The 56,876-nt window shown below is 65.9% G+C and carries 53 protein-coding genes, 4 tRNA genes and 3 pseudogenes (1 of these 60 cut by a window edge); 39 read left to right on the top strand and 21 right to left on the bottom strand.

All coding sequences use genetic code 11. The annotated features are described in order from the left end of the window. Positions 1-30: 30 nt before the first annotated feature. The 4 genes from murJ to ACQY5K_RS12905 form a co-directional block, all read right to left on the bottom strand. Positions 31-1,752: a murein biosynthesis integral membrane protein MurJ gene (gene murJ, locus ACQY5K_RS12920; protein WP_428115883.1), complete on the bottom strand. Its 1,722-nt coding sequence runs from the start codon at positions 1,750-1,752 to the stop codon at positions 31-33. A gap of 37 nt (positions 1,753-1,789) precedes the next feature. Further along, a complete protein-coding gene (locus tag ACQY5K_RS12915; protein ID WP_419921553.1) occupies positions 1,790-2,272 on the bottom strand; it encodes a CarD family transcriptional regulator in 483 nt (160 codons plus the stop codon). A gap of 136 nt (positions 2,273-2,408) precedes the next feature. Further along, positions 2,409-2,753: a DUF5318 family protein gene (locus ACQY5K_RS12910; protein WP_428115880.1), complete on the bottom strand. Its 345-nt coding sequence runs from the start codon at positions 2,751-2,753 to the stop codon at positions 2,409-2,411. Between the two features lie 66 nt (positions 2,754-2,819). Beyond that, on the bottom strand, positions 2,820-4,178 hold the full coding sequence (locus tag ACQY5K_RS12905) for a CCA tRNA nucleotidyltransferase (protein WP_428115879.1): 1,359 nt from the start codon (positions 4,176-4,178) through the stop codon (positions 2,820-2,822). Between the two features lie 133 nt (positions 4,179-4,311). Between ACQY5K_RS12905 and ACQY5K_RS12900 the strand changes: the two genes are divergently transcribed. The 7 genes from ACQY5K_RS12900 (at position 4,312) to ACQY5K_RS12870 (ending at position 9,652) form a co-directional block, all read left to right on the top strand. Further along, positions 4,312-6,000 carry a transglycosylase domain-containing protein gene (locus ACQY5K_RS12900; RefSeq protein WP_428115877.1) on the top strand — a complete coding sequence of 563 codons (1,689 nt, stop codon included), beginning with the start codon at positions 4,312-4,314 and terminating at the stop codon, positions 5,998-6,000. 217 nt (positions 6,001-6,217) lie between these two features. Continuing rightward, entirely contained in the window at positions 6,218-6,553 is a 336-nt protein-coding gene (rpsF, locus tag ACQY5K_RS12895) for a 30S ribosomal protein S6 (RefSeq protein ID WP_419921549.1), read from the top strand. An 11-nt stretch (positions 6,554-6,564) separates the two neighbouring features. Further along, on the top strand, positions 6,565-7,029 hold the full coding sequence (gene ssb, locus ACQY5K_RS12890) for a single-stranded DNA-binding protein (RefSeq protein WP_428115874.1): 465 nt from the start codon (positions 6,565-6,567) through the stop codon (positions 7,027-7,029). Then, positions 7,029-7,439, top strand: coding sequence for a 30S ribosomal protein S18 (gene rpsR / locus ACQY5K_RS12885; RefSeq protein ID WP_428115871.1), 411 nt, complete (start codon positions 7,029-7,031; stop codon positions 7,437-7,439). The genes ssb and rpsR overlap by 1 nt, the downstream gene beginning before the upstream one ends. Continuing rightward, complete coding sequence (rplI, locus tag ACQY5K_RS12880) at positions 7,439-7,891, top strand: 50S ribosomal protein L9 (protein WP_428115868.1); 453 nt, start codon at positions 7,439-7,441, stop codon at positions 7,889-7,891. Before rpsR ends, rplI begins: the two co-directional genes overlap by 1 nt. 173 nt (positions 7,892-8,064) lie before the next feature. Then, a complete protein-coding gene (gene dnaB / locus ACQY5K_RS12875) occupies positions 8,065-9,429 on the top strand; it encodes a replicative DNA helicase (protein ID WP_428115866.1) in 1,365 nt (454 codons plus the stop codon). A 13-nt stretch (positions 9,430-9,442) separates the two neighbouring features. Next, positions 9,443-9,652: a hypothetical protein gene (locus ACQY5K_RS12870; RefSeq protein WP_419921544.1), complete on the top strand. Its 210-nt coding sequence runs from the start codon at positions 9,443-9,445 to the stop codon at positions 9,650-9,652. Position 9,653: 1 nt separating this feature from the next. On the opposite strand, the gene ACQY5K_RS12865 is transcribed toward ACQY5K_RS12870, so the two are convergent. Further along, positions 9,654-9,727, bottom strand: a tRNA-Gly gene (locus ACQY5K_RS12865). Positions 9,728-9,903: 176 nt separating this feature from the next. Here ACQY5K_RS12865 and dcd point away from each other — a divergent pair. Beyond that, positions 9,904-10,482: a dCTP deaminase gene (gene dcd / locus ACQY5K_RS12860; protein WP_428115864.1), complete on the top strand. Its 579-nt coding sequence runs from the start codon at positions 9,904-9,906 to the stop codon at positions 10,480-10,482. A 35-nt stretch (positions 10,483-10,517) separates the two neighbouring features. On the opposite strand, the gene ACQY5K_RS12855 is transcribed toward dcd, so the two are convergent. Both ACQY5K_RS12855 and ACQY5K_RS12850 read right to left on the bottom strand, forming a co-directional pair. Further along, the gene (locus ACQY5K_RS12855) at positions 10,518-12,695 is read right to left on the bottom strand and encodes a heterodisulfide reductase-related iron-sulfur binding cluster (RefSeq protein WP_428115861.1); all 2,178 of its coding nucleotides are present in this window, start codon (positions 12,693-12,695) and stop codon (positions 10,518-10,520) included. A gap of 109 nt (positions 12,696-12,804) precedes the next feature. After that, the gene (locus ACQY5K_RS12850; protein ID WP_428115859.1) at positions 12,805-13,236 is read right to left on the bottom strand and encodes a cyclic nucleotide-binding domain-containing protein; all 432 of its coding nucleotides are present in this window, start codon (positions 13,234-13,236) and stop codon (positions 12,805-12,807) included. Positions 13,237-13,499: 263 nt separating this feature from the next. Between ACQY5K_RS12850 and ACQY5K_RS12845 the strand changes: the two genes are divergently transcribed. Further along, a complete protein-coding gene (locus ACQY5K_RS12845) occupies positions 13,500-13,841 on the top strand; it encodes a P-II family nitrogen regulator (RefSeq protein ID WP_419921541.1) in 342 nt (113 codons plus the stop codon). A gap of 78 nt (positions 13,842-13,919) precedes the next feature. Here ACQY5K_RS12845 and gpmA read toward each other — a convergent pair. Continuing rightward, positions 13,920-14,564, bottom strand: a pseudogene (gene gpmA / locus ACQY5K_RS12840) (2,3-diphosphoglycerate-dependent phosphoglycerate mutase); the annotation flags it as partial. Positions 14,565-14,898: 334 nt separating this feature from the next. Here gpmA and dnaK point away from each other — a divergent pair. The 12 genes from dnaK (at position 14,899) to purQ (ending at position 28,588) form a co-directional block, all read left to right on the top strand. Next, the gene (gene dnaK, locus ACQY5K_RS12835) at positions 14,899-16,710 is read left to right on the top strand and encodes a molecular chaperone DnaK (RefSeq protein WP_428122679.1); all 1,812 of its coding nucleotides are present in this window, start codon (positions 14,899-14,901) and stop codon (positions 16,708-16,710) included. After that, a complete protein-coding gene (locus tag ACQY5K_RS12830) occupies positions 16,707-17,408 on the top strand; it encodes a nucleotide exchange factor GrpE (RefSeq protein ID WP_428115856.1) in 702 nt (233 codons plus the stop codon). Before dnaK ends, ACQY5K_RS12830 begins: the two co-directional genes overlap by 4 nt. Positions 17,409-17,411: 3 nt before the next feature. Further along, positions 17,412-18,491 carry a DnaJ C-terminal domain-containing protein gene (locus tag ACQY5K_RS12825; RefSeq protein WP_428115853.1) on the top strand — a complete coding sequence of 360 codons (1,080 nt, stop codon included), beginning with the start codon at positions 17,412-17,414 and terminating at the stop codon, positions 18,489-18,491. After that, positions 18,488-18,907 (top strand): heat shock protein transcriptional repressor HspR, encoded by a 420-nt coding sequence (locus ACQY5K_RS12820; protein WP_428115850.1) that lies wholly within the window; start codon positions 18,488-18,490, stop codon positions 18,905-18,907. Before ACQY5K_RS12825 ends, ACQY5K_RS12820 begins: the two co-directional genes overlap by 4 nt. 110 nt (positions 18,908-19,017) lie before the next feature. Continuing rightward, the gene (locus ACQY5K_RS12815) at positions 19,018-21,699 is read left to right on the top strand and encodes an ATP-dependent Clp protease ATP-binding subunit (RefSeq protein ID WP_428115847.1); all 2,682 of its coding nucleotides are present in this window, start codon (positions 19,018-19,020) and stop codon (positions 21,697-21,699) included. A gap of 56 nt (positions 21,700-21,755) precedes the next feature. Continuing rightward, positions 21,756-23,036, top strand: a complete 1,281-nt coding sequence (locus tag ACQY5K_RS12810) for an adenylosuccinate synthase (RefSeq protein WP_428115844.1) — start codon at positions 21,756-21,758, stop codon at positions 23,034-23,036. Positions 23,037-23,087: 51 nt separating this feature from the next. After that, positions 23,088-24,356, top strand: coding sequence for a phosphoribosylamine--glycine ligase (gene purD, locus ACQY5K_RS12805; protein ID WP_428115841.1), 1,269 nt, complete (start codon positions 23,088-23,090; stop codon positions 24,354-24,356). A 239-nt stretch (positions 24,357-24,595) separates the two neighbouring features. Continuing rightward, positions 24,596-25,024, top strand: coding sequence for a 5-(carboxyamino)imidazole ribonucleotide mutase (purE, locus tag ACQY5K_RS12800; RefSeq protein ID WP_419923476.1), 429 nt, complete (start codon positions 24,596-24,598; stop codon positions 25,022-25,024). A gap of 21 nt (positions 25,025-25,045) precedes the next feature. Continuing rightward, complete coding sequence (gene purB, locus ACQY5K_RS12795) at positions 25,046-26,509, top strand: adenylosuccinate lyase (RefSeq protein ID WP_428115838.1); 1,464 nt, start codon at positions 25,046-25,048, stop codon at positions 26,507-26,509. Positions 26,510-26,582: 73 nt separating this feature from the next. Then, positions 26,583-27,485 (top strand): phosphoribosylaminoimidazolesuccinocarboxamide synthase, encoded by a 903-nt coding sequence (locus ACQY5K_RS12790; RefSeq protein WP_428115835.1) that lies wholly within the window; start codon positions 26,583-26,585, stop codon positions 27,483-27,485. Next, a complete protein-coding gene (gene purS / locus ACQY5K_RS12785) occupies positions 27,485-27,772 on the top strand; it encodes a phosphoribosylformylglycinamidine synthase subunit PurS (protein ID WP_428115832.1) in 288 nt (95 codons plus the stop codon). The genes ACQY5K_RS12790 and purS overlap by 1 nt, the downstream gene beginning before the upstream one ends. 42 nt (positions 27,773-27,814) lie before the next feature. Next, on the top strand, positions 27,815-28,588 hold the full coding sequence (gene purQ / locus ACQY5K_RS12780) for a phosphoribosylformylglycinamidine synthase subunit PurQ (protein ID WP_428115829.1): 774 nt from the start codon (positions 27,815-27,817) through the stop codon (positions 28,586-28,588). 4 nt (positions 28,589-28,592) lie between these two features. Here purQ and ACQY5K_RS12775 read toward each other — a convergent pair whose 3' ends face one another. Further along, on the bottom strand, positions 28,593-28,994 hold the full coding sequence (locus ACQY5K_RS12775; protein WP_428115826.1) for a hypothetical protein: 402 nt from the start codon (positions 28,992-28,994) through the stop codon (positions 28,593-28,595). Between the two features lie 49 nt (positions 28,995-29,043). Here ACQY5K_RS12775 and purL point away from each other — a divergent pair, with 49 nt between their 5' ends. From purL to ACQY5K_RS12755, 4 genes are read left to right on the top strand one after another with little or no spacing between them, the layout of a single operon-like run. Beyond that, positions 29,044-31,329, top strand: a complete 2,286-nt coding sequence (gene purL / locus ACQY5K_RS12770) for a phosphoribosylformylglycinamidine synthase subunit PurL (protein ID WP_428122676.1) — start codon at positions 29,044-29,046, stop codon at positions 31,327-31,329. After that, positions 31,326-32,885 carry an amidophosphoribosyltransferase gene (gene purF, locus ACQY5K_RS12765; RefSeq protein ID WP_428115823.1) on the top strand — a complete coding sequence of 520 codons (1,560 nt, stop codon included), beginning with the start codon at positions 31,326-31,328 and terminating at the stop codon, positions 32,883-32,885. The genes purL and purF overlap by 4 nt, the downstream gene beginning before the upstream one ends. Continuing rightward, a complete protein-coding gene (purM, locus tag ACQY5K_RS12760) occupies positions 32,885-33,964 on the top strand; it encodes a phosphoribosylformylglycinamidine cyclo-ligase (protein ID WP_428115821.1) in 1,080 nt (359 codons plus the stop codon). Before purF ends, purM begins: the two co-directional genes overlap by 1 nt. Positions 33,965-33,997: 33 nt before the next feature. Continuing rightward, positions 33,998-35,419, top strand: a complete 1,422-nt coding sequence (locus ACQY5K_RS12755; RefSeq protein ID WP_428115818.1) for an NAD-dependent malic enzyme — start codon at positions 33,998-34,000, stop codon at positions 35,417-35,419. Between the two features lie 76 nt (positions 35,420-35,495). Here the strand turns inward: ACQY5K_RS12755 and ACQY5K_RS12750 are convergent. After that, a tRNA-Phe gene (locus ACQY5K_RS12750) sits at positions 35,496-35,568 on the bottom strand. Position 35,569: 1 nt separating this feature from the next. Then, a tRNA-Asp gene (locus ACQY5K_RS12745) sits at positions 35,570-35,644 on the bottom strand. Between the two features lie 223 nt (positions 35,645-35,867). Here ACQY5K_RS12745 and ACQY5K_RS12740 point away from each other — a divergent pair. After that, positions 35,868-36,908, top strand: a complete 1,041-nt coding sequence (locus ACQY5K_RS12740) for a DNA methyltransferase (RefSeq protein ID WP_428115815.1) — start codon at positions 35,868-35,870, stop codon at positions 36,906-36,908. A 165-nt stretch (positions 36,909-37,073) separates the two neighbouring features. Here ACQY5K_RS12740 and ACQY5K_RS12735 read toward each other — a convergent pair whose 3' ends face one another. The 5 genes from ACQY5K_RS12735 to ACQY5K_RS12715 all read right to left on the bottom strand — a co-directional run bounded on the left by ACQY5K_RS12735 (position 37,074) and on the right by ACQY5K_RS12715 (position 41,375). Next, entirely contained in the window at positions 37,074-38,102 is a 1,029-nt protein-coding gene (locus ACQY5K_RS12735; RefSeq protein ID WP_428115813.1) for an ISL3 family transposase, read from the bottom strand. Between the two features lie 345 nt (positions 38,103-38,447). Further along, a complete protein-coding gene (locus tag ACQY5K_RS12730; RefSeq protein ID WP_428115810.1) occupies positions 38,448-39,593 on the bottom strand; it encodes a winged helix-turn-helix domain-containing protein in 1,146 nt (381 codons plus the stop codon). Positions 39,594-39,709: 116 nt separating this feature from the next. Further along, positions 39,710-39,874: a 50S ribosomal protein L33 gene (gene rpmG / locus ACQY5K_RS12725; RefSeq protein ID WP_419921523.1), complete on the bottom strand. Its 165-nt coding sequence runs from the start codon at positions 39,872-39,874 to the stop codon at positions 39,710-39,712. Then, a complete protein-coding gene (gene rpmB, locus ACQY5K_RS12720; RefSeq protein WP_428115807.1) occupies positions 39,874-40,110 on the bottom strand; it encodes a 50S ribosomal protein L28 in 237 nt (78 codons plus the stop codon). Before rpmB ends, rpmG begins: the two co-directional genes overlap by 1 nt. A gap of 179 nt (positions 40,111-40,289) precedes the next feature. Beyond that, positions 40,290-41,375: an LLM class flavin-dependent oxidoreductase gene (locus ACQY5K_RS12715; RefSeq protein WP_428115805.1), complete on the bottom strand. Its 1,086-nt coding sequence runs from the start codon at positions 41,373-41,375 to the stop codon at positions 40,290-40,292. Between the two features lie 90 nt (positions 41,376-41,465). Between ACQY5K_RS12715 and ACQY5K_RS12710 the strand changes: the two genes are divergently transcribed. From ACQY5K_RS12710 to ACQY5K_RS12700, 3 genes are read left to right on the top strand one after another with little or no spacing between them, the layout of a single operon-like run. Continuing rightward, positions 41,466-41,942 carry an NUDIX hydrolase gene (locus tag ACQY5K_RS12710; RefSeq protein WP_428115802.1) on the top strand — a complete coding sequence of 159 codons (477 nt, stop codon included), beginning with the start codon at positions 41,466-41,468 and terminating at the stop codon, positions 41,940-41,942. Between the two features lie 51 nt (positions 41,943-41,993). After that, complete coding sequence (locus ACQY5K_RS12705; protein ID WP_428115799.1) at positions 41,994-42,710, top strand: response regulator transcription factor; 717 nt, start codon at positions 41,994-41,996, stop codon at positions 42,708-42,710. Then, positions 42,707-44,065 (top strand): HAMP domain-containing sensor histidine kinase, encoded by a 1,359-nt coding sequence (locus ACQY5K_RS12700; RefSeq protein WP_428115796.1) that lies wholly within the window; start codon positions 42,707-42,709, stop codon positions 44,063-44,065. The genes ACQY5K_RS12705 and ACQY5K_RS12700 overlap by 4 nt, the downstream gene beginning before the upstream one ends. Positions 44,066-44,091: 26 nt before the next feature. Here the strand turns inward: ACQY5K_RS12700 and ACQY5K_RS12695 are convergent. The 4 genes from ACQY5K_RS12695 to ACQY5K_RS12680 form a co-directional block, all read right to left on the bottom strand. Next, a tRNA-Glu gene (locus ACQY5K_RS12695) sits at positions 44,092-44,164 on the bottom strand. A gap of 83 nt (positions 44,165-44,247) precedes the next feature. Continuing rightward, positions 44,248-44,736 carry a DUF2017 family protein gene (locus ACQY5K_RS12690; RefSeq protein ID WP_428115794.1) on the bottom strand — a complete coding sequence of 163 codons (489 nt, stop codon included), beginning with the start codon at positions 44,734-44,736 and terminating at the stop codon, positions 44,248-44,250. A gap of 35 nt (positions 44,737-44,771) precedes the next feature. Next, a complete protein-coding gene (clpS, locus tag ACQY5K_RS12685; protein WP_419921516.1) occupies positions 44,772-45,080 on the bottom strand; it encodes an ATP-dependent Clp protease adapter ClpS in 309 nt (102 codons plus the stop codon). Positions 45,081-45,084: 4 nt separating this feature from the next. Further along, on the bottom strand, positions 45,085-46,119 hold the full coding sequence (locus ACQY5K_RS12680; RefSeq protein ID WP_428115791.1) for a COX15/CtaA family protein: 1,035 nt from the start codon (positions 46,117-46,119) through the stop codon (positions 45,085-45,087). A gap of 212 nt (positions 46,120-46,331) precedes the next feature. Between ACQY5K_RS12680 and ACQY5K_RS12675 the strand changes: the two genes are divergently transcribed. From ACQY5K_RS12675 to ACQY5K_RS12630, 10 genes and pseudogenes are all read left to right on the top strand, one after another. Beyond that, positions 46,332-47,279, top strand: a complete 948-nt coding sequence (locus ACQY5K_RS12675; protein ID WP_428115788.1) for a heme o synthase — start codon at positions 46,332-46,334, stop codon at positions 47,277-47,279. Positions 47,280-47,436: 157 nt separating this feature from the next. Continuing rightward, positions 47,437-49,173 (top strand): cbb3-type cytochrome c oxidase subunit I, encoded by a 1,737-nt coding sequence (locus ACQY5K_RS12670; protein ID WP_428115786.1) that lies wholly within the window; start codon positions 47,437-47,439, stop codon positions 49,171-49,173. Positions 49,174-49,253: 80 nt separating this feature from the next. After that, positions 49,254-49,787, top strand: coding sequence for a cytochrome c oxidase subunit 3 (locus ACQY5K_RS12665; protein WP_428115784.1), 534 nt, complete (start codon positions 49,254-49,256; stop codon positions 49,785-49,787). 7 nt (positions 49,788-49,794) lie between these two features. Continuing rightward, complete coding sequence (locus tag ACQY5K_RS12660) at positions 49,795-50,577, top strand: hypothetical protein (RefSeq protein ID WP_428115782.1); 783 nt, start codon at positions 49,795-49,797, stop codon at positions 50,575-50,577. Further along, complete coding sequence (gene coxB, locus ACQY5K_RS12655) at positions 50,577-51,710, top strand: cytochrome c oxidase subunit II (protein WP_428115780.1); 1,134 nt, start codon at positions 50,577-50,579, stop codon at positions 51,708-51,710. Before ACQY5K_RS12660 ends, coxB begins: the two co-directional genes overlap by 1 nt. A 44-nt stretch (positions 51,711-51,754) precedes the next feature. Then, the gene (gene ctaD, locus ACQY5K_RS12650) at positions 51,755-53,833 is read left to right on the top strand and encodes a cytochrome c oxidase subunit I (RefSeq protein WP_428115779.1); all 2,079 of its coding nucleotides are present in this window, start codon (positions 51,755-51,757) and stop codon (positions 53,831-53,833) included. Beyond that, positions 53,826-54,494: a cytochrome c oxidase subunit 3 gene (locus ACQY5K_RS12645; protein ID WP_428115777.1), complete on the top strand. Its 669-nt coding sequence runs from the start codon at positions 53,826-53,828 to the stop codon at positions 54,492-54,494. Before ctaD ends, ACQY5K_RS12645 begins: the two co-directional genes overlap by 8 nt. Before the next feature lie 25 nt (positions 54,495-54,519). Further along, positions 54,520-54,909, top strand: a complete 390-nt coding sequence (locus ACQY5K_RS12640) for a cytochrome C oxidase subunit IV family protein (RefSeq protein ID WP_428115776.1) — start codon at positions 54,520-54,522, stop codon at positions 54,907-54,909. A 187-nt stretch (positions 54,910-55,096) separates the two neighbouring features. After that, a pseudogene (locus ACQY5K_RS12635) lies at positions 55,097-55,360 on the top strand (IS630 family transposase); the annotation flags it as partial. Between the two features lie 380 nt (positions 55,361-55,740). After that, positions 55,741-56,331: a DUF6338 family protein gene (locus ACQY5K_RS12630; RefSeq protein WP_428115774.1), complete on the top strand. Its 591-nt coding sequence runs from the start codon at positions 55,741-55,743 to the stop codon at positions 56,329-56,331. A gap of 232 nt (positions 56,332-56,563) precedes the next feature. Here the strand turns inward: ACQY5K_RS12630 and ACQY5K_RS12625 are convergent. Beyond that, positions 56,564-56,876, bottom strand: a pseudogene (locus ACQY5K_RS12625) (transposase) (its annotated part continues 191 nt past the right edge of the window); the annotation flags it as partial.

Below are 56,876 nucleotides of genomic sequence, written 5' to 3'. Positions count from 1 at the left end.
CGAAGCGTCCAGTCCACTCAATGGTGCCCGTCAGTCCGGGGTGCCACGGTCTTGCCGCTGCAGCGGCAGGAATCGAGACACTTGTGACGCTACTGCTCGAGCAGCATCGAGCCGAAGTCCTAGTGCGCAGCCCGCAAGCAATCCCGCCATGAGCGCCACCGTGGCGATCACGCGCAAGATCGCGGGGAGCCCGTCGAGCACCAGGGCGGTGGGCAATCCGACGGCAAACGCGACAGCTGCAGGCACGAGATGCCGCACGAGTTTTCCGCCGAACAGCTTCTGGTTGGGCCAGTCGGAGCGGCTCGGAAGAGACGGCAGGACGCGGCGACGTCGCAGCACCGCTCGCCGCAAGAGACCCAGCTCGACCCACGCTCCGACCGCCGCGCCGAGCGCCAGGCCGACCGCGCCGAGCCGAGCGGGGAGCGCCGGATCAGAGCGGACGTCGGCGTCGATCAGCGACCACGTCGAATCTGCGGACCCCAGGTCGATATCGCCGAAGCCCGTGAGGGCGCCGTCGACCACGAGGACACGATCGAGCGGGAACATCAGCGCGGCGCCGATGGCCAATGACACGGCAAGCCGGACAGCCGCGATCTTGGCGGCCGTGCGGGTGTCCCGGGCCGCGAACAGCACGTTCTGGCACAGTCGCGATGCGACCAGCGGACCGAGCCCGAGCGAGTAGGCACCCAGGACCAGTGCAATGAGCGTCAGGTCGTCTGTCGCGATCGCATTGCGGAACCCGGCGAGGTTGAACATGCTGTCGGTGAGCGGCCGCCCGGCAGCGAAGTAGACCGCCACAACGCCGGAGACGCCGAAGACCGCGGCGCATAAGCGGTCGGAGGTGCGGTGGGCGACGAAGCGAGGATCCGTGGCCCGGCTCAGCTCGGTCAGCTCAGCGGCAGCAATGCTGGTGCCGATGAGCGACAGCGGAAGCAGATACAGCGTCTGTGCCGCCGCCATTGCCGCTGCCGCCCCGACGCTCAGCAGCGATGCCAGCGCCAGATCCATGAATGCCGAGATCTGCAGTACGCCCCGGCCCGCCACGGCGGGACCGAAGCGCCGGATGACCCCGCTCGCGGCTCGTTCGCGCCATCTGAAGTTCAGCGAGATGGACGGGTTGGCCCGCATCACCCCGCGGAGTTGCACCAGCACCTGCGCCCCGGCGCCCGCGACGACCGCCCACGCGAGCGCCGTTGCGCGGTCCGCACCTACGACACCCCATACCAGCACGCCCACCAACACGGCGATCTGTGTGGCATTCCATAACACCGGCGCCACATATGACAGGAAGAAGCGCCGGTGGCTGTTCAACACTCCCAGGCACCATGCGCTGAGCACCGCAACTGCTGTCGCGCACACGGTGATACGCACGAGACTGACGGTCAGCTCGTAGCGCTCGCCGACGAAGCCCCACGCAATGAGGCGGACAAGCGGTCGTGCCAAGAAGATGCTGATCAGCGTCGCTGCGGCGGTGACAGTGAGCAAGAAGGTGGCGATCGCTCCGGCGAGGTGGCCGGCGGCGCGCTCGTCGCGGTCCGCAAGTGAGCTGTATGCCGGCACGAACGCACCCGACAGAGCGCCTTCGCCGAGCAGGTTCTGCAGGAAATTCGGGATACGCATCGCGGCGGCGAATGCGTCACCGATCGTGCCGATTCCGAGAATGTTGGTGATCAGCGCGGTTCGTGCGAGACCCGAGAGGCGGGATACCCCGATCCCAGCAGCAGCCGCTGCGGCGCCCTGCGGGCGGCGCACGATCTGGCCCCGGCTCTGACTGCCCCTCCGTCGGCGCTCAGCCGACGAGTCGCAGCTCCACCTGCTCGCGAGCTTCGTCCTCGGTGACGTCCATGCTGATCGACAGCTCCGACACAAGGATCTGCCGGGACTTCTCAAGCATTGACTTCTCACCCGCCGACAGCCCCTTGGCGCTCTCTCGCAGGGCCAGATTCCGGACCACTTCGGCGACCTGGTAGATGTCGCCGGACTTCAGCTTCTCCTGGTGGTTCTTGAAGCGCCGGCTCCAGTTGGCCGGTTCGCGGACGTCCTTCTTGGCAAGCAGTTCGAAGAGGTCCTCGACATCGTCGGTGTCGATAGGCGGACGCATGCCTACCTCGTCGGCCATGTCGGTCGGAACCTTGACGGTCAGATCGCCGTGTGCAGTCTTGAGCACGAGGTACTCGCGCACCTCGCCGAACTCGTTCCGCTTTTCACGCGCTGTGATCTCCGCGGCGCCGTGGTGGGGATAGATGACGCGGTCGCCAAGCTCAAAGTCCATCTGCACACGCTCCGCTGCCACTCGTCGCACTCGCCGTTCTGGCTTCGTGAAGGATGCCAGAAACGCCCACGGCTGCCACTAGATGAGCCGGCCAGACGCGAATGTGAAGCCCCGGCAAGCGGAGCGATCAGTCGGCTCAGAGCGGGTACCGGCGGATGAGGTGGTTCCAGCCGCACTTGGGGCACACCTCGACTTCATAAGCGACGAAATTCCCGTTGCGTTGAGCAAGTCGCTGAAGCTCAGCGTCAGAGACCACGCACTTTCCGCCACTGCCGAGCCGCGGACCGAACACATAGCCGACGATGCGAAGGTCTCCGTCGGGGCACAGCGGGCAGTCCCGGCCCAACGGTGGGGCTGCGTTGCGGGCGGCGCGGATCAAGTCCGGGTGGGCGTCGCACGCTTCTGACCGGGAGACCGTGCCGGCTTCGACGTCGGCGAGCAGTCGTCGCCGACGGAGCCGGTAGTCAACCGATCCTGGCACGGCGGGTGCGCGATGGCTTGCGATTCGGGGCCCAAGCGCCACGCCGGTCACGCTAGTGCGCCGCTTCTAGCAGTCTCGGCGCGATACCCAATCGGTGAGCAGCTCGCACGCCGTCGCCTCGTCGAGCGGGCCGCGTTCGATCTGCTGGCCGGTGAGCCACGAGAGCGCTTCGCCCACCATGGGCCCCGAACAGTCGAGCAATGTCATGACGCGATGGCCGTCCACCGGCAGCTTTCGCAGCGCTTCACCTTCGGTTGCCTCGATCTCACGAAGAACTGCGACGGACGCCGGCGGCAGAGGCTGGCCCCACGCGGTGAGCGCGCTGGCTGCAGCGGTGATGTCGCCGCCGACGGTCAGAGCGACGAGTCGGCGCGCCGATGTCGGGGGCACCGTGCGGCCCGCGTCCTCGAGTGCTGCTTCGAGCGCTGCGACCGTTCCGAGGATGGCCGTCACGCGGCCGATGGTGTGCTTGCGAATCCGAAGTGCCGCGAGGCAAGCAGCGGCGCGATCCGCAGTCGAGCACACCGGCCCGAGCAGTACCGCCCACCGCAACCCGACCTCGGCGTCCACAGCATCGAGCGCTGCGGTCGGGACTTCGAGCCGCGCTGCGCCGTCCGGCGCGACGCTCCAGGGCGGCAGCAGGTCGCCGAGCAGACCGGTGTGCTCGAGAAATGCCACACCCGCAGACGGTCGCGGCAATTCGAGCAGCTTCGTGAGCTCTCCTGCGATGCGCTCTTTCGAGACGATGTTGAGCCGGGGGCGGGTGCTGCGCACTGCGGCGACGAGGTCGGGCGTCGGTTCGAGGTCGAGCCGGGCGCAAAAGCGAGCCGCTCGCAGCATCCTCAAGGGATCGTCACAGAACAGCCCGACCGGTTCCGAGGGAGTCCGCAGTACGCCTGAAGCGAGGTCGGTACGGCCGCCGAACGGGTCCAACAGTGTCCAGCCGGGAAGCTCGATGGCCATTGCATTGACGGTGAAATCCCGGCGCGACAGATCGATGGTGATGTCGTCGGAGAACCGCACATGCGGTTTGCGCGAGTCCTGGTCGTAGGACTCGGCGCGATGCGTGGTGATTTCGACGGTGGTGTCGCCGCGTCGGGCGCCGATGGTGCCGAACGCCCTGCCCTGATCCCAGATGACGTCGGCCCATCCGGCAGTCAACTCGGCGATGCGGTTTGGCAGGGCGTCGGTGGTGATGTCGATGTCGGCATCGATTCCGTGTCCCAGCAGCAGGTCTCGGACCAACCCGCCGACGAGATAGAAACGGTGGCCCGCGGCCCCGAACCGTTCGGCCAGCGACCCGACTCGTTCGGTCAGCTCTCGTCGATCCTCGGCGTCGAGCGCCGAGGACGCCAGCTCGTGCCCGTGCCCCCCGTTGCGGAGCAGCGAGCCCGCGCGAGACGTTCGGGCCGGGGTCTGTCCCACAACGCCGAGGGTACAAAGTGGCCGTGCCACAACCTGCGTGAGCACCGTGCTTCCCGACAGACCCGGTACTCTGCGCCGCGCGAGCGACATGGACCGCCCCGCGCCCTCGAGCGAACCGCCCGCCTCGTCCACCATGCGTGGCGCGGCCGACAGCGACCATCCGCGAACACAGCGCGGTCCGCTGGTCCGGCTGTTGCTGTGGTTGGCGGTGGCCGCTGCGCTCGCTGTGGGTGCAGCATCACGGCTCTTCGACACGCTGCCCGCACCGCCCGCGAGCGCAACCGTCGTACCGAGCGTGCTCTACGACCGCTTCGGCACACCGATCGCTGAAGTCGGTCCCAGCGTTGCGCATGCACCGCTGGGGCTCGAGGAGATGGCACCGGCATTTGTCGATGCCGTCGTTGCGGCACTGGATCCGGATTTTCTCGACGGAGACGGTGTCGACGCGTCGGCGTACGCAAGAGCGTTTCGCAGCATAGTGGGCATCTCTGGGACCGACGCCGAAGCCGACCCTGCTGCGGTGGGCCTGCTGCGCCGCTACATCGAGACCGCTCGTCAGCGGGACGCTTACCGCCGTGGCGCCAGTGCGACGGCCGAAGCGCGAAGGCTCCTTATGGAAATGCGCGTCGGACGTCAACTCAGCCGCGCGGAGGTTCTCGAGCGCTACTTGAACATCGTCTATCTGGGTCGGGGTGCATTCGGGGTGCATGCCGCGGCAAATGCCTGGTTCGGGGTTCCTGCCGCCGATCTCGAGATTGCACAAGCCGCGTACCTTGCATCGCTCATCGAAGACCCAATCGGCGTCGATGCACCGCCCGGATCGACCGCCGATCCGCATCGAGCAGCACGGTTGGCGCGCGACCGGGTCCTCGTTGCGATGTACGAGCAGGGCTATCTGATCGATACCGAGTTAGCTGCCGGGCGAGCGAAGCCGGTGACGACCGGCGTCGCTCAGCCGCCATCGGGGTCACCTGCGGTGGGTGTTGACGCCGCACCGGCCGCGAGCACCGATGCGTACGGCCTCATCCGACTCCTAGCCGAAGACGCCGGCCTCGCAACGGTGGTCGGCACTGCGTATGGCGAACTCGTCGATCGTTACGGTCCCCGTAGCGTCGTCGCCGGCGGTCTGCACGTCACGACCAGCATTGACTTGGCTGCGCAACAAGCAGCTTTCGCGGCGGCCAGCAAGGCGGCGGCACTCGGGTACTTTGCGGACATAGCTGTCCTGGATCGAAGCGGGCACGTCCGCGTTCTTGTCAGCGTGGCGCCCTCCGGATCGTCGGGAACCCCGGAGAGTCTGCCCTCGCTTGCCGCTCGGCCTCTCAGTGATCTGCTGGGCCCCACGACAAGTCCGCTGCGCAGAATTATGGTCCGGGCTTCTGATGCGGCGGGGCCGGCCGATCGTGCCGACGCGGCGCATATCGCCGAGGTGTTCTCCGTGGCGGCGACTGGTGGTGAGCGTCGCGTCCGCAGGATCATCCTCTTTGCAAGCGAGACGGGCGAGGGAGGAGCGACCCGCGACGATGCCACCGTCGATCGCTGGCCGACGGAGCGAGCCGAGGCCCTCACTGCCGCTGGTGTTCGATCAGCGGTCGCGATGATGGAACCGTTCACGCTGGGGGCCGGCGCTCAAGCACTCGGGCGCAGTGCTGTGGCACCTGCGACCGGCGACGTGTGGTTCGCTGGCTGGACGGCCCACTTCACCGCTGCCGTGTGGGTCGGGATCTCGGCGCCGTCAGCCTCCGTCGAGCACGCAGAGACAGCCCGGAGCCTCTTCGAAGAAGTCCTCAGCATGCTGCAATACGCGGAACTCCCGCGGTAGCGGAGTCACGTCACTCGAAAATGCAGGTGCGAAGAGCGTCCTGCGGGCCTAGCGTTGCGTTCGCATCACGGGCACATATCCGCCCGGAGCGCCCCGGACGCCTTGGCGCCCGCCGTGAACCCGCTCATTGGGGCCGGGTTCGCAGGGCCGATGCAGCACACAAACCCTGCCCCGCGAGGGGCCCCGCCCCGGCGGGTCCACAGGAGGTTGCCCCCAGTTGCGCGCGTACGAGCTGATGGTCATCTGCGATGGTGACCTCGAGAATTCCGAAGCCCGCAAGGCGATGGACGAAGTCCAAAGCCGCGTCTCGGAGATCGGCGAGGTTGCCTCGTTCGACTTCTGGGGCATGCGCGACTTCGCATACGAAATCAATCACAAGACACGGGGCTACTACTCGGTGATCGAGCTGCGGGCGGAGCCTGGGGCCATGGATCCGGTGGAGCGGTACCTGCGGATCGCGGACGACGTCGTCCGCCACAAACTCATCCGACTCCCAGATAACGAGGCACAGCGTCGTGGCTTGCTCGATTTGGGGTCGGCGAACAGCCAATAAACGGAGGCGTCATGGCTGACAACACCATCACCGTGGTAGGAAATCTCACCCGCGATCCCGAACTTCGATTCACCCAGGCCGGCCGCGCTCGCGCAGTGCTGGGCGTTGCAGTGAACCGGCGGTGGATGAACCGCCAGACCAATGACTGGGAGGAGCAAGTCAGCTTCTTCAATGTCGTGTGCTGGGCCGAACTGGCCGAGAATGTCAGCGAATCGCTGGCGAAAGGCAATCGCGTCGTCATCTCGGGGCGACTCGAGCAGCGCACCTGGGAGACAACCGACGGCGAGCAGCGCAACGTCGTTGAGATTGTCGCCGACGAAATCGCACCATCGCTGCGCTGGGCGACCGCGGAGATCACTCGCACCCCGCGCGGACCCGCCGCCGAAGCCGGCGTCGGCCGTGATCGCCGAGGAACCCAGGAGTGGGAAGCCCCGAGCGGCACAACCCAGCACGCACCAGAGGAGGAACCTTTCTGATGCCACCACGGAAACGAACCGGACGTGCCCGACCGAAGGAACTGCGCGGCAGGCCTCGTCGGCGCAAGGTCAGCCCGTTGCAAACCGCGCGGACTTCCTACGTCGACTACAAGGACGTTGAGCTGCTGCGCGTGTTCATATCTGAGCGCGCCAAGATTCGAGCCCAACGGGTGTCGGGCAACAATCGCCACCAGCAACGCGACGTCGCACGGGCAATCAAGACTGCCCGCGAAATGGCGCTGATCGAGTACGCCCGCCGTCCGATGACGCAGCGCCGCGGTGACAAGCGCCGCGGCGGGCGCGGGTCTGATGACCGTCGGCCACCGTCGGACCGCGCTGAGGGTGACCACGCCGAGATCGGTGAGTCGGATGAGCCGATGGTCGCCGTCGCGGCCACGAAAGAGGACTGATGATGAAGGTTGTCCTTCGCAGCGATGTTGACGGCGTCGGCACGGCCGGCGCAGTGGTGGACGTCGCCGACGGGTTTGCCCGGAACCATTTGATTCCTCGCGGGTTGGCCTTGCGGGCAACCGATGGCACTATGGCGCAGGCTGCTGCGATGGCCCGGGCGAGGGCGGTGCGCGACAGCCGGGAGCGTGAGACGGCGGAGCAGCTCGTGAAGCAGCTCGTGGTCGACGGCGTGACGATCGCTGCCCGAGCCGGCTCAGGTTCGCATCTGTACGGCTCGGTCACCACGCATGAGATCGCGGAGGCCATCAAGGCACGCACCGGTGTCGACATCGACCGCCGAAGACTCACGATCCCTGCGCCGATCCGCACTGTCGGCACCCATGAGGTGACAGCGAAACCGCACTCCGACGTCGCGTTCACCTTCAACCTCGAGGTCGTAGCGCTCTCCTGAGCATTGCTGCTGCGGCAGTCGTATCGCCGAGTTCCGGCAACCTTGTCACACCCCCCTGCGACTCTCGGCGGTATGAATCGCCGAGCCAGACGCTGCTTGTGGATAAGCCGCCCAGAAATCCATAGGTTTTGGCCCTACCACTGCACAGGGCAGCGCTGGAAGTGTGTGCGGCAATGAGTCTGGCTGAGCTTGCGACAGTGCATCCGCGGCGACCGGGCGGGCGGGTGCCGCCGCAGAACGTCGATGCCGAAGAGTCGGTGCTCGGGGCGATGCTGCTCTCGCGAGATGCCATCGCGCCAGCTGTCGAGCGTTTGACAGCCGAGCACTTCTATGTGCCGGCGAACGGTGTCGTCTTCGATGCTGTCGAAGCGCTGTATGTGACTGGCGAGCCGGTTGACTGCGTGACGGTCGCCGATCAGCTCGAACGGTCCGGCACGCTGACCGCAGCTGGGGGAGCTGATCGTCTGCTGGCGCTCGAGGCAGCAACGCCGACGCTCGCACACGTCGATCGCTACGCCCGCATCGTGGAAGAGACGGCGCTGCTGCGGAGGCTGATCTCGGTTTCAGCCGAGATTTCCGAGCTCGCGTACAGCCGGCCTGAGGACACCGCTGCCGCCCTTGACCAAGCCGAGTCCATGGTCTACAGCGTGGCCGAGCGCCGAATCGTGGACTCCACGCAGTCCCTGCGCGACCTGGTGGACCTCAGCTTGGACCGGCTCGAGGAGCTGTACCAGCAGGGCGATGCGTTCACGGGTTTGGCCACCGGTTTCAACTCTCTCGACCGAATCCTGTCCGGGGTGCAGCCGTCGTCGCTCATGGTGGTCGGTGCGCGCCCTGCGATGGGCAAGACGGCCTTCGGACTGACGATGGCGTCCCACGTCGCGCTGGAATCGCAGAAGCCCGTACTGCTCTTCTCGCTTGAGATGAACCATGCAGAACTGACCGGCCGGCTGATCGCCTCTGATGCCCGAGTCGATGCCACCAGAGTGCGCACTGGGCAACTCCACGCCGACGACTGGAACCGCATCACACGCAGCGTGGGCCGCTTGGGCGAGGCGCCCATGTGGATCGATGACAACCCGAATGTCACGGTGACCGAGATCCGGGCCAAGGCGCGCCGTCTGCGCAGTCGCTTAGGCGGTTTGGGGCTCATCGTCGTGGATTACCTGCAGCTCATGAACGGGCGCGCGAACGCTGAGAACCGCCAGGTGGAGGTGGCGGAAATCTCGCGCGGGCTGAAGATCCTGGCCCGCGAACTGGAGACGCCGATCGTGGCAATGTCGCAGTTGAGCCGCAACCTCGAGTCCAGGAGCGACAAGCGACCGATGCTGTCAGACCTACGCGAGTCCGGCTCGATCGAGCAGGACGCCGACATCGTCGTGTTCCTCTACCGCGACGAGGTCTACAACGACGACACCACCGAGAGGGGCATGGCGGAAATCATCGTGGCGAAGCATCGCAACGGCCCGACCGGCACGGCCCGGCTGGCGTTCATGCCGCAGTACACGCTCTTCGCTGACATGGCCCACGAGGGCTGAGGGGACCACGGCAGTGTTCCTCGGCGAAGATCTCATTCCGTATCTGATCTTGGCCTTCGGTGCAGCGTTGACGGTCGGCAACGTGGCTGCGCTGGTACGACCCCGGCGCCCCCGCAGCGATGGCGGCGCGCCGCTGCGGGCGTCCGCCCGACGGGCGGTGCCGCTAGCGCTTGTTGGCCTGGTCGCGTCAATCTGGTCGCTCGCGACGCTGTTGAGTGGGTGAGTGGAGCGGGTGAGGGGAATCGAACCCCCGTTATCAGCTTGGGAAGCTGAAGTTCTGCCATTGAACTACACCCGCGAAACGCGGGGCAGATCCTATTCACTGCGGCTTCGGGTTCCGAGTGGCGATGTCGCTGCCTGCGTGATGCCAATCCGCTGCCGGCTCGGCGCCAGTAAGGTCGCCGACCGGCGAATACGAGGGCCCGCGCGCCCAGCGGATGCAGCATCTGTGGCCTGCGACACCGGAGCACTGCGATGATCCTGTCGGACCGGAGCATCCACGAGGCCCTCGACAGCGGCCGCATCGTCATCGAGCCGCTGGCTGACGCCGCGGTCCAGCCGTCGTCAGTGGATCTACGGCTGGACGCCACGTTCCGCGTCTTCCGCAATCACACCCGCAAGGTCATCGATGTCATCGAAGACCAGACGGACCTGACCGAAGAGGTGGAGGTCGCGCCGGGCGACGCCTTCATCCTGCACCCGGGGGAGTTCGCGCTGGGCTCCACGCTCGAGCGCGTGACGGTGCCCGACGACCTGGTGGGTCGCATCGAGGGCAAGTCATCGCTGGGTCGCCTCGGGCTGCTCATCCACACCACCGCCGGGTTCGTTGACGCGGGGTGGGACGGCTATCTCACGCTCGAGCTGTCCAACGTCGCCAATCTGCCGATCACGCTGTACCCGAGCATGAAGATCTGCCAGATCAGCTTCATGGAGATGACCACACCGGCCGACCACCCCTACGGCACCGAGCTGCTCGGATCGAAGTACCGAAGCCAGCGCGGCCCCACCCCCAGCCGCTACCACGAGAACTTCCGCTCCCGCCGGCTGCTGTAGCCGGGTCCGGCTTGTGCGGGGCTTGCTGGGGGAGTTCAGCCTTCGGAGGCTTCGAGGGCGTCGATGAGGTGGATGGAGATGTCGGCAACTTTGACTTCGTCTTCTTCGACGCCGTGCCCCTTCACCCCGTCGTCGATCATGATGTAGCAGAACGGGCACGCCGTAGCGATGCGGTCAGCGCCGGTGTCGAGCAGCTCGCGTGAGCGCTCGTCGTTCACCTTCGTGCCGAGCGTCTCCTCCATCCACATGCGTGCGCCGCCTGCGCCGCAGCACATCCCCTTGGTGCCGTTGCGCGGTGCTTCCACGATCTCCACGCCGCCCAAGCTGCCGATGACGTTGCGCGGTGCGAGGTAGACATCGTTGTGGCGGCCCAGATAACACGAGTCGTGATACACAACCCGCTCTTCCAGGCGAGCGCCAGAGAGGTCCAAGCGGCCGTCAGCTACCAGCTCTTCGAGCAACTGAGCGTGATGGATGACCTCCCAGTCGCCGCCGTACTGCGGATACTCGTTGCGCAATGTGTTGAAGCAGTGAGGGCACTGGGTGATGATCTTGCGGACGCCCATGCCATTGAGCGCAGCAATGTTCTGCGCTGCGAGCATCTGGAACAGGTACTCGTTGCCTGATCGCCGGGCGCTGTCACCGGTGCAGTTCTCGCCCGGGCCAAGAATCGCGAAATCGACCCCGGCGCGGCGCAACAGCTTTGTGGTGGCAATCGAGACGCGACGGTTCTTGTCGTCGAACGAGCCGGCGCACCCCACCCAGTAGAGGTACTCGTGGTCGAACGCGTCGTCGGGATCGACAACCTCGACGTCCAAGCCGTCAGCCCAGTCGGCGCGCTCGCCGTTGTTCAGGTTCCATGGATTGGCGTTGTTCTCCATGCCTCGGAACGCTGCGCCGAGTTCGGCGGGGAACTCGCTCTCCATGAGTGTGAGATACCGGCGCATGTCGAGGATCTTGTCCAAGATCTCGATGTTCACCGGGCAGTTCTCGTCGCACGCCCGGCACGTGGTGCAAGCCCAGAGCTCGTCGTGGGTGATGCGTTCGAACACCGAATCAGCCGACACCGAGATCTCCGCATCGGTGCCGATCGGGGGAGTCACCTTGCCGTGCGCACCCGTGGCCGCCATGATCTCGCCGGTCTTGAGCACGATCTCGCGAGGATCGAGCGGCTTGCCGGTGGCGTGCGCCGGGCACACCGCCGTGCAACGGCCGCACATGGTGCAGGCATCGGTGTCGAGCAGCTGCTTCCAGGTGAACTCGTCCACCTGCGACACGCCGATGGTCTCGATGTCCTCGGCTTCCATGAGGTCGGGCACCATCCGCATGGCGCCTTTGGGCCGCTCTCGGTCGCGGAGGTACATGTTCAGCGGCGACGTGAACATGTGCCGCAGCATCGTGATGGGCAGCATGACGAGGAACGCCATGAAGCAGCCGACGTGGGCGATCCACGCGGCTTGGTGCCAACCGCGGATTGCGCCGACGCTGTCGAGTGCAGCTGACAGCGGGTAGCCGATGAACGACCACTGTTCGTAGGCGGGCCGCCCGTCGATGACGATGCGCATCCCCTCGGCCACAAAGCCGGTGATGCCCAGCGCGGCGAGCACGATCAGGATGACCATGTGCTCGGGACGCGACTTGATCCGGATGCGGTAGGGGCGCGCCACGTAGCGGCGCACGATGGCCCACACGGCGCCGACCACGAAGATCACGCCGGCGAGATCGCCGACGAAGCTGAAGCCCTGGTACGTCGGGCCCGACAGGAACTTGGCAGCCGGCGGGAGCTGGTGGTTGATCTCGAGGGTGGTCGTGACCGCCAGCAGCACTAGGAAGCCGTAGTAGAGCAGCGCGTGCATGACGCCGGCTGAGGGGTCGCGCAGCAGCGTCTGCATGAGCACGCCGCCGCGGTAGTCGTCAAGGCGGCGACGTGCGTTAGCTGTGGTCGTGGCGCGCCGGTCGGGCGCACCGCGCTGCCAGTTGCGGGTGCGCTGGGCGAAATTCCATGCCCCGTAGAGGATGAGCCCGCAGGTCAGGGCATAGAACGCAAACTTCACCCCGCCCGGCACGTTGCCGAACACCTCGCGGTGGGCCTCGTCCGTATCGTCGTGGAACGCGAAGACAGCGGCGGCAATGCCGGACGCAGCGGTCACCGCGGCGAACGCAATGCCGATGCCCAGCACGAGCTGGTGCGGCCGAAGGGGTGGTTTGGTCACTCTGGTGAAGTTAGTTGACGGCCTTCAGCAGGCCGGAGACTGGCACGCGGATGCCACTCGTGGCGCTGCGGTATCGCTGGCGCTGGTTGTCGGGCTGTGGGACGAGCGCTCAGCCGTAGAGCTTGCGGTTCGACTTGCGCAGGCGGCCGGCGAGCTCGGTCAGCAGCTTGTGGGCGACCGATGGCGTGCTGTCGATGATGCCCTTCAGCGCGCGCCGGGAGAGCAGAAGCGTTTCCATGTCGGTGGAGGCCACAACCGAAGCGGTACGGGGGCCGTCGTCAAACAGCGCCATCTCGCCGATGGTCTCGCCCGCTCTGAGTTCGGAGACCTTACGCCCGTTGCGCCGCGCGACAGCGGTGCCGGCCACGATCACGTAGGCGTAGCCCTCGGTGGCGCCCCCGCGACCTTCCTCGACGATGTTGTCACCGGCCGTGAAATTCTGCTGCTCGACAGCTCTCGCGATGTGCGTGAGCTCCTTCTTGCTGCAGTCGGAAAAAAGGTCGATCTCGCGCAGACTCTCCGTACGGTTGGCCACAGACATATCCCGCTCCTTGCCAGAGTGCCCGGTTGCACAGGGTCCCGCTCGTCACGGTAGGCCCCCCTGATCGGGACCGTCGCGCGCCCCGGACGTGAATACGGGCGCTGAGGTTAGCGCTTGTCATCGCCCGCCCGGAGAACCGGCACCAGGGCAATTCTTCGCCGACATTCGCCGTGCGTCCGCGAATGATGACGACTCGACGTGGTACGTGCACGTGGTGGCGGGGCGTGAGACGCTAGGGAGCGACAGCCCGACGGGAGAGCGCAATGGTTGCAATGGTGACGGCGGTCATCAAGCCGCATCGGCTCGAGATGGTGCTTGAGGCCCTCCGGGACCTCGACATCACGGGGTTGACGGCCTCTGAGGTACGGGGGTTCGGCCGTCAAGGCGGCCATACCGAGACGTATCGAGGCACCGAGTACCACGTCGACTTCATTCCGAAAGTTCGTATCGAGGTGCTTGTCGCAGACGGCTTGGCTGACCGCGTCGTGGACGCCATCGTGGAGGCCACCCGAACCGAGCGCATCGGCGACGGCAAGGTCTGGGTCACCTCGGTGGACAGCGTGGTCCGGATCCGCACCGGCGAGCGGGGCATCGACGCCCTCTAGCCCCCCTCGCCTCCCCACCACCCTGGCGGCGGCTCAGCGGAGATAGCGCTCCGACGGATCGCGGCTGGTCGTCACTGCGAGATCGTCGTCGAGCTCGTACACCATCGGCACGCCGGTCGGGATGTTGAGATCCGCGATCTCGGCGTCGCCGATGCCGTCAAGGTGCTTCACGAGCGCGCGCAGGCTGTTTCCGTGGGCAGCGACCAGCACCGTGTGCCCAGCCGCCAGATCGGGCGCGATGGCGTCGTGCCAGTACGGCAGCAAGCGCGCTACCACGTCCGCAAGGCACTCGGTTCGGGGCAATTCAGTGACAGTCAATTCGGCATACCGGGCGTCGTCGTTGGGATCGAACGGGTAGTCGGGCGGCATCGGCGGCGGCGGGATCTCGTAGCTGCGGCGCCACAGGTGGACCTGCTCGACGCCGTGGCGTTCCGCGGTCTGGGCCTTGTTCAGCCCCGTGAGGGCTCCGTAGTGCCGTTCGTTGAGGCGCCAGTGCCGGCGGACCGGCAGCCACACCCGCCCCATCTCATCGAGTGTCGTGTTCGCCGTTTGGATGGCGCGCCGCAGCAGCGATGTGTGCACGATGTCCGGCTCGATGCCCGCCAAAGCCAGTGCTGCACCGGCGTTGCGCGCCTCCGCTTGGCCCTCGTCAGTCAGGCCGACGTCCCACCACCCGGTGAAGCGGTTCTCGAGATTCCAGCTGCTCTGCCCGTGGCGGAGCAGGACAAGCGTCGGGGAGCGAGCGTGGGGGCCGCCCCCGTCAGGGGAGCAGTCGGGGGTCTCGGAGTGTGCCGCCGGCATGGTGCCGCACGGTACCCCGACGCGTCCGGCTGCAATCGGCTGCGACGGCTCTGTAAGCGATTGACCACCCGCGGCCCGCCGAGGGCAGCAAATTCGGGGATTGAACGCCTAGCTTGCGGCCGAACACTGAACTATTGACGTCATGCTGAGCAAAGTTGCTGATGAAGCACTCAATATATATGATTGCCAATATCCGAATAGCGACGTAAGCGGTCCCCCGTCGACCGTCGCACGGAATCACTCGAAAGGCACAACCATGCCCAAGGCTGTCGGAATCGACCTGGGAACCACAAATTCGGTGGTGGCCGCCATGGAGGGCGGCGAGCCCGCCGTCATTGCCAACGCGGAAGGTGACCGCACGACACCGTCGGTTGTGGCCTTCGCGCGCAACGGCGAAGTGCTCACCGGCGAAGTGGCCAAACGGCAGGCGGTCACGAATCCTGGCCGCACGATCGCTTCAGTCAAGCGGCACATGGGAACCACCTGGAACCAGAAGGTCGACGACAAGGACTACACGCCGCAGGAGATCTCTGCGCGGGTGCTGCAGAAGCTCAAGCGCGACGCCGAGCAGTACCTCGGTGACACCGTCACCGAGGCCGTCATCACCGTGCCGGCGTACTTCGACGACGCCCAGCGCACCGCTACCACCGAGGCCGGCCGCATCGCCGGGCTTGAGGTGCTGCGCATCATCAACGAACCCACCGCGGCCGCGCTTGCGTACGGCCTCGACAAGGCAACCGAGGACCAGACCATTTTGGTGTTCGACCTCGGCGGCGGCACCTTCGACGTGTCGGTGCTCGAGATCGGCGACGGGGTCTTTGAGGTGAAGTCCACTGCCGGTGACACGCGCCTCGGCGGGGACGACTGGGACGGTGCCGTGCAGTCGTGGCTTGTGGAGTCCTTCAAGGGCGACCACGGCGTCGACTTGGGCACCGATGCGATGGCGTGCCAGCGCCTCAAGGAGGCGGCCGAGCAGGCCAAGAAGGATTTGTCGTCCAAGCAGACCACGCAAATCAACCTGCCGTTCATCACTGCCACCGACACGGGCCCGTTGCACCTCGACTACGAGCTGTCCCGCGCCAAGTTTGAAGAGCTCACCTTCGACCTGCTGAAGCGCTGCCGCGGGCCGTTCGAGCAGGCGATCAGCGATGCCGGTCTCAAGAAGTCCGATATCGACCACGTCATCCTCGTGGGGGGCTCGACGCGCATGCCTGCTGTGCAGTCCCTCGTCACCGAACTCACCGGTCGCGAGCCGCACAAGGGAGTCAACCCTGACGAGGTCGTCGCCGTCGGTGCAGCCATCCAGGCAGGCGTGCTGAAGGGCGATGTCACCGACGTCCTGTTGCTGGACGTGACGCCGCTGAGCCTCGGCATCGAGACCAAGGGCGGCGTGATGACGCGGCTCATCGAGCGCAACACGACAATCCCGACCCGGCGTTCGGAAATGTTCACGACGGCCGAGGACGGTCAGCCCTCCGTGGAGATTCACGTGCTCCAGGGTGAGCGCGAGATGGCCGCAGGCAACAAGACACTCGGCAAGTTCCAGCTCGTCGGCTTGCCTCCGGCGCCGCGTGGCGTGCCGCAGATCGAAGTTGCGTTCGACATCGATGCCAATGGCATCGTGCATGTGTCCGCCAAGGACAGCGCCACCGGCAAGGAGCAGTCGATCACCATCACCGGCCAGTCGGCGATGTCACCCGACGAGATCGAGCGCATGATGGCCGACGCTGAGGCGCATGCTGCTGAAGACTCCCAGCGGCGCGAGGCGGCCGAAATCCGCAACAACGCCGACTCGCTCGTGTACCAGACGCGCACGCTGCTCGACGAGCAGGGTACCGACGCGGCCGATGCCGACAAAGAGCCCGTGGAGGCTGCGCTGGCCGCCGCTTCCGAGGCGCTGAACGGCGAGGATCTCGACGCGATCCGTTCCGCCACAGACGCGCTGGCAGCGGCAAGCAGTGCCTTTGGCCAGAAGCTGTACGAATCGGCTGCAGCGTCGGCGACGGGCAGCGAAGCCGGTGATGACGATGACGTCGTCGACGCGGAGATCGTGGACGAGACTCAGTGAGCGCATCTGCTGAACAGCCGGCTGCCGACGCCGCTGTCGCTGAGGGCGAGGACCTCGACGCGACCCTCGACGATCCGTCGGCGTCCGACAACAGCGACGCCACCGGATCCGGCATCGAATCCGACGCGGAACCCGATGTTGGCGAGCTCACGACTCGAATAGCGGCGATCGCTGCGCAGCGGGACGAGTATCTGGATCAGCTGCAGCGACAGCGGGCCGAGTTCCAGAACTTCCGGCGCCGGGTCACCACTGATCGGCAGCAGCAGGTGTCAGCGGGCGTCAGCCGTCTCGTTGACTCGCTGCTCCCGGTTCTTGACGGCTGCGATGCGGCTGTCGCGCAAGGCCACGACGAGGTCGCGCCGGTAGCGCAATCCCTCATGGTGGCCCTGGGCAAGGCAGGACTCGAGCGGATCACGGCAGTGGGAACGCCGTTTGATCCAAATGAACACGAAGCAGTGATCGTTGAGCAAGCGCCACCCGGTGCCGATGCCGGCAGCGCAGCCTTGAACGCCGACACCGACGGCTCTGTGGCGTCGGAGGGCGTCACCGGGTCCTGCGCGAGCGCGGCAGCGACGACCGGTGACCACGACGGAGCGGGCGGCGACACGGTGCAGATGGTCATTGAGGAGCTACGCAGTGGCTACCGCTTCGACGGGCGCGTGTTGCGTGCCGCGATGGTCAAGGTGCGCGCGGGGTAGGCCATGAACGTGCAGCGCGAGTGGTTCGAGACTGACTACTACGCAGCCCTTGGCATCTCGCCCGACGCTTCCGATAAAGAGGTCACCAAGGCGTACCGGAAGCTCGCCCGCAAGCATCACCCCGATGCTGCCGGAGGCGACGAGGCACATTTCAAGGAGATATCTGCCGCCTATGACGTCGTCGGGAACGAATCTAAGCGTGCCGCGTACGACGAGGCGCGACGGCTCGGCCCCGGGGGCTACGGGCCCCAGATGGGTGGGTTCGCCTCGGGTCCCGGCGGATTCAGCATTCGAGTTGAGGATCTCGGCGACCTCGGCGGGATCTTCGGGGACCTGTTCGGCGCCGGACGCTCTGCGGTCGGCGGTGTCATGGCGATGCGCGGCCAGGACCTCGAGACTCGGATGGGCATTTCCTTCCGAAACGCGGTCGAAGGTGTCATCACCGAGGTGTCGGTGCCCGATACCACGAACGGCGGCATACGGCCGGTCAAGGTGCGCATCCCCTCGGGCGTCGAGGACGGCGTCCGAATCCGTCTGGCGGGCAAGGGTGCGCCAGGATCGGGCGGCGGTCCAAACGGCGATCTCTTCGTCATCGTTGACGTCACACTCGATCCAGAATTCGGACGCGACGGACACCACCTGACGGTGACGGTGCCGATCACCTATCCCGAAGCAGTCTTGGGAGCCGACGTGAAGGTGCTGGCCTATGACGGCGGCGCTGTCACGCTCCGGATTCCTGCCGGGACACCGTCGGGCAAGACGTTCCGCGTGCGGGGCCGTGGCGTCACCACGCGGCGCGGCACAGGCGACTTGCTCGTGACTGTCGAGATCGCGGTGCCGACCGAGCTGTCGGCGCCAGAACGTGCTGCAACCGAGGCCCTGGGAGACGTCGCTGACTTTGACACCAGCTCAAGTCGGCGCCGCCGTGCCCGGCCAATCGATGCGCACACCGCGGATGCCCGCGCCGCTGACAACGGCGCGGCTGTGGACGCGGAGCAATCTACCAACCATGTATCTGGCACCGCCGCCGGCCACGCACGCCCCGACGAATCGCGCCCAGATGCGCCAGGAGGGCAGCCATGAGCACCGAACCACGCCGTCGCCGTTCGCCCGAGCAGCGCAACCGAGCGCTGTATGTGATCTCGGTCGCTGCGGAGCTGGCAGGAGTTCACGCCCAGACGCTGCGCATCTACGAACGCAAAGGCTTGCTGGCGCCGGCACGGACGTCGGGCGGCAGCCGCCGCTACAGCGACCGCGACATCGCGATGCTGGCGCGCATCAGCGAACTCACAAGCGAAGGCCTCAACTTGGCGGGAGTCAAACGCGTGTTGGAGCTCGAAGCACGGGTCGCCGCGCTCGAGCGGCAGTTGGCTGAGGTACGCGACGAGGCAGCAGCGATCGTGGCTGACACGCATCGTCAGTACCGGCGAGACCTGGTGCCGTTGCAGCCGACCGACATCGTTGCCCACCCGATGCGACCGCCACGCCCCGGTCGTTGAGCGATCCGGGCTCAGTGCCCGAATGACGCGGCCGCTCGACCTTGAGTGAGTCTCAACGACATATCAAAGTTGAGTGTATAAATATCAATTAATCTGCTACACTGTTCGCTATGGCAAATGACGCTGCTTCTGTCAGGCAACCCCTTCCGTCCAGCCCGCTGACGCACAAGACCCAGGAGGCTCTGGCTGCAGCGATCTCGACTGCAACGAGCCAGGATCATCCCGAAGTCACACGAGCGCACCTGCTGGCAGCACTGGTCTCGCAACCCGAAGGATTGGTGCTGCCGCTGCTCGCGCGCGCCGGCATCGAGCCCGCAGCGGTCCGCAGTGCATCGCTTACCGCACTCGCGCGCCTTCGGAGAAGCTTCAGCACGCAGCCGAAAACGCCGCCGCTGGCGGCCGAGTTGGCGCAGACCTTGCACGCAGCGGACACTGAGCGAGCAAGGATGGGCGACGACTACCTGTCCACCGAGCATCTCTTGGTTGCGCTCGCATCCGACGTCGGTGCGGACCGTGACGTCCTGGCCTCACTGGTCGGCGAACTGCGCGGGACTTCTCGGGTCACTTCGCCGACTCTCGACAACACCTACGAAGCGCTCGAGCGATTCGGCCGCGATCTCACCACGGAGGCGCGCGAGGACAAGCTCGATCCGGTCATCGGGCGCGACGACGAGATCCGACGCGTTATCGGCGTGCTGTCGCGGCGCACCAAGAACAATCCGGTGCTGATCGGCGAGCCTGGCGTCGGCAAGACGGCGATCATCGAAGGGCTCGCGCGCCGCATCGCGGAAGGCGATGTGCCCGACGGGCTGCGCGACAAGCGCGTCGTCGCCCTCGATCTGGCCGCCATGGTGGCCGGCGCCAAGTTCCGAGGAGAGTTCGAGGAGCGGCTCGGGGCGGTCCTCGACGAGATCGTCGCCTCTGACGGCGAGGTCATCACCTTCCTCGACGAAGTGCACACGCTGGTCGGTGCTGGCGCCGGCGGCGACAGTTCGCTCGACGCCGCCAACATGATCAAACCCATGCTGGCGCGTGGACAGTTGCGACTTGTGGGCGCGACCACGCTCGACGAGTACCGCCGGCACATCGAGCGCGACTCGGCCCTCGAACGCCGCTTCGCTCCCGTGTACGTCGGCGAGCCCTCCGCCACGGACGCTGTGGCGATTCTGCGCGGCCTCAAGGAACGGTACGAAGTCCACCACGGCGTCCGTATCACCGATGCGGCGCTCGTTGCAGCTGTCACGTTGTCGGGCCGATATCTGCGCGAGCGATTCCTGCCTGACAAGGCGATCGACCTCATGGACGAAGCCGCCAGCGGGCTGCGCATCGAGATCGACTCGGTGCCGCTCGACATCGACGTCCGTGAACGGCGGATCCGCCAGCTCGAAATAGAGGAGTTGGCGCTTGCCGGCGACGAAGGCGCCGCCAGCGCCCGGCGTGCTGAGATCGCCGAAGAACTGGCATCCGAACGAGAACGTGCTGCGGCGCTCAAGGCGCATTGGCAGTCCGAGAAAGAGGCCATTGCCGCGATCCATGCACTGAAATCCGAGGCCGAATCGCTGGCCGCGCAGGTAGATCGGGAGACGGATCTCGAGCGAGCAGCCGAGATCCGTTTCGGCCGGCTGCCCGACGTAAATCGCCGCCTCGACGAGGCCACCGCCGAGCTCGACCGGCTCCAGTCAGACCAGCGAATGCTGCGAGAGGAAGTCGACGCCGGCGACATCGCCGAAGTCGTGTCGCGTTGGACAGGCATCGCCACCAGCCGGCTGCTCGAAGGCGAGGCGCACAAGTTGGTGCATCTGGAAGACACACTGGCAACCCGGGTGATCGGGCAGCGGCACGCCGTCGCTGCGGTAGCCAACGCGATCCGGCGCAGTCGTGCCGGCCTGAGCGAGCCCGATCGACCCATTGGGAGTTTCCTGTTCTTGGGGCCCACGGGCGTCGGCAAGACCGAATTGGCTCGAGCGCTGGCGGAAGCGCTGTTCGACGACGAGCGCGCCATGGTCCGCATCGACATGTCCGAGTACCTCGAGCGACACTCGGTCAGCCGATTGATCGGGGCACCTCCGGGCTACGTCGGCCACGACGACGGTGGTCAGCTCACCGAGGCCGTACGGCGTCGGCCGTATTCGGTCGTGCTGCTCGACGAGATCGAAAAGGCGCACGCCGATGTGTTCAGCGTGCTGCTTCAGGTCCTCGACGATGGACGCCTCACCGACGGGCAAGGCCGCACAGTGGACTTCTCGAACGTGGTCCTCATCATGACGTCGAACCTGGCGGTGGATCCCGCCGAGTTCTTCGCTCCGGAGTTCATCAACCGCGTTGACGAGATTCTGAGGTTCGATGCGCTCAGTCGAGCCGATCTGGGTGCCATCACCGAGCTGGTGCTCGAGACGTTGCGCAAGCGGTTGGCCGACCGCGACATGACGCTTGAGGTGACCGCATCGGCAGCGGAGTTTCTTGCCAATCGGGGCTATGACCCCGTCTACGGTGCGCGCCCGCTGCGCCGGGTCATCGGGCGCGAGCTGATCGACCCGCTGGCCGCCGGCCTGCTCGACGGCACCTTCGCCGATGGCGATGCGGTGGTCGTCGACGCTGTCGACGGCGCAATCACATTGAGCCCTGCCCGAGGCGACCCGCTCGAAGTCCGAGCAGCTCAAGCGGGCGGTTCAGCCGATAGCGGGGCCTTCGCGAAGGCTTCGGGAGGGGCCCGGCGAAGCGCTCGGGGGTGCCCAGCGGGTACCGACCCGAGCACGAGTGGGGCACTTAGACTTACCCGCGTCAAAGTCTGAGGGCGACGAGCGTGCCGGCGCTGATTGAGGCTGTGGGCTCGACTGCGAGGTGAGCTGTGCCTGGGTCGATCGTCGTGGGAACCCAATGGGGCGACGAAGGCAAAGGCCGCATCGTCGACGTCGTCGCCAAGGAATGCCTGCACGTCGTGCGCTACCAGGGCGGACACAATGCCGGTCACCGAATCGTCGTCGACGGCGAGGCGTTCGCGTTGCAGCTCGTCCCCAGCGGCGTGATGTACGACCACGTGACGCCCATCATCGGCAATGGCGTCGTGGTGAACCCCTGGGTCTTGCTCGAAGAGATCGACATACTCACCCGTCGGGGCGTCGACTGCAGCCGACTCATGCTGAGCCCAGCGGCGCACCTCGTGCTGCCGTATCACCAGATTGCTGACGAGCTCGCGGAGGCGCAGCGCGGTGATGCCAAGCTCGACACCACCAAGCGAGGCATCGGGCCCGCGTACGCCGACAAGGCGGCGCGTGTCGGACTGCGCGTCGAAGACCTGCTGGAGCCGATGACGCTGCGGGCGCGACTCATCAGCGTCCTCGATGACCGCAATCAGTACTTGCGCATGGTTCACGACCACCCCGGCATTGATCCCGACGAGCTGGCCGACAAGCTCGTCACCGAGGTGGCGCCCCGTATCGCGCCGTTGATCGGCGACACCGTGGGCTGGTTGCACGAGGCTCTGCACGCGGGCGAGCGAGTGCTGTTCGAAGGTGCACAGGCGACGTTCCTCGACCTCGACCACGGCACCTATCCGTTCGTGACCTCCTCCAACCCTGTCGCGGGCTTTGCCCTCGTCGGATCGGGAATCGGACCAGGAGCGATTGATCAGGTCATCGGCATCGCCAAGGCGTACACGACCCGTGTCGGATCCGGCCCGTTCGTGACCGAGCTGGTTGACGACATTGGCGATCACTTGGTCGAGCGAGGCGCGGAGTTCGGCACAAATACCGGCCGTCGACGCCGATGCGGATGGTTCGATGCGGTGATGGGCCGCCAGGCGGTTCGTCTTAATGCCTGCACCGAGATTGCGCTCACCAAGTTGGACGTTCTCGACCAGCTCGACACCATCAAGGTCTGTGTCGCCTACGAAGTGGACGGCCGCCGCTACGACCATCTCCCGCACCTGCGTTCGCTTCACGATCGTGCCGAGCCGGTCTACGCGACGTTGCCGGGTTGGAAGACGCCGCTCGACGACGTGACCGAACGCTGGCAGCTGCCCCGAGCCGCCGTGGACTACATCGTGTTCTTGGAGCGACAACTGGGGTTGCCGATCCGTTATGTCTGCGTCGGCCCCGGCCGGGAGCAGTACATCCGCTTCGCTGCCTGAGCTGTGCCGATGAAGGTGTGCCCATGAGAGTGTGCCCATGATGGTTCGCCGATGAAGGTGTGCATCGTCGGCCAAGGCGGGCGGGAGCACGCCTATGCCTCGGTGCTCAGTCGCGTCGCGGACGTCGTGGTGACCCCGGGGAATCCGGGCATCCCTGCCAGCACGCGGACGCCGCCGATCGAGATTGACGCGGATCTGTTCGTCATCGGGCCCGAAGGGCCGCTCGCCGACGGTCTGGCCGACCGGCTGCGTGCCGACGGCCGCCTGGTTTTCGGGCCGGGCGCCGACGGCGCGGCCTTGGAGAGTTCCAAGGCGTGGATGAAGGAAGTCGTCAGCGCTGCCGGCGTGCCCACAGCAGGATTCCGCGTCTTTGACAGCGACCCGGGCAGCTGCCGCGACGCTCACGCCTGCCTTGAAGCGCTCGCGCCGCCCTACGTGGTGAAGACAAGTGGGCTCGCCGCCGGAAAGGGCGTGCTTGTCACCGACAATCTTGCTGCGGCGCATGCGGATGTCGACGCCAAGCTGGACGGCAGCGCCTTCGGGCCGGCCGGCCAGCGCATAGTCATCGAGGAGGGCCTCGTTGGACCCGAAGTCTCGCTTTTCGCGATTTGCGATGGTCGGCGAGCGGTGCTGCTGCCTACCGCCGTGCGCGATCACAAGCGGCTCGGCGATGGCGACACAGGTCCGAATACCGGTGGCATGGGCTGCGTCTCGCCCCTGGGTGACGTGGACCGGGCGGTCTGTCGCGAACTCGCGGCGCTGTCGTTCTCCCCGACGCTGGATGAGCTTGTGCGACGAGGCGTGGACTACCGCGGAGTGCTGTACGCCGGCTTCATGCTGACGCCTGACGGCCCTCGCCTGCTGGAGTACAACGTTCGCTTCGGCGATCCGGAGGCGCAGGTGACGTTGCCGCGCATTGACAGCGATCTGGCGGCCCTTCTGTGGGGAGCTGCTGCGGGCGAGGTGCGAGACGAAATTGTGGTCTCCGACGACGCCATGGTCTGCGTCGTTTGCGCATCCGAGGGCTACCCCTCGGCGCCCCGTACGGGTGACCTGATTGCGGGTATCGAGGCTGCGAGCGCCCTCGACGGAGTGACTGTCTTTTGCGCCGGCGTCGCCGCGGCGTCCGATTCTGAGGCCACGCCAGGGTCGCTCGTCACTGCTGGGGGGCGTGTCCTCAACGTGTGCGGCCGCGGCCCGAATGCTGCGGTGGCGCATGCGCGCGCTTATGAAGCCGTGCAGCGGATCAGCTGGCCTGGAATGACGTTCCGGACCGACATTGCGGCACCCGAGGCGCGCGCTGCGGCGGCCAGTACATAACCGAGACCGCCGAATCTGGCCGCACAGGCTAAAATTGTTTCGATTGTTCTGTTGGAAATCTCCCCGTTGCGGGCTCCGGGCAGCGAGACTGTGGCCGACGAGAAATCGTCGCTTGGCACGGCGCGACGGCGGCCAGCAGGGAGCATGACATGGAGACTGGGCACGGCGCGTCGCCGGGGACGGTGACTGCTGCCGACGCGCCGCCGAATGCGGCGACCGTGCGATCTGTCGCCATCTTGATGGGCTCGCCGAACGACGCCTCCAAGATGGCGTCCGCCGCTGAGATGCTCGATCGCTTCGGCGTGCCGCACACCACGCAGGTCATGAGCGCCCACCGCACGCCCGACGCGGTAGTGGCGTTCGCAGCCGGAGCGCGCGCCGAGGGCGTCGGAGCGGTGATCTGCGGTGCCGGCATGGCTGCGCATCTGGCAGGCGCGGTCGCCGCCCAGACAACCCTTCCGGTGATCGGCGTGCCATTGAGCGGTGGTCTGGCGGACGGCCTGGACGCGTTGCTCTCGACGGTGCAGATGCCTCGAGGGATTCCCGTGGCGACCGTCGCGGTGAATGGAGCGGCGAACGCCGCGGTGCTTGCAGTGGAGATCTTTGCGGTCGCAGACGAGCGGCTTGGGACCCAGCTCGCCGAGTTCCGTGCAGCGGGTGCTCGGTGACAACCCTGGGCGAGGCGGGCTATGGCTGAGCAACTCGAATCGGCGACCTCCGGTCGCGCTCTCGACAAGATCCCCAACGTGCTTGCGGCCCGGTATGCGTCCGCAGAGATGGTTGAACTGTGGTCACCGCGTCACAAGGTGATCCTGGAGCGCCGGCTGTGGATCGCGGTGCTCGAAGCCCAGCGCGACGCCGGTGTCGAGGTTCCCGAAGGAGCAGTGGAGGCGTACCGGGCCGTCATCGATCAGGTTGATCTCGCGTCCATCACGGCACGCGAGCGCATCACGCGTCACGACGTGAAGGCGCGCATCGAGGAATTCTGCGCGTTGGCTGGCTACGAACAAATCCACCGCGCGATGACGTCGAGAGATCTCACGGAAAACGTCGAGCAGTGCCAGGTGCGCGCCGCCATGGAGCTCGTGATGAACCGCCTCGCTGCGCTGATCATCCGTCTTGGCGCCCGGGCCGATGCGGACAGCGATGTCGTGATGACCGGCCGTACGCACAACGTGCCCGCGCAGGCCACGACGCTCGGCAAGCGCTGGGCGACGATCGGCACCGAGGCACTCGCGGCTCTTGAGCGGCTGGAAGCATTGATCGCTCGCTATCCGCTGCGTGGTCTGCGCGGTCCGGTCGGCACCCAGCAGGATCTGCTGGAGCTCCTCGGTGGAGACTCCGGCGCGGTAGAGCGACTGGAGCGCCGTATCGCGGACGAGCTGGGCTTCGATCGCGTGCTGGGCTCGGTCGGGCAGGTGTATCCCCGATCGTTGGACTTTGAGGTCGTTTCCGCCGTGGTGGGCGCCGCGGCGCCGCTGGGCAATCTGGCCCTCGCTGTGCGCCTCATGGCAGGCCACGAGCTCGTGACTGAAGGCTTCGCGCCGGGGCAGGTGGGCTCGTCGGCCATGCCGCACAAGATGAACACCCGCTCCTGCGAGCGCATCAGCGGGCTCGTGACGATCCTGCGAGGTCATCTGACGATGGCCGCGGGGCTGGCAGGAGATCAGTGGAACGAAGGCGATGTCAGCTGCTCGGTCGTACGACGGGTCGTCCTGCCTGACGCGTTCTTCGCGCTGGATGGCGCGTTGGAGACGACATTTGACGTGCTCGCCGGATTCGGTGCCTATCCCGCACGTCTCGCGGCCGAACTGGCGGAGTACCTGCCGTTCCTTGCGACCACCCGACTGCTGGCCACGGCGGTCGCGGCTGGGGTTGGCCGAGAGCGCGCACATGAACTCATCAAGGCCCACGCCACCTCTGCCGCTGTGGCTCTGCGCGACGGCACCGCAGCGCGCAACGACCTGGCCGAGCGCATCGCGGCCGATCCAGAGCTGGGCCTCGATGCCGACGCCGTCGCGGCTGCACTCGCAGAACCGGCCTCGTTCAGCGGTCGAGCGGTCGAGCACGTGGCCGACTTCGTTGCAGCAGCGACTGAGGTGGCCGACCGCCACCGCTGCGCGGTGCACTACCAAGCGAGCGAGGCGATCTGATCGTGGGCTTATCGCTCAGTGAGGTCGTCGGGGCCACCACCGTCCACGTCGCCGTGACCCCAAGGAGATCTACGTGAGCGAACTCGAACTCGTCCATCGCGGCAAGGTGCGCGAGATGTACCGGGTGGACGCCGAACATCTGCTGATGGTGGCGAGCGATCGCATCTCGGCGTTCGATGTGGTGTTTCGAGAACCAATTCCCGACAAAGGGCAGGTCCTGACCGCCATGACGCTGTGGTGGTCGGACTGGCTCAGCCCGATTGCGCCGACGCACGTTGTGTCGGCGGACCCGGCGGACTTCGGGGCCCCCGCACACGGTGCGGACTGGGCGGGGCGCGCGCTGCTGGTGCGTCGCGCCGAGATGCTGCCGATCGAGTGCATCGTGCGCGGATGCATCACCGGATCGGCATGGAAGGAGTACCGCACCGGCGGCACCATGCACGGCGAGCCGATGACTGCGGGCCTTCTGGAATCTGAGCGGCTTCCCGAACCGGTCTTCACGCCGTCGACCAAGGCCACCACGGGACACGACGTGAACATCTCATTTGCCGAGGCAGCGAACCTCGTCGGCAGCGAGGCTGCGCATGCAGCAGGCCAGATCTGCGTTGATGCCTACAGCGCCGGTGCAGCGCATGCAGCAGGACGCGGCATCGTCATCGCCGACACCAAGTTCGAGCTGGGCTACGTCGACGGGGCGCTCGTCATCGCCGACGAGATTCTCACGCCGGATTCCTCGCGCTTTTGGCCCAAGGATCAGTGGCGGCCGGGCGCCGCTCCGCCCTCGCTCGACAAACAGCCGGTTCGCGACGCCACGGCAGCGACAGGCTGGAACAAGGAGCCACCGCCGCCACCACTGACCGAAGATGTCATCGCTGCGACCCGTGGCCGTTACATCGAGGCGTACGAGGCGTTGACGGGCGAATCGTACGTTGGCTGGTGCGAGCGCTGGGCCCAAGCGGCCGAAATGCAGCCGTGATGAAGCAGTGGGACGTCCTTGTTGAAGTGTCGCCTCGGGCGGAGATCGCTGACCCTGCGGGGCTCACGATTGAACGGGCGCTTGACGCGTTGGGATTTGCCGGCGTCAGCGGCGTTCGAGTCGGCAAGGCGATACGGCTCGAGGTCACAGCGCCTGACGCAGAAACTGCCCGCGCCGCGACCGAACAGATGTGCGAGCGGTTGCTGGCCAATCCGGTGATCGAAGATGCTCGAATCGAGCTGATGCTCCGCGACAATCCGCACGGAAGTCTTGATGCCGACAACTAGCTGCGGTCCAGATAGTTCCCGAGCGAATCAACGTCGGCAACCGTGAGTGCCGTCATCGGCGTCGTCCGATTTCCCGGCACCAACTGCGATCTCGACACCGTCGACGCGTTGGCGGGGATCGGTGCGGGTGCCGAATTGCTGCCGCATGACGAGTCATCGCTGCGTGGCTGTGACGCCGTGGTGATACCCGGTGGCTTCGCCCATGGCGATTACTTGCGTACAGGCGCAATCGCTCGGTTTTCCCCGGTGATGGACTCTGTGATGTCATTCGCCCGCGACGGTGGAGCTGTCGTGGGAATCTGTAATGGATTCCAAGTGCTGACCGAAGCGGGGCTGCTTGCGGGCGCATTGAGACCAAACGCGGGACTCGCGTTCGTGTGCCAACCGCAACGCCTCACCATGTCATCGGTGGATCACGTTGTTGGTGCAGGCCTCCAGCCGTCCGAGCAACTCAGTATTCCGATCAATCACTTTCAAGGGAACTATTTCTGTGACGGCGAAACGCTCACGCGGTTGCAGGACAACGACCAAGTGGTGATGCGCTACGTCGGCAATCCGAACGGATCGCTTGATGACATTGCAGGAATCTGTAACGAATCCCGCAATGTCGTCGGTCTTATGCCACACCCCGAGCGTGCGACATCCGAACTCTTAGGCTCTACAGATGGCAACAAGCTCCTGCGAGCGTTGCTGACCGCGGCTGTAGGACGGAACACCGAGGACCGCCGCGCCGGAGAGTTCAGATCGCGTGCGGCGAACGATGTGGCATCGCGGCGGACAGCCGAGGACGCAGATGCAGCGACCCCAGCCCGCTGAGGCCTTACTGGCCCCGGGTGATACCGGCCCGAGCCAGCATCTCCGGCGTTACGCCGAATTCGCGCCACGTCGCGTACTGGACTCGCTTGCGTTGTCCGTAACTCGACGCATGTTCGATAAATCCGGTCTCGACCGATGCCATATCGGGTTCAACCTGCAATGCTTCGATTGCGGCCTCGATATCGCGACGTTCCTGCATCAACAGAAGGCGCTTGATGGGCTTCGCATCAGCGATCTGCGCATCAACAGCGGCCCTCTTTGCCGTCAGCGACTCTGCGGTCTGCTTGCGACCCGGGCGCGGACGGTGCGTCTCGAGTGCCTCAAGATAGTCGCGGACCGCAGCGGCCTCGATGCGACCAGCGGCAATAGCCGCTTTGTGTTCATCCGACATTGTTCGTTCTGCCATGGTGTCTGTATAGCAGATCCGCAACCAGTTCCAATGATTGAAGGTTGAAGTGTCTGCGTCGAGATCAGTCGAAGACGATGTGCATCGTGCGTTGGGGCTCACCGATGAGGAATACGGTCGGATCCGCGAACTATTGCGGCGCGCGCCAAATCATCTCGAACTCGCGATGTACGCCGTCATGTGGTCTGAGCACTGTTCGTATAAGTCATCGCGCCGACATCTCGCGCGCTTGCCAACGCAAGCGCCCTGGGTACTCGTCGGACCTGGCGAGAACGCCGGTGTTGTCGACGTCGGCAATGGAATCGCCGTGGCAGTGAGAATTGAGAGCCACAATCACCCGTCTGCGATTGAGCCTTATCAAGGGGCCGCGACAGGTGTCGGCGGGATCTTGCGGGATATCTTTGCCATGGGTGCCCGCCCGATAGCTCTCGCTGATCCGTTGCGTGTCGGCCCACTCGACGATCCTCGAAGCAATTGGATCGCTCAGGGCATTGTGAGCGGCATCTCAGGCTACGGCAACAGCGTCGGCGTCCCGACGATTGCGGGAGAATTCGTGTCATGTGAGACCTACCGTGGCAATCCGCTCGTCAATGTCGCAGCGGTCGGCACGATGCCGGCGGATCGACTCGTGCTGGGACGGGCCACCGAGGTGGGGAGCTTGGCCGTGCTCATGGGTGCTCTCACTGGCCGCGACGGCATCGGAGGTGTCAGCGTGCTGGCGTCTGCAGGCTTCGACGACGATGCCGACGATGCGGCCAAGCGGCCCAGCGTCCAAGTCGGCGATCCGTACGAGGAGAAGCGGCTGATCGAGGCATGCCTGGAGATGCTCGACGCTGGGCTGGTGGGAGGAATTCAAGACCTCGGCGGAGCGGGCTTGACGTGCGCCACGAGCGAGACAGCGTCTCGCGGCGGCACAGGCATGGATGTGAACGTCGCTGCCGTGCCGTTGCGCCAGGCTCCGATGGAACCCTTCGAGATCATGACCTCGGAATCTCAGGAGCGAATGCTTGCGATCGTCTCGCCGGCGTGCGTCGCCGAAGTCATGTCGATCTGTGCACGCTGGGAGGTGGCGGCCACGGTGATCGGTCGCGTCACCGATGACGGCCTCTTGCGGATCCGGGACAGCGCTGATGGAGCGGTGCTCGCTGAGGTACCCGCAGCGACGCTGCACGACGAAGCCCCTTCCTACGACCGGCCGCAGCAGCGTCCTGCCGATTTCGACGCTCGCCGTGAGCTCGATCCCGCCGCGCTGGACGTCCGCGATGACGCCGCCTGCGCGACAGACTTGCTGGCCATGCTGGCCGACCCCACCTGGGTGTACCGGCAATACGACCACCAGCTGTTCCTGAACACCGTTGTGGGCCCCGGCGCGGACGCGACCTTGCTGAGACTGCGAGATCCTCGCACAGGGGAGTTCACCCGTCGAGGACTCGGTATCACGACCGACGGCAACCACCGCTGGTGTCATGCCGATCCCCGTCGCGGCACTGCCATGGTTGTGGTGGAGTCGGCGCTCAACCTGGCGTGTGTGGGAGCCGATCCGCTCGCCATCGTGAACTGTCTCAACTTCGGCAACCCGACCCATCCCGAGGTCATGTGGCAACTGTCGGAGTCCATCGATGGCATGTCTGATGCCTGTATCGCACTCGGAGTGCCGGTCGTCGGCGGGAATGTCAGCCTCTACAACGAAACCAATGGCAGCGATATCGCTCCGACGCCCGTGGTGTGCATGATCGGCCTGCACCCAGACCTGGCCCAGCGGCCTGCCAACGCCGATGCGCAGCCCGGTTTCGAGCTCGTCCTGCTCGGCGATGCGGGCGACAGCGCACTCTCAACGGTGCCACTCGGGGGCAGTCAATGGGCATGGGAACGTTCGGGCTGCCGCGACGGAGCGCTGCCTTCGCTCGATCTTGATGCTGCAGCAGCGACAGCTCGCTTCGTGGCTCGCGGCGTGCGCAACGGCATGTTCGCGGCGATACATGACGTGTCCGACGGAGGCATCGCCGTTGCGCTCGCGGAAATGTGCTGCCGCAACCGGCTTGGAATGCAGGCGCGCGTGCCTCCGCTGGGACCGACGGCGCCTGCCGTGAGGGCCCTCTTCGCGGAACCGACTGGGCGAGTGCTTGCAGGGGTCGATCCTGCACTCACAGATCGCACAAGGGTGCAAGCACGCGACGCTGGCGTGGGCTGGCGAAGCTTGGGACAGTTCGGAGGTGAGCGTCTGCGGATCGGACGCGACACCAAGGCGTCGTGGGATGTGGACCTTGACGTGAACGAGGTGATCGAGCGCTGGAGTGGCGCGATGTCGAGCGCCTTGGGCGGGGTCACGTCATGAGCGAGGCAATGAGTTCCGACGGGGTCGAGCCCACAAAGCCACGCGAGGCCTGTGGCGTCTTCGGCGTGTACACACCCGGCGGACCGGCCGCGTACCTGAGCTACTTGGGCCTGTACGCCCTGCAACACCGCGGCCAGGAATCGGCGGGGATTGCGGTATCCGACGGCACTCACATCACGGTGGTCAAGGACATGGGCTTGGTCGCCCGCGCGTTCGATGACCGGGTGCTGGCCGGACTCGAAGGCCACCTCGCCATCGGTCACACTCGCTACTCCACGACGGGTTCGAGTTCGTGGCGAGCTTCGCAGCCCTTCTACCGCGGCGTCGAAGGCACCGAGTTTGCACTCGGCCACAACGGAAACCTCACGAACACCGCTGAGCTGGCGTCCGATGCCGGGATGCTGGACGGTGTCATGACCAGCGACAGCGACCTCGTCGCAGAACTGATCGCTCAGCGCATCGCCGCCGAGCCGCGGGTGTCGCGAGCCCACCCACGTGAAGCGGTGACCAACGCACTGGTCGACGTGGTGCAGCGTCTGCGCGGCGGCTTCACCTTCGTCATCGCGGACCGTGACCGGCTGATCGGCATTCGCGACCCCCACGGCATCTGGCCGTTGTGCCTCGGCCGCCTCAGCGATGACGACGGTGGAGGCGGCTGGGTGCTCGCGTCGGAGAGCCCAGCACTGGACACCGTGGGCGCGACCTTCGAGCGCGAGGTGCGACCTGGCGAGATGGTGCTCATCGATGCAGCCGGCTGCCGCTCGACCTTCCCATTCGCAAAAGACGGTGCTGCGAGCGAGGCCTCTGGAGTGGACCCGCGGCTGTGCATCTTTGAGTTCGTCTATTTCTCGCGGCCTGACACCATGCTGGCCGGCCAGAACGTGCATGCCGCCCGGCAGCGTATGGGTGCCCACCTCGCACTCAACGCTCCGGTCGCTGCCGACATGGTGATGCCTGTGCCCGAGTCGGGCATCCCAGCCGCGCAGGGGTACGCGCGCCGCAGCGGTATTGCCTACGGCGATGGTCTTGTGAAGAACCGCTACATCGGCCGCACGTTCATCGCACCGAACCAGCTTGTGCGATCACTGGGAGTGCGAACGAAGCTGAATGCGATCCGTCCCAGCATCACCGGACAGCGGCTGGTTGTGGTGGACGATTCGATTGTGCGCGGCACCACCACTCGGTCGATTGTGGAAATGCTGCGAGCAGCGGGTGCCGCGGAGGTACACATGCGCATTTCCTCGCCGCCCTACCGATGGCCCTGCTTCTATGGCATGGACACCGGCACGTCCGATGAGCTGTTGGCTGCGAACCGCGATCTGGCTGCCATCGAGTCCTTCCTTGGCGTCGACTCGCTGGCGTACTTGACGCTGTCTCAGCTCATCGACGCCACCGGCGTGCCCGGGGGCGGCTTCTGCCATGCGTGCCTGACGGGGGAGTATCCGGTGGAGATCGGCGGCCAAGCGCGCGCCGAGGTGTTTGGCCATCACAGCGACGAGCCAGACCGATCGATGATCGCCACCGGCAGCGTCCACACCGGCGCCGCCGCGCTGTGATGCCCGACCAGACTGACGCACCGGCACCACTCACGTATGCAGCCGCAGGCGTCAGCATCGCTGCGGGGGACGAGGCCGTCCGCCGACTCGCCCCGTACGCGCGCAGCACATTCGGACCCGAGGTGCTCACCGACATCGGAGCCTTCGCAGCGATCACCGCGCTCCCAGCGGGCTTGAACGAACCAGTCCTGGTCACCGCCAACGACGGGGCGGGCACCAAGCCGCTTGTCGCTGCAGCGCTCGGTCGCTGGGACACGATCGGCATTGACGTGGTCGCGATGTGCGTCGACGACATCGTCCCGCTGGGCGCAACTCCGCTGTTGTTTCACGACCAGATCACCGCTGGCCGCCTCGACCCTGATGTCGTCGAACAGATCGTCGTCGGCTTGGCCGGTGGTTGTCGCACCGCCGGTTGCTCGCTCGTCGGCGGCGAACTGGCAGAGCATCCTGATTCCCTCGCGCCCGGCGACTACGACATTGCCGGCTTTGTCGTCGGTGTGGCCGAGCGGGACCAGCTGAAGCGGCCGCTGGATCCCGAGCCTGCCGTGCTCGTCGGGCTGGCTTCGGGCGGCCTGCGCTGCAACGGCTACAGCCTCGCCCGCCGCGTCCTGCTCGGCCGCGACGCACGCCCTGGCGACGCACTGCTCTGCGCACCAGCATGGCCCGGCGCCCAATGCTCGCTGGGTGAGGAGTTGCTGCGACCTTCGATCATCTATGCCCCCACGGTGCTAGCGCTCTTCGAGCGCTGCGGTGCACGCGGTGCCGCCCACATCACGGGCGGCGGTCTCGCGGCGAACATCGCTCGCATGCTGGGACCCGAGACCGACGCAATCGTGCGCCGGGGCTCTTGGCCCGTGCCGACGATCTTCGAATGCATCGCCGCCGCGGGTCCGGTCGAGCCAGCCGAGATGGAACAGGTCTTCAACCTGGGCATCGGGATGGTGGTGGCAATCCCGCCGGACCACGTCGACGACGCGTTGGACCTCGTCCACCGCGCGGACCACGAGGCGTGGGTGATCGGCGAAACCCTGCCGGGAAGCGGCGCAGCTCGGCTGACGGTTCCCGACGCCGCCCAATAACCTGCCAGCGCCCTTGTCGCGCCTGGAGCATCGATGTCGCAAACCGCTGGTTCCCGACCCACCGCCGCCTTCTCCGCCACGCTCGAAGTCGAGCTGGCTCACGTACCGGGCACGCTCGGCCGGCTGTGCATGGCCATCGGCGACGTCGGGGGCAACATCCAGAGCCTCGACGGCTTTACGATCACGCACGGAACGCTGACCCAGCACATCGTTGTGGACGCTTCCAGCGAAGCCCACATCGCCCAGATCTGCGCTGCGGTCAATGGCCTCGAAGGCGTCACGGTTATCTCTGCGCGGGACCGCACCTTCGATCTTCATGACGGCGGCAAGCTCGAGACGGTCAGCCGCATCCCGCTGCGCAACGCCGACGATCTGTCGATGGCCTACACACCGGGTGTCGCTCGTGTGTGCCGTGCCATCGCCGAGTCGCCCGAGCGCGTGCACGACCTGACGATCAAGCGCAACACGGTGGCGATCGTGAGCGATGGCTCCGCCGTGCTTGGCCTCGGCGACATCGGCCCCGCTGCTGCAATGCCGGTCATGGAGGGCAAAGCGCTGCTGTTCAAGGAGTTTGCAGGGGTTGACGCGTTCCCGATCTGCCTGGACGTGAACACTGCCGACGAGATCGTCGAGACCGTCATCCGCCTGGCACCCACCTTCGGCGGCATCAACCTCGAAGACATCGCTGCGCCGGGGGCATTCGAGGTCGAAGAGGCACTGCGTGCTGCGCTGGACATACCCGTGTTTCACGACGACCAGCACGGCACCGCTGTGGTGGCGCTGGCTGCGCTCCGAAACTCGGCGCGCATCGTCGGCAAGGAGATGGCGAATCTGCGCTGCGTCATCCTGGGTGCTGGAGCCGCCGGCGTCGCGACAGCCAAGATCTTGCTAGGTGCGGGTATCGGCGACGTAATCGCCTGCGACCGCAAGGGCACCATTCACCCCGGACGCGCTGAGTTGAATCACTCCAAGGCGTGGCTCGCGGCCAACACCAACGTCGATCGCGTGGCGGGCTCGGTATCTGAAGCGATGGTTGGTGCTGATGTGTTTCTGGGCCTGAGCGGCCCTGGCCTCATCACGCGCACTGATGTCGAGACGATGGCCGAGCGTCCGATCGTGTTCGCGATGGCCAATCCGGATCCCGAGATCCTGCCCGACGCCATCTCCGACATTGCCGGCGTCATGGCGACAGGTCGCAGCGACTACCCGAACCAGATCAACAACGTGCTCGCATTCCCAGGGATCTTCCGCGGTGCATTCGACGCCGGCGCCACCGACATCACCGAGAACATGAAGATCGCGGCAGCCGAGGCCATTGCCGCAGCGGTGTCCAGTGACGACCTCAGCCCCGATCTCGTCATCCCCACCGCATTCGACCGCTCAGTCGTTCCGGCTGTTGCGAACGCGGTGGCGACGGCTGCAATCAGCGACGGCGTCACCCGCACCGCCAGCTAGAGCTCGTGGGCGCGGCGGAGCCGTTCGCGTTTCTGTTGTCGCGGGCGTGGCGAAGCTTCACGCCCGCACTAGCTCGTGGTCGGGACCGGCGTCGATCCGGTGACCTCACGCTTTTCAGGCGCGCGCTCTGCCAACTGAGCTACCCGACCGCGGTCCCGACGGGATTTGAACCCGCGACCTCTGGCTTGACAGGCCAGCGTGAACTCCAGACTTCACCACGGGACCATTCATGCTGCCCGTGACCGAAGTCTCAGGCGAAACAAGATGCGCAACGATAGCGACCTCGCTGCCGAATCTGCGCCCGTCCGTTTACGCCGGCACGCGGCCGTTGAGCGCAGTGCAATCGCCGGCCTGCAAGTGTGAAACTGACTGCTGCGGATGAGCACGATGGAGGCATTGGCGCGTCGCTATTGTGGCTGCACGGCCACTTGGAGGATGTGAGGCTGCCATGCCAGACGAGTTTGGCGCGGCGTGGTCGCTGCATCGGGGCGACGCGCTCGACGTCTACGTTGAATGGCCGAGTCCGTCCATGATTGTCTCGGATGGCGCTTACGGCGTTGGCGGATTCCCCGGGGATCCGCGCACCCCTGAAGATCTGGCAGCGTGGTACGCGCCACATATTGAACACTGGTCGAAGTACGCGCTGCCGGCGACAACGCTGTGGTTTTGGAACACCGAGATTGGTTGGGCGAACGTACACCCGTTGCTGGTTTCTGGTGGCTGGGAATATGTCCAGACGATCACCTGGGACAAGGGCATCAACCACATCGCCGGCAATGTGAACGGCGACACCATCCGACGGTTCCCAGTGGCCACCGAAGTTTGCGTGTTCTACCGTCGAAGACTTGAATTCGAAACACCGCGCGGCGTCATGCCTGCCAAGCGTTGGCTGCGATACGAATGGCAGCGCGCTGGCTTGCCTCTGTGCCGGGCTAACGAGGCTTGTGGCGTGGCGAATGCAGCGACGCGCAAGTACTTGACCCAAGACTGGCTCTGGTACTTCCCTCCGCCGGAGATGATGAAGCGGTTGGTGAGCTATGCCAACCGTCACGGTGATCCGCAAGGGGTGCCCTACTACTGCCTTGACGGGAACACGCCCGTGACCTCGTCGGAGTGGTCGCGCCTGCGACATGCGTGGACGCATGCTCACGGGCTGACAAACGTGTGGGTGGCGCCACCGCTACATGGCAACGAACGCCTCAAAGGCAACGGCGTTCGCTCTGCGCCCCGAGTTCACCGGCCAGGACCCAACGCAGCGGTCCACCTGAACCAGAAGCCGCTCGAATTCATGCGCCGTGTCGTGACAGCAGCGACATCGCCCGGAGATGTCGTCTGGGAGCCGTTCGGCGGGCTTTGTAGTGCTTCCGTCGCCGCAATATCTGCTGGGCGGCGTGCGTATGCCGCCGAGATCGTGGACCGATTTGCGGTCATGGCTGCCGAGCGACTCGCTTTCGCAGACGAGACTCAGGTTGCGACCTCGTGGCCGTGACAGCTGGCGCGATCGCCGATAGAACTGCCCCATGCACCACGGCCCCGCGCCACCGCTAGAGCCCATACACGAGCCGGACAGCCCACGCGCTGCGCTCGTGAAGCAGGTCTGTGACGCGCTCTTGGCGCTGCCGATCCACTTCCGGTCGGTCACCAATATGGGGCTCTACGCAACCAAGCTGGGACGTCGGGTTCTGATTGGGGTGACGGGTTGGGGTTGGCGTGCCTTGGGGCCGGCGGCGTGCAGGATGCGCAGCCGGTAGTTGCGGAGGTTGCGGAAGCCTCGTGCTGAGCGTTTGACGTGGTTGATTCGTGCGTTGGCTGCTTCGGTGCGGGCGTTGCTGGTGCGGGTTCGCACGGCGGTTGCGATCTCGGTGTGCCAGCGGCGCAGCGTGCGGGCCAGGGTGGCGAGCTCGGGCGGGGCGCTGGGGTGCTCGCACCAGGCGATCGCTTCGTCGAGATGCTGTTGCGCGTCGAGGGGATCGTCGGCGCGGAAGATGTCGCGGACGTGTTCTTTGGCGACCCAGCACTCGCGGATCTCGTCTGCGGGGTCGGCTGCGTCGAGCGCTGCGAGCATCTTGTCCCACCCGGCGGCGTCGAGCCGTTCGGCGCCGGTGAGCAGCAGCTTGCGAGCATGGTAGAGCGGGTCGCGTTTGCGGCCTCGGTGCCCGGTGGTCTCGTTGTGGACGCGTCGGCGGGCGCCGTCGAGCGCCTGGTTCGCGAGGCGCACGATCCCGAACGCGTCGGCTGCGATCTTCACGCTGTCGCTCAGGTGCGTGTCGCGGCGTGCGCGTGTGATGCGGCTGCGGTAGCCCTCGTGGGGGTCACAGCACACGACCTCGATGCCTGCGAGCCATTGCGGGGGCTGGGACGCGAGCCGTCTGCCCACGTCAGCGGCATCGCGGCCGTCGAAGACGTCGAGCACCTGCCCGGTCGCGGCATCGACAGCGGCGGACACATAGCGGCGGCGGCGCAGCCGCCCAGCCGAGCCCGTCACGGTCTCGTCGAGCCCCGGCCGCGCCGCCGGACCCACCCGTTTCGGGTCGTCGGCGACCTGCTGGGCAGCGTCACCGACCCAGGACCACACCGCGGCCCACGCGACCCCCAGCCGACGCGCCGCCGACGCAACGGTGCCCTCCACCGCCGCGAGACGGCCCACAGCCCACCGCGCGGCCCGTCGGGCGTGTGCACCCACACCACGATCTCGCCGCCCTCGACGCGAACCCCCGTGATCTCCACGCGATCCGCGCCCCCCAACACCACAGAACCAACTTCAACCACCAGGGGCCTCCCGAGTCTTGGACTGTTCAACGAGTCACAAGAATCGGCGAGGCCCCTCCCTCAACGGTGGACCCTCACATCACCCAAGTCCCAGCTTCGATGAGAAGAGCATTGCCGGGTTGGACGCCACATAGACGTAGCCAGAACTCGTCGGCGAATGGGGGGCATCTCAGAGTTCTTCTCTATGGGATGTGATTTGGTGCTCATACACGTCACTTCTCTATGAAGTTTCCCAATCTCAACCCTTTCGCCTCACAAGCTACGGGCGGGTCGCTTGCGCTGTGCGCAGGCGGTCAGCGAGGTCGCCGTGGCCCACGACATTGACGTCGGCAGCACCGCACCACGCAGCCAGCGAACGCAGCTCTGTCGCCAAGGCTTCGAGCGCCTCTGCCTCGGCAGCGGTCCCGGACTGCGGCCAAGTCTCAGGTTCGGACCACGCGGCGGGCACTTCGAGCCTGCCCGCCGCACGGTCGAGACGCAAATCCAGACGAGCGACGAGTTGGTCGTCATGCAGGAACGGCAGGACGAAGTAACCGAAGCGACGCTTGGCCTTGGGCGTGTAGATCTCGATGCGATAGTGAAAGCCGAACAGACGCTCGGTCCGCGGGCGATGCCACACCAGGGGATCGAACGGGCTGAGCAACACCGAACGGGAACGCTTGCGAGCGAGCCGAACGTCTGCGGGAACGTACGCGGGAACGTCCCAGCCCTCGACCGTTGCTTCGCACAAGGCCCCGTCATCAGTCAGCTCACGCAGACGCGCCCGCGCAATGCGCTTGGGCAGTCGGTGGTAGTCGATCAGATCGTGTGCCGTTGCCACACCCAGACATCGGGCAGCTTGACGCAGCAACGCCCGGTGTGCATCCGGCTCGTCAACCTCGGTTGCCAGTACGTCGTCGGGCAGAACTCGTTCGATCAGGTCGTAGCGGCGTGTGAAGCCAACCCGCGCGGCCACGCCGACGTGACCGACCCAGAACAGCCACGCCAGCGCCATCTTCCCGTTGCTGCGCGTGCCCCACGGCCCGCGCACTCCCGGACCCCAGCCCAGCGCCGCATCGAGTTCGGATGATGATGCGGGCCCGTTGTTGGCGAGCCATGCTGTCGCTTCGTTGATTCGAGCTCGTTCGTCGCGCCCGAAGCGGGCGTACCCGCTCCACATCTCGCCTTCGGCGCCCCGCCGCATGCGCCAGCGGTACAGCGGCCAGTCGCGGACCTGCACGAACGAGGCCTCGTGGCCCCAGTACTCCGTCAGCTCGCGCCGCTCAGGCTGTCGTGGGTATGCCGCCTGTTCCAGCAACCCCAGTGCGGTGTCACCGCTGCCGCCGAGGCGCGCTCGCAGCACGAGCAGATGCGAGCGCGCCACGACGTTCACTGCATCGATCTGCAAGAGCCCCAGCCAGTCCATGGCGCGGCGCAGATGCCGCGCGTCGATCCGACCTGCGGGGAGAGGGGCGGCCAGCCCTTGTGCTGCGACGGCCAGCCGTCGAGCGGAGCCCGCCGAGAGCCGAAGAGGCGTTGGGCTCAGCGCTCTTCTTTGAACATGACGTGGCGCCGCAGGACCGGGTCGTACTTGCGCAGTTCGAGTCGGTCGCGCGTGTTCGTCTTGTTCTTGCGCGTTGTGTACGTGTAGCCGGTGCCCTCTGTGGACTTCAGCTTGACGATCGGTCGCTTATCGCTCTTGGGCATCAGACTTTCTCCCCGCGGCGCCGCAGATCGGCCACAACGGACTCGATGCCGCGCTTGTTGATGGTCTTGATGCCCTTGGCGCTGACGGTAAGCGTCACCCAGCGGTGCTCGTTGGGCACCCAGAATCGCTTCCGCTGGATGTTCGGCTTGAACCAGCGCTTCGTGCGGTGATGCGAGTGCGACACGGTGAAACCCGAGTGCGGCCGACGACCGGTGACCTGGCAGATGTTGCTCATATCCAGCAGCTCCGGATTGGACAGAAGTGGGCGAACGGTCCGGCCCTCGGGGGGTCGGCGGGCAGCCCGACGGGCAGCACGGAAGGCTACCGAGCCGCCCGGCGTGCTGAAACTGTGCAACTTCGAACGGCCGCGGACGGTGACAGACCGACCGCCCTGCTCGTCGAGCAGTCGGCGCGTCAGCTCTGGGGCATCCGCGGCAGGACCTCACGCCCGACGCGCTCGAGTACGTCATAACGCGGGTCGAAATTCGGCAGGATCATGATCTGGTCCAAGCCGCGCTCGCCGAGGTCGACGAGCCGTTCGACAACTTGGTCAGCAGTGCCGACGATGCAGGTGGCATCGATGAGCTGATCGCTGAGAAAGCGCCCCTCCTCGGGCAGCACCCAGCAGTTGTGCCCGGCGTGGATGCGCTGGTGGATGCGCTCGGGATCGGTGTCGTCGAGCATGGCGCAGTACTCGTCCCAGATGGATTCCAGCCGTGCTCCGGGGGCGCGCCCGTACTGGCGGTACTGGTCATAGGAGTAGTGCACCGATGCCATCGCAAATGCGCCGGCCTCGTGATGTACGCGCTCGCGTTGGCTGGCCAGCGTCTCGCCGTCGTCCAGCACGACGATGGTCGTGAGCGAGCACATCAGGTACTCGCTGCGGTCGATGATGCGGCCCGCCTCGGCGGCGCCGGCCTCGATGAACTCCCACACACGTGCGGTGGCTGAGCCGTCCGGTGGCACCGACAGCACCGCGCCGTCGCCGTACTGGCCCGCAAGCCCCAGCGAGCGCGGACCGAAGCCCGAGATGTACAGCGGGATCGGGTCGTCGAAGTTGACGAATCCGGCATCGGGCATGATGTGGCGGATCGGCTCTGCGGTGCCGCCGAAGTGATGGATGGCCTCCTCGCCGCGCAGGAGCGGCCGCAGCGCTGCGAGATAGCGGTCGAATTCGGCGATGCGCTGCGGCTTGTGCCCCATGATTCGCATCGCTGTGTTGCCCGTGCCGATGCCCAGGAACGTCCGACCCGGAGCGAGCGCATTGATGGTGGCGATAGAAGCCGCCGTCACCGGTGCGGGCCGAGTGCCCGAGACCGACACGCCTGTGCCGAGCTGAATGGTGCTGGTCCGCTCGGCTGCGAGGGCCAGCGTGGCGTAGCAGTCCGACCACAGCATGTGACTGTCGGCGAACCATGCGTGGGTATAGCCGAGTTCTTCCGCGCGCGTCACGTAGTCCAGATCGCTGATGTGCGATGCGATACAGATTCCCATGTCCATGTCGATCCCCCGTCACCCCATCTATCGCCTGAAATAGTGCGTCGATCGGGTTGCGCCGACACGCTAGACACGCCACAGGAGGAATGTGCCATGGCCAAGAGTGCGAACAAGCGCGCGCCGCTCACCGAACGTGGCCGCTACGCCAAGGCGCCGCTCGACCGCGCTGCCGGCGGCGTCGTCTGCCATGAAGGCTCGGTACTGGTGGTGCACCGCCCTCGCTACGACGATTGGTCGCTGCCCAAGGGCCACCTCAAGCGCGGCGAGACGTGGGCCGAGGCGGCGCTGCGTGAAGTCCGTGAGGAAACGGGGGTGCGCTGCGCGATCACCTCGGCGCCATATCCGGTCAGCTATCTGATTGGCGATCAGGTGCCGAAGGTGGTGCTGTTCTACACAATGACGCCGGCGAAGATGCCCAAGCGGCTGACCGGCGATCCCGGCGAGGTGGACGAGGTCGCCTGGTGGGACATTGCTGACGCTGTGCGGGCCTTGAGCTACGACGTCGAGCGCGAGGCCTGCTCGGTGCTCACGATTCCGCATCTGCGGTGCAGAAGCTCAGCCGCCAGCTGAGACTGTCAGATTCTCACCGAGTTCTCATCGTTTGCATTCCACAATGAAACTGTGAAAGCGGGTGCGTGTGCTCGGACCGCCGTCGTGGCGGTTGTGGACGACGATCAGCGGATCCGCGCGGCACTGCGTCGGGCCTTGCGGCTTGAGGGCTACTCGGTGCTCGAGGGGCGAGACGGTGTCGAAGGCGAGCAGCTGGCCACGCAGGCCGATGCGATGGTGCTCGACGCCACCATGCCGAATCTGGGCGGATTCGAGCTTTGCCGTCGCCTGCGTTCGCAGGGCAACCGGCTGCCGATCCTGCTGCTGACGGCCCGTACCTCGACTGCGGACCGGGTGGAGGGTCTCGACGCCGGGGCCGACGACTACCTGCCGAAGCCGTTCGCACTCGCCGAACTGCTGGCTCGCCTGCGGGCACTGCTGCGCCGCGCCACTGCGAGCGATGTCGACGTCGACACCGAGCGGCTGTTGTTCGGCGACATCGTGATGGACACTGCCAGCTATGAGGTGACCAGCGTCGGCGAACCGGTGTCGCTGACCCATACCGAGCATCGGCTGCTGGAGCTGTTCCTGCGCAATCCCGGCCGCGTGCTGGGTCGGGACGAGATCTACGACACGGTGTGGGGCTACGACGCGTCGCTGGCCTCGAATTCCCTTGAGGTTTACGTCGGCTACCTGCGGCGAAAGCTAACTCCAAGGGTGACGGAGTCCAATGGACCGAGTCCGATTCAGACTGTGCGTGGCGTGGGCTACGTCCTGAGGAAGCCGTGAGCTTCCGCACGCGCCTGGGGCTGCTGGTGGCTGCGTCAGTCGCGGTCGCAGTGCTGGCGGTCTCGGGCGTCGTGCTGTGGATCGCGCGCAATGAGGCTCGATCTGCGATCGACGAACAGCTTGCGGAACGGGCGCATGTACTGGTGACCCCCGAACACGGCTTCACCGAGCGTGTCCGGGTTCGAGCGTTCGGCAAGTACGTCCCCTACGACGTGCTCGTTCAGGTGATCGGCCCGAGGGGCACCGTGCGGTACATCTCCGACGACGTGCTTCCGGTATCCGCAGAGGACGTCGCCGTCGCGTCGGGCAAGGCCAAGCAGCACTCAGCCGACGTCCGGACCGACAGAGTGAGATTGAGGGTGCTGACGGTCTCGCTCGGACCACGCGGAGCACTCATGGTGGCTCGGCCGTTGCGCGAGTTCGATCACTACGCGCACGGAGTTCGCCAGGCGCTGGCAATCGTGGCGCTCGCAGGCGTCGCGGCCGCCGGATTGCTCGGCTTCTTTGTGGCGGGCCGCGCCATTCGACCTGTACGCCGGCTGACCGACGCGGCCCGCACAGTGGCCAAGACCCAGGATTTCAACCACCCCATCGAGCTTGATCGCGACGACGAACTGGGCGAGCTGGCGCGCAGCTTCAACTCAATGCTCGAAGCACTCGCCATGTCCCGTGCTCAGCAGCACCGGCTGGTGACCGACGCTGGTCACGAACTGCGCACGCCGCTCACCAGCATTCGGACCAACATCGAGCTGCTGACGCGTGCCGAAGCCGCAGAGGACTCCGAAGGGGCCGCTGCAGTGCTCGATGCTGACGAGCGACGTCGGATGCTCGACGACGTGCAGTTCGAGTTGGATCAGCTCACCGAGCTGGTGGCTGAACTGGTCGAGCTTGCCACTGACCGGCGAGCACAGGGTGAGCCGGTACAGGCCGACCTCGCCGAGATCGCAGCTTCGGTGGTGGAACGGCACCGGCGACGTACCGGTGTCGACTTCGAGACTGACTTCGAGTCATGTGACGTGGTGGCGAACATCGTCCTCGTGGAGCGGGCGATCAGCAACCTCGTCGACAACGCCGTCAAGTGGTCTCGGCCGCACGAGCCGATCGAGGTCAGCGTCGCCGGCGGCGCGGTCCGCGTACGTGATCGCGGCCCGGGTATCGACCCCGCCATCCGGGAGGTGGTCTTTGAGCGTTTCTACCGCGCTCCCGAGGCTCGCTCGCAACCCGGTTCCGGTCTCGGATTGTCGATCGTCGACTACGTGGCGCGCACTCACGACGGCACTGCCGCCGTCGTTGACACAGACGGCCCCGGCGCCACCGTCGAACTGCGCCTCCCGCTGGTCACCGATTCCGAGTGAGGCCCGAGCGGCCTGGCGAATCGGCGCACCCCCAACGGGATTCGAACCCGTGCTGCCGGCGTGAAAGGCCGGTGTCCTAGGCCGCTAGACGATGGGGGCGAGGCATCTCAGACTACGCCGCGGTGCCAAGGCGGCCACGAGCGCACAGGCTGTGTTTCGCCGGGCCGCGGCGCAGCGGGCTTCTAGCGCGGTGCCGCTTCGATCAGCTCGGCCAGCAGGCCGCCGAGGTAGTGGTATCGCAGCATCGGTCGTTGAGCGGGATCCTGAGGGTCGATACCTGCGGGATCGTCTTCCTCGGAGATATCGAGTTGGGTGCCGATGACCAGGCGCAGCTCGTTGAGCCCCTGCACCCACGCCGTGACTTGCTCGTCGTCGAGATGGTCTTCCGCCAGGGTGCGGTCCAGAAACTCGAGGTGTTCCAATCGCTCTGCCAGGAGTTCGTCGCGCATCAGCCGTTGGTACTCGGCGTCGCGGTCCGGATCGCTCAGGTACGCCGGCGGGAACAGACGCCGGAGCGACGGGTCCAAGCCGTCGCCGCCGTCGCGCGCGGGCGTGTGGTCGAGGAGGTTCGATCGCAGTTCGCTCACCATGTCCGCGAGCAAGCGTCGCTCCCAGTGCGCGAGGTGCACGCTCACCATCGAGCCGCGGACCCCGAATCGTGTCCCGGTCACAGCTGCGGTGCCAGTCTCGCTCGTGTGGCCATGTGTCAGTTGTCCTTCTGCATGGTTGCCCACAGTCCGTACTCGTGTAGCCGGAAGACGTCCAGCTCGGCCTTCTCGCGCGTGCCCCACGCCACGGCCGCACGGCCTTTGTGGTGCACGTCCAGCATCAGCGCAGTCGCCTTCTCCTCGCTGTAGCCGAACAGTTTCTGGAACACGTACACGACGTAGCTCATCAAGTTGATCGGGTCGTTCCACACCAGCACAACCCACGGCACGTCGGTCTCGTGCTCGTCGACCGTCGTCGGGTCGCGGATCACCTCGGGATCGGCGACGGCCGGCGCGGACGGACTCACGGGCTCATTCTGCGAATCCGGGCGCCACAATGACAACCGCATCAGTTGGCGCATCAGTTGGCGCATCAGTTGGCGGATCAGTTGGCGGATCAGTTGGCGGATCAGTTGTCTCGGAGGTCTCGAACTCCATCGCGCGGGGTCGGGTGGCGGCCGCGAGCACGAGACGCGTCACCGCGATGGTGAGCAGCGTCGCGCCTGCGACGTGGATGGCGACCAGCAGCACTGGCAGTTCGTTGAAGTACTGCACGTAGCCGATCGCTGCCTGCGCTGCCATCACGGCGATCACGTTGCGAACGCGACGCGCGACCTCGGTCGCGTCGGCGCGGTTGCGCTCAGATCGTGCGAGGCGACGCGCGCGTGCCGCGAGCAGCAGCGTGAGACCGGCCATCACCGCGACCGTGATGCCGTGCACTCGCGCGACCGACGCCATCGCGTAGTCCAACCGCTGCACGTGCTCATCGCCGCCATGTGGGCCGGTGCCGGTCACGACAGTCCCGGTCCACAGCGCGGCGCACAGCAGCATCGCGATGACCCAAGCGTGTGCCTGCAGTCCGCGCGACGAGACCGCGACGCCGCGGCCGAGGGGGCGTTCTTCCGCGTTCGCGCGGTAGCACAGCACTACCGCAGCTGCAATCAGTACCTGCGATGCCAGAAAGTGCGACATGACGATCGGAGGCGACAGATGCGTCAGCACGGTCACGGCGCCGAGCCCGATCTGAAATGCGACGCCGGCCACGAGGGCAATCGACCACCACACCAGGTCTGTCCGCCGCGGCTGCCGCCACAGCGACGCCCCGACAGCGAGCGCCACCGCCACTGACACCAAGCCGGTCACGATGCGGTTGCCGAACTCCACCCAACCGTGAAAATCGGCAGCCGGAACGAACTCGCCTGGCTCGCAGTTCGGCCAGTCGCTGCATCCCAGTCCGCTGCCGGTCAGCCGAACCGACGCACCGGTGATGACGATGGCCACGAGCGCCCACAACGCCCAGCGTGCGGCGAGCGCGAATCGCAGCGGGGTCACAGCGGGCAAGGCCACGCCGAAACGCTAGAGGTGCGCCATAGCCTCACACCGATGCCAGCCCGCCCGCGTTGAGCCCGTTGCCTCCCGTGATCCCGCCCGGCCCCGACTCTGCGGCGCACCCGCACCCGCATCCGCATCCGCATCCGCGTTCTGCTTCGGGAGTTGCGCACGCCGACGCCCCGATGAAAGGCGCCGCGCTAGGTGCGCCGCCCAGAGGCGATCACGCCGTGTCGCGACCGCGAGCGGGCCTGTCAGGCGATGTGGCGGCGTCGCAGTCAGCGACGGCCGCCGCAGGCCGCGCGAGCGGCACCAAGCTGCGCGCCTACGTGGCACTCACGAAGCCGCGGATCATCGAGCTGCTCCTCGTCACCACCGTGCCGCCGATGTTCGTGGCGGAGCGCGGCGTGCCGAGCTTGGCGCTGGTTGTGCTTACGGTGCTCGGCGGCACGTTCGCAGCAGCCGGCGCGAACACCTTCAACATGGTCATCGACCGCGACATCGATGCCACGATGGCGCGCACCGCGCACCGCCCGTTGGTGGTGGGAACGATGGGCCCAGCCGAGGCGCTCGTCTACGGCGTGGTGCTCGAAGCGGTTGCGTTCGCAGTGCTGTGGTGGGGTGCGAACCTGCTCGCCGCAGTTCTGGCGCTGGCCGCCTGCCTGTTTTACGTGTTCGTGTACTCGCTGTGGCTCAAGCGCACCTCGACGCAGAACATCGTCATTGGAGGCGCCGCGGGCGCGGCCCCGGTCCTCGTGGGGTGGGCCGCAGTGTCGGGAACGCTTTCGCCCGCAGCGTGGATCGCGTTCGCGATCGTGTTTTTCTGGACACCGCCGCACTTCTGGGCATTGGCAATCCGCTACGCCGATGACTACGGCGCGGCGGACGTGCCGATGTTGCCAACAGTCGCGAGCCCCCGCTCGGTGCTCACCCAGATGACCCTGCACACGACGGCAGTCATCGGGCTGTCGCTGTGGTTCGGAGCTGTAGCGGCAACAGGTCCGGTGTACTGGATCACTGCCGGGGCCGCCGGAGCCGTTTTTGGAGGGCAAGTTCTGTCGCTGTGGCGTGCTCGGTCGGCTCGCGCGGCGATGGCGGTGTTTCACTCGTCGATCGCTTATTTGGGACTTGTCTTCGCGGCGATGGCGGCCGATGTCATCGTGCGGTTCGGCTGGTGAGCCGGGCGATGGACCACGCGTCGGCGCTGCCAGCAATTTCGGCCGTCGCGGATTTGCCGCGAGCAATTTCCTCCGCCGGGCCGCGGGTCGCTAAAGTGCCCCGTTGGTGTCGCCCCCTAGCGGCGCTGCCAGCCGAGTCCGGGAACCACTTCGCCGCATGACCGACGACACCACCGAAGCCGTGCATTCGGAAGGACCGTCCGTGTCCGGGCATGCCGAAGATCCGTCTGCGTTTGGCTGGCTCAACACGACGGACCACAAGCGCATCGGCAGGATGTTCATCGCGTGCTCCTTGGTTTTCGCGATGGCGGGAGCGGTGGCCGATCTGGCGGTGCGCTTCGATTTGGCCTCCGCGAACGGCCATACCGTGCTCAATGCTGACGTCTTCGTGCAGGTCTTCACGTTCACTCGCGATGCGCTCGTGCTCGGAATGCTCATTCCACTGTTCCTCGGGATCGCCATCTATGTCGTCCCGCTGCAGGTGGGAGCTCCGAATGTGGCGTTCCCCCGCGCTGCGGCTGCGGGGTTCTGGGGCTGGTTGGTCTCGTTCGGCGTGCTGATCGGTGCCTATCTCGGAAACGGCGGGCCGGCCGGCGGATGGGACGATGGCGTCGACCTGCATCTGCTTGCGGTGGCCGGCTTGGTGCTGTCGCTGCTGGTCGGCGCGATTTGCGTCGCAACCACCACGCTCACCATGCGGGCGCCGGGCATGTACATGGACCGCACGCCTGCCTTCGCGTGGTCGGCCCTCGTCACGGCATCGATGCTGGTGGTCAGCCTCGGCGTCGTGCTCGGCCAGATTGTCATCCTCTATATCGACCATCGCTACGGACGATTCTTCGCGGACGGCAACTACGGCATCTGGTCGCGCATCGACTGGATGTATCGCACGCCGCAACTGTTCATCTATGTGGTGCCGGTGCTGGGCGTGGCGGCCGAGATCATGCTGGCGGCGGCACGCCGCTGGGTGTTCGAGCCGCTGGCGCTGTACTTCACTATCGGACTCGTGGGATTGTTCGGCTTCGGCGCCTGGGCGAACTTCGGCATCACCACCGAGGGAGCCGACATTGTTGACGGGCTCGAAGGCATCGTGCTGGTCGGCCTGTACGCCGGGGCCCTCGCTGGAACCATGGGCCTGCTGGCGCTGCTGGGCTTCACGGTATGGCAGGGCCGCAATTGGCCGCGACCCAGCACCGCAGTACTGGCAGCGGTTGGCGCCGGCCAGATCATCGCGGTTGCCGCGCTGTTCGGTCTCATCGGCGCTGCGGTGGATTGGCTCCAGGTCGCAGGTCGGGGCATCGACGGGAATGCTCCACTGAGCATGACCACCTGGGTCACTGGCCAGCAGAGCTTGCTGATCTATGGCGCGGGCCTGCTCGGGGCGCTTGCCGCGCTGCATTGGTGGGCGCCCAAGATCTGGGGCAAGAAGCTCTCCGAGCTCGCCGGACTGGGCAGCTTCGTCCTCATTGGCGGCGGCGCATTCTTGGCCTGGCTCGGACCGCTGCTGTCGGGCGCGTTCACCGAGCAGCCGCAGTTCGTGTACCACGACCCGCTGCTCACCACCCGCTACGCCGGCCTCGTCGATACCTCCGGTGCCGAGGGTCTCTCGATCCTGGGTGCCATCGGCGTCATTGTCGTACTGGCCGGCGTCGCGCTCTTGGCGCTGAATCTGCTGGTGTCGGTCGTGCTGGGCAAGGGCGCCGATGCCCCCGCAGATCCTTGGAACGGTTTGACGCCCGAGTGGCTGCTCGAATCACCGCCTCCGCTTGGACCATCGCAGACGCTGACCGAGCTCAGCTCGGGAACACCGCTGCTCGATGCTGCGACGAACGGCAATGGCTCGCCAATCGGTCTCGAAACCGACGACGCAGCGCGGGAGGAGGTGCCCGCCTGATGTCGCAGAGTGCGACTGTTGTTCCGTCTGGCGGTCGGTACGTCGTCCCCGGTCCGCCGCCGCGGCCTCGCAGCCAGCTCGTGGCGACGGGCTTTGCAATCGCGGCTGGCGCGATGGCGGTCGCCGGCGCGCTGGGGCACTACATGGCGCGCCGCCATGCGTCGGGTATCGACCCAGGTCATGAGTGGCTCGCGGGACACGCGGTGCCGAGCCCGCAGTTCGACTACGCCTTGCTGACCTTGCTGGTCTCGGTCGTGACTGCGCACTGGGCAGTGTGGGCCAGTCGCCGCGGTGAGCGCGGCCACACGTGGGTAGGCATGGCCATCACGCTTGTGATGGGTTTTGCCTTCTTCAATATGGTGATGTTCAGCCTGAATCGCATGGAGATCGAGATCGGCTCCGGCGAGTGGGCAAACCTGGCATTTGCGACCACGGGCCTCGCACTCGCGTTGCTCGTCGTCGGGATGTTCTATTTGGGGCTCATGACGTTGCGCTCGCTGGGAGGCAGCGTCGGTCGGGAGTCCTCCACGCCGCTGGGCGCAGCGGTCTTCTTCTGGGACTTTGCCGTGCTTGCGTGGACCGCCACCTGGTACGCCGTGTACGTGGTGAAGTAGGGGTTCGATGGTCGGCATCGCCAGCAGGTACTTCGCGGGTCGCATCGCGCTGGCCGTCGCTGCGGCGACCGTGATCGGCGTGCTCACGGGCATGGACGGCACCGGCCATGTCGTCATGTACGCCACCATCGTGCTCGGCACTGCCGGAGGTGCCTTCGCTTTGCTGGCGGCGCTGGCACTGACCGTCGGCGACGGCGACTCGCCCGACCGCGCGCACTCTCACACCTTCCGGCCCGTTCCGGCGTACTGGCCGATCATGGCCGCCGTCGGCATGGGCCTGCTCATGGTGGGCCTGACGACCGATGCGATCCTGTCGATCGCCGGCATCGCGCTGCTCGTCATTTCCGCAGTGGAATGGACGATGAGCACATGGGCCGAGCACCTGTCCGCCGATGCAGCGGCGAACGCAGTCGAGCGTGCGAGGCTCCTGCGGCCCTTCGAGATCTCGCTGTACGGGGCGCTGGCGATTGCGGTGCCGGTGGTGCTGGCTTCGCGAGTGCTGTTGGCATCGAGCAGGGCCGGCGCGAGCTGGGTCGCTATCGCGATCTCGGCGGTGATCCTGTCATTCGCTTTCGTGATCTATGCAAAACCGCGGCTGCGCCGGTCGATCGTGGCAACCACGCTCGTGCTTGGCGGCGTCGCACTGATCGTCGCGGGTATCGCCTCGGCGGTGATCGGTGAGCGCGACTTCCATCCGCACGGGCAGACCGAAGTGAGCGAGGACACCGCAGATCACGACGCCGAGTCAGACCCCTCCCAGATGAGCGATTCGGGCGAGGGGCACGAGTGATGCCAATATGCACCGGTTTCTCCCGACGCTGGCGCTTCGTTGTGCTGGGTCTGGTGGCGCTTGCGGTGACCGGCTGCGCGACCGGGCGGCTCGACGCCACGAAGCCAGCCGGTCCGAACGCCCGCGACATCGACGGGCTGATGCGTCTGTCGGGATGGATGGCCGTCGTCGTCGGCATCTTCGTGGCCGCAGCAGTCGTCACGATCATCGTCAAGTTCCGTGCCAAGCCCGGCGACGATCCTGACGAACTGCCTCCGCAGATCCATGGCAACCGCAAGGCAGAGCTCACCTGGACGCTCATCCCGACGGCTTTGCTCATCTTCCTGACCGTCGTGACGCTGCCGACGGTGTTCGCCCTCGCCGAGAAGGGCGACGGACGAACGATCGTCGTCGAGGGCCAGCAGTGGTGGTGGCAATTCAGCTACGACACTGACGGCGACGGTCAGTTCGACGACGTCGTCACTGCGAACGATCTCGTCATCCCCGTCGGCGAAGAGGTCAACCTCGAGCTCCGCTCCAACGATGTCATCCACTCGTTCTGGATACCGCAGCTCAACGGCAAGAAGGACGTCGTGCCCGGCCGTGTGCATGACTGGCGCATCAGCGCTGACGAGCCGGGGATCTTCTACGGCGAGTGCGTGGAGTTCTGCGGTCTCAGCCACGCCAACATGCAGATGCGCACCATCGTGCTCGAGCCCGATGATTTCGACCGCTGGGTCGCCGAGCAGGAAGCCCAGATCGAGGCTGCGTCGGTGCCCGCAGAAGGCACACCTGAAGCCGCCGGTTACGACCTGTTCGGCACCCACTGCATCAGCTGCCATGTGATCGACGGCGTGTACGAGAGCGCAGCCGGAGGCAACGCAAATCTTGCCTCCGGCATCGCCCCGAACCTGACCAACCTCATGAGCCGCACAGCGTTCGCAGGAGCGCTGTTCGACACGTACCAGTCCGACGGCAGCCTCAACGTGGCTGAGCTTCGGGAATGGGTCCGCAATGCACCCGCCATGAAGCCCGCCCGCGCTGACAATCGTCAGGGCATGCTCGACTTCTCCGAAGTGCTGACTGCTGAAGATCTCGACAACTTGCTGGCATACCTCACGACTCTCGGCAGCGCGCCGGTGCTGCCCGAATGAGCCCGCGCAGGTGTGCGGGCAGGCTGGCCTAGGAGAACGACTCGATGGCAATCACCACTGATCGCCCAACCGAATCCGAACTGCCGGGCACCGAACTGGAGGTGGCCGGCGACGTCGACGTCACCGACGACTCGCCACGCCCTGGCGTCTTCGCACGACCTACTCATGCGACGGGCTGGCGCTCGTGGCTGTTCACGGTGGACCACAAGAAAATCGGGATCATGTACGGCGCTGCCGCCATGTTCTGGTTCCTGGTGGGGGGTATCGAGATTGGGTTGGTGCGCCTGCAACTGTGGTCGCCCGACGCCGGGGTGCTGAGCGCCGACGCCTACAACCAGCTCTTCACCATGCACGGCGTCACCATGGTTTTCCTGGTGATCATGCCGCTCGCGAACGCGTTCGCAAACTATCTGGTGCCGCTGCAGATCGGCGCCCGAGACGTGGCCTTTCCCCGGATGAATGCCCTCGGCCTGTGGATCTTCCTCTTCGGCGGCATCTTCTTGAACCTCAGCTGGTTCCTCGGCGGCGGTGCTGATGGCGGCTGGTTCGCCTACGCACCCAACACCGGGTTGGCGTTCAGCCCTGGCAACGGCATGGACTTCTACGCAATTGGGTTGCAGATTGCCGGCATTGCCTCGTTGCTGGGCGCGCTCAACCTGCTCGTGACCATCCTCAACATGCGCTGCCCGGGCATGACGCTGCTGCGCATGCCGGTGTTCACCTGGATGATCTTGGTGGTGCAGTTCCTGCTGGTGTTCGCACTGCCGGTCATCACCGTGGCGCTGGTGCTGCTGATTTTCGACCGCACCTTCGATTCGAACTTCTTCGACGTGACTGCGGGCGCCGATCCGCTGCTGTGGCAGCACCTGTTCTGGATATTCGGCCATCCCGAGGTGTACATCCTGATCCTGCCGGCGTTCGGCGTCGTGTCCGAGACGCTGCCCGTATTCAGCCGCAAGCCGCTGTTCGGTTATTCGGTGGTGGTGCTGTCGGGCGCCGCCATCGGTTTCATGGGCTGGGGCGTGTGGGCGCACCACATGTTCACCTCGGGCATGGGACCGGTTTCGGTGGCGGCGTTCTCGGCGACGACCATGTTCATCGCCGTGCCGACGGGTGTGAAGATCCTGAACTGGATCGCGACGATGTGGGGCGGCAAGGTCCGCTTCACGGTGCCGATGATGTTCTCGGTGTCGCTGGTCTTGATGTTCACCATCGGCGGCCTGTCGGGCGTCATGCACGCCGTCGCGCCCGCCGATACCCAGCAGACCGACACGTACTTCATCGTGGCGCACTTCCACTACGTGCTCGTCGGCGGTGCTCTCATGGGCATGTTCGCCGGCGTGTACTACTGGTGGCCCAAGGCCTTCGGGTACCACTTGAACGACCGGCTCGGCCGTTGGCACTTCTGGTTGATGCTCTTGGGCTTCAACGTCACCTTCGGGCCGATGCACATCGTGGGCTTGCAGGGAATGGCTCGGCGCCACAGCACCTACGGGGAGTTCGACGGTTTCGAATTCTGGAACAAGATCAGCACGATCGGCTACGTCGTCATGCTCACCGCCATGGTGATCTTGGCGGTCAACATCCTCCGCACGTGGGGCCGCTACCGACGGGGACTCGAACCGCCCGCCGAGGCCGACCCATGGGATGGCCGCACGCTTGAGTGGGCGATTCCCTCACCGGCCCCGGAGCACAACTTCGATTACGTGCCGGTGGTGACCGATGTGGACGATTTCTGGCACAAGAAGTATCAGCACGACGAGAATGGCAAGCTGCGCCGGGTTGCCTATGGCAACGACATCGCCCAGCGGGGCGACCAGCACCCGCACCTGCCGTCGCCGTCGTACTGGCCCATCACGCTCGCCATGGGCCTGCCGCTGATCGGGTTCGGGATCATCTACAACTTGTGGATCGCGGGCTTTGGCCTGCTGTTGCTGGTGGGCGCGATATTCGGCTGGAGCCTTGAGCCGCCGACCGATCCCGATGCGGGGCACGGTCACGGCCATGACGATCACGGCCACGATGGCCACGATGACAATCATGACGGCGGCCCGAATGGTCACGCTGACGGGAACGGCGTGCTGGCGGCCAGCACGCCGAACGGGGAGGCCGCCGGTGACTGAGACCGCTGAAGCCGCCGTCGAACCGGTCGCTGCGGACGAGCCGCAGATCGCGTACCCGCGCACCTCCTGGGACGACTACGAGATGGTGCCGCCCACCACGGGGCTGTCGAACGAGAAGATGACGATGTGGGCCTTCCTGGGCTCGGATTGCCTGCTCTTCGGCGCGTTGATTTCGACGTACTTGCTGTTGCGCAACCGCAAGCCGCTCTTGGGCGAGGAGCCCCTGGCGGCGGCAGATCTCTTCGATATCCCCTTCACCTCGGTCAGCTCGTTCGTGCTGCTCATGAGCTCGCTCACGATGGTGCTGGCCGTGTCGTCCATCACCCGCCGCGAGATGGAGCGCTGCAAGCTGTGGCTGCTGACCACCGCCGCACTCGGCTCGGTGTTCATTGCCGGGCAGGTGTACGAATTCACGAGCTTCTACCGTGAGGGTCTCGGTTACACCGTCAGCATCTCGTCGTCGGCCTTCTACACGCTGACCGGGTTCCACGGCGTCCACGTGTCGTTGGGCATCGTCATGCTCGTCACGCTGTGGGTGCTGGTCAGCCGCGGCATTCTCGGCCCGGATCGAGCCGAGACCGTCGAGATCATCGGCCTGTACTGGCACTTCGTCGACATCGTCTGGATCGCGATCTTCGCGGTCGTGTACCTGATTCCGTAGGGCCTGGATTCGTGAGGGAATTGCGATGAGCACCGCCACTGAAGCCACTCCCGCCGAAGTCCACGCCGTCGACGAACACGACGGCCATGACGATGAGCATCAGGATCACGGCCTGAGCGACGTCGGCTACATCAAGGTCGCAGTGCTGCTGGCGGTGCTGACTGCCGCAGAGGTCATGACGTACTTCTTTGACTTCGGTCCGGCCGAGGTTCCGGGACTGCTCATCCTCATGGTGGTGAAATTCTGGATCGTTGTCGCATATTTCATGCACCTGCGCTTCGACAACAAGCTCTTCACGTGGATCTTCGTGGGAGGGCTGGTGCTTGCGTTGGCCGTGTACGCGGCACTGGGCACGTCCATGGTGTTCTGGACTGATCCCGTGGGCTGCGACCTCAGCCCGAACCCGAACTGCTGAGCCTCGCGCCGAGCGTCGCCCCTTCGTCGCTAGTGGTTCGTCGTTGAAATGGTTGGGGCGCGTATGGTGGGGGCATGACTGCTGGATTTGTCGTGTCGGATGCGGATCGTTTGTCGTTGGAGGGGGTGGCGCGCTCGGGGTGCGAGCCGTGGCGTCGGGTGCGGCCGGCGAGGTCCTCACCCAGACCCGCAAGCGCTGGCACCTGCACTTCACACCCACCAGCTCCAGCTGGGCGAACCTCGTCGACCGCTGGTTCTCGATCCTGACCCGCAAAGCCCTCAAGACACAAGCGTTCACATCAGTCGAACACCTCAAAGACGTCATCGAACACTGGGCCGCGCACTGGAACCACGACCCCAAGCCCCTCAAATGGACCAAGACAGCCGACCAGATCATCGCCAAAGTCAAACGAGCCCGAACCGCCCTAAACAAAACCGCGACACACCACTAGCGGACGAATCAGCGATACCACCGGGCTCCCGAGCAGCTCCGCGATTAGGGGGCCGGCGAGACGTTCCAACTAGCCGTCCATGTTGCGAGCGCAGCTGCCGAACGTGAAGTGTCGGTTTCAACAGTGCCCGCCGGCTCGCTTCGCAAGCGGACGGAGGTTCTCGATGGGGCAGCGATGCGGTCGCCGTGTTTGCGGTCATGGGCAGGTCAATGGTCTTCTGGACCGACCCCGCCGGCTGCGACCTCAGCCCCAACCTGAACTGCTGATCCTCGCGGCCCCGTAATTGCCTTGACTGGGCCTGAGCGATGTCGCTAAGCAGATTGCGATGACGAACATCGCGTACGCAGCGTTAGCCCTAGCCGCATTGCTCATTCCCGGCGTTGCGGCGGTTTGGGCCTACGAACGTCGGCACGAGGTGTACTCGCGAAGAGCGAGGGACTGGGCTGTTTCGCCTCACGGCGATTTCGGCTGTCATCCTGGGCTTGCTCGCACTGCGCCTCTATTGGTTGATGCAGACCTACTGGGATGATTTTCGCGCCTTGAAGCCGTTGCCATGGTGGCTTCTCGCCTTCGCACCATCCGGATACTTGTTGGCATCTGCCTGCTTGGGTGCGCTCGCAGCGCGGCTCGGTCGTCCTGCCGACGGCAACAGGAACGCGCCGAACGCATGGGCACACTTGTTCCAGCGAGAGAAGATCGGGATGGTTCGGTGCAGGCTCAAGTCGGGCCGCTGGATCGGTGGCCTCTACGATCGAGGTTCGTACGTCTCAGCGCAAGGCCCAAAACGAGACATCTATATTTCGCGTGCAGTCCAATTCACTGATGAAGGTGCTATCCCAAGGACCGACGATGGCGAGCCACAGTGGGCCGGAAGTCAACGACAGCGCACTGGCTTGCTCGTCAAGTGGGACGATATTGAGACACTTGAGTTCACACCGCTCAACCAAGGAGATGGCCATGGCTCGCGATAGCAGGGGAGTGGGACTCTTTGAGCGCCGTGGCGGCTACATGCCAGACGAGGAATACCCGCCCGAGCAGGTTCCGACAGACATTTACGCTCCGCCACCTCTCGATGAGTCGCGCGTGAGTCCTCCTCCGTCTGACGAGGACTAGATGATTAGTTCCAAGGTTTTAGTGGTCGTATGCGGTGAGTGAGCGTGCTGGTCGGCTGTGTCGGTAGGTGTCGTTGTGCCAGATGGCGGCGATGAGGGTCTGGCCCGGCCCGGCGATGCGGGCCGCGTCGATCATGTCGGCGCAGACTTCGCGTTCGTCGGCTTTCGCGTCGGCGAGAGCGAACGCGACCGGCAGACCTGAGGGTGTGGCGACAAGGTGCAGCCGCAAGCCCCAGAACCAGCGGGAATGCGACGCGCACCAGCCGTATTGGGCCCGTCCCGCGAGGCCGGAGCGCTTTTGGGTCTCGCGGCTTCGGCCGCACTCGACCGGGGTGGAGTCCACCAGCCACACGTCGTCGTGCCACGACTCGCACTCGCGTGCGAGACACCCCATGACACGAGCG

It is taken from the genome of Candidatus Poriferisodalis sp., assembly GCF_965262965.1.
Taxonomy (GTDB): Bacteria; Actinomycetota; Acidimicrobiia; order Acidimicrobiales; family Poriferisodalaceae; genus Poriferisodalis.
The sequence above is the reverse complement of the archived record's forward strand: the minus strand, read 5'-3'. Positions and strand labels throughout refer to the sequence as shown.

What these genes read in the sequence shown, in the direction of transcription:
- rpmG (WP_419921523.1), bottom strand. Translation starts at nt 39,874, where the DNA reads ATGCCCAAGAGCGATAAGCGACCGATCGTCAAGCTGAAGTCCACAGAG.
- purM (WP_428115821.1), top strand. Translation starts at nt 32,885, where the DNA reads ATGCCCGACCAGACTGACGCACCGGCACCACTCACGTATGCAGCCGCA.
- ACQY5K_RS12850 (WP_428115859.1), bottom strand. Translation starts at nt 13,236, where the DNA reads ATGTCTGTGGCCAACCGTACGGAGAGTCTGCGCGAGATCGACCTTTTT.
- ACQY5K_RS12640 (WP_428115776.1), top strand. Translation starts at nt 54,520, where the DNA reads ATGAGCACCGCCACTGAAGCCACTCCCGCCGAAGTCCACGCCGTCGAC.
- rplI (WP_428115868.1), top strand. Translation starts at nt 7,439, where the DNA reads ATGATGAAGGTTGTCCTTCGCAGCGATGTTGACGGCGTCGGCACGGCC.
- purE (WP_419923476.1), top strand. Translation starts at nt 24,596, where the DNA reads ATGGGCTCGCCGAACGACGCCTCCAAGATGGCGTCCGCCGCTGAGATG.
- coxB (WP_428115780.1), top strand. Translation starts at nt 50,577, where the DNA reads ATGCCAATATGCACCGGTTTCTCCCGACGCTGGCGCTTCGTTGTGCTG.
- ACQY5K_RS12820 (WP_428115850.1), top strand. Translation starts at nt 18,488, where the DNA reads ATGAGCACCGAACCACGCCGTCGCCGTTCGCCCGAGCAGCGCAACCGA.
- purD (WP_428115841.1), top strand. Translation starts at nt 23,088, where the DNA reads ATGAAGGTGTGCATCGTCGGCCAAGGCGGGCGGGAGCACGCCTATGCC.
- ACQY5K_RS12775 (WP_428115826.1), bottom strand. Translation starts at nt 28,994, where the DNA reads ATGGCAGAACGAACAATGTCGGATGAACACAAAGCGGCTATTGCCGCT.
- ACQY5K_RS12740 (WP_428115815.1), top strand. Translation starts at nt 35,868, where the DNA reads ATGCCAGACGAGTTTGGCGCGGCGTGGTCGCTGCATCGGGGCGACGCG.
- dcd (WP_428115864.1), top strand. Translation starts at nt 9,904, where the DNA reads ATGATCCTGTCGGACCGGAGCATCCACGAGGCCCTCGACAGCGGCCGC.
- ACQY5K_RS12670 (WP_428115786.1), top strand. Translation starts at nt 47,437, where the DNA reads ATGACCGACGACACCACCGAAGCCGTGCATTCGGAAGGACCGTCCGTG.
- purS (WP_428115832.1), top strand. Translation starts at nt 27,485, where the DNA reads ATGAAGCAGTGGGACGTCCTTGTTGAAGTGTCGCCTCGGGCGGAGATC.
- ACQY5K_RS12815 (WP_428115847.1), top strand. Translation starts at nt 19,018, where the DNA reads ATGGCAAATGACGCTGCTTCTGTCAGGCAACCCCTTCCGTCCAGCCCG.
- dnaB (WP_428115866.1), top strand. Translation starts at nt 8,065, where the DNA reads ATGAGTCTGGCTGAGCTTGCGACAGTGCATCCGCGGCGACCGGGCGGG.
- ACQY5K_RS12710 (WP_428115802.1), top strand. Translation starts at nt 41,466, where the DNA reads ATGGCCAAGAGTGCGAACAAGCGCGCGCCGCTCACCGAACGTGGCCGC.
- purF (WP_428115823.1), top strand. Translation starts at nt 31,326, where the DNA reads ATGAGCGAGGCAATGAGTTCCGACGGGGTCGAGCCCACAAAGCCACGC.
- ACQY5K_RS12755 (WP_428115818.1), top strand. Translation starts at nt 33,998, where the DNA reads ATGTCGCAAACCGCTGGTTCCCGACCCACCGCCGCCTTCTCCGCCACG.
- ACQY5K_RS12660 (WP_428115782.1), top strand. Translation starts at nt 49,795, where the DNA reads ATGGTCGGCATCGCCAGCAGGTACTTCGCGGGTCGCATCGCGCTGGCC.
- purB (WP_428115838.1), top strand. Translation starts at nt 25,046, where the DNA reads ATGGCTGAGCAACTCGAATCGGCGACCTCCGGTCGCGCTCTCGACAAG.
- ctaD (WP_428115779.1), top strand. Translation starts at nt 51,755, where the DNA reads ATGGCAATCACCACTGATCGCCCAACCGAATCCGAACTGCCGGGCACC.
- dnaK (WP_428122679.1), top strand. Translation starts at nt 14,899, where the DNA reads ATGCCCAAGGCTGTCGGAATCGACCTGGGAACCACAAATTCGGTGGTG.
- ACQY5K_RS12715 (WP_428115805.1), bottom strand. Translation starts at nt 41,375, where the DNA reads ATGGACATGGGAATCTGTATCGCATCGCACATCAGCGATCTGGACTAC.
- ACQY5K_RS12845 (WP_419921541.1), top strand. Translation starts at nt 13,500, where the DNA reads ATGGTTGCAATGGTGACGGCGGTCATCAAGCCGCATCGGCTCGAGATG.
- rpmB (WP_428115807.1), bottom strand. Translation starts at nt 40,110, where the DNA reads ATGAGCAACATCTGCCAGGTCACCGGTCGTCGGCCGCACTCGGGTTTC.
- ACQY5K_RS12730 (WP_428115810.1), bottom strand. Translation starts at nt 39,593, where the DNA reads ATGGACTGGCTGGGGCTCTTGCAGATCGATGCAGTGAACGTCGTGGCG.
- ssb (WP_428115874.1), top strand. Translation starts at nt 6,565, where the DNA reads ATGGCTGACAACACCATCACCGTGGTAGGAAATCTCACCCGCGATCCC.
- ACQY5K_RS12900 (WP_428115877.1), top strand. Translation starts at nt 4,312, where the DNA reads ATGCGTGGCGCGGCCGACAGCGACCATCCGCGAACACAGCGCGGTCCG.
- ACQY5K_RS12915 (WP_419921553.1), bottom strand. Translation starts at nt 2,272, where the DNA reads ATGGACTTTGAGCTTGGCGACCGCGTCATCTATCCCCACCACGGCGCC.
- rpsR (WP_428115871.1), top strand. Translation starts at nt 7,029, where the DNA reads ATGCCACCACGGAAACGAACCGGACGTGCCCGACCGAAGGAACTGCGC.
- ACQY5K_RS12825 (WP_428115853.1), top strand. Translation starts at nt 17,412, where the DNA reads ATGAACGTGCAGCGCGAGTGGTTCGAGACTGACTACTACGCAGCCCTT.